Consider the following 57,671-nt stretch of genomic DNA (forward strand, 5'->3'; position numbering starts at 1 on the left):
GAAGCGGGTGCTCCAGTAGGCGTAGCACAAGGTCTACACAAAATCGAAGCGGGTGCTCCAGTAGGCGTAGCACAAGGTCTACACAAAATCGAAGCGGGTGCTCCAGTAGGCGTAGCACAAGGATTACACAAAATTGAAGCGGGTGCTCCAGTAGGCGTAGCACAAGGTCTACATAAAATTGAAGCGGGTGCTCCAGTAGGCGTAGCACAAGGTCTACACAAAATCGAAGCGGGTGCTCCAGTAGGCGTAGCACAAGGTCTACACAAAATTGAAGCGGGTGCTCCAGTAGGCGTAGCACAAGGATTACACAAAATTGAAGCGGGTGCTCCAGTAGGTGTAGCACAAGGTCTACACAAAATTGAAGCGGGTGCTCCAGTAGGTGTAGCACAAGGTCTACATACATTTGAAGAAGCTAGTTCAGTAGTAGCCCAAGAAGTAAAAGAAAATGAAATGGAACGAAGAAATGAAGGTTTAAATGAATTATGGGAAGTAAACCCTAATATGAGAAAATTCATTCTTAATTCCGAATTAATAAAATATGTTCAAGGATGCATGGGTGTGAAAGATATTAGCTTATTGTCTGATACCCTATTAAACAAACCAGCAAATCATGGTGCGGCTTCACCACTTCATAGGGATGCTCCTTTCTGGAAAGGATTATATCCTCAAAACCAAATAAATTGTTGGATTCCACTACAAGATACAACTGTCAATAATGGTACTTTAGGCTACATTCCGGGTTCACATTTAGATACAGAAAAATTAAGTGAAAAACCTGATGTATTAATGGAACATGATTTAACTTTAACATCTAATCAAAAAGAACAAATTCAATTTATTGAGGTGGAAGCTGGAGATGTTTTAATTCACCACTCATTGACTTTACACGGAACAGGTCCTAACTTAACTGATTCTACTCGTTTAGCATATGTTTTACATTACATGCCTACAGATTCATATGTTGAGGGAAATGAAATGTTTAAAGATATTTCTGGCTGCCCACAACTAGTTAAGAATGGTCAGCCTGTGAGTGAGTTTTAAAAATGGCTCGAAATATTATTTCTGCTTTACCAGATAAAAGTACTATAGAAAATATATTAAGAGATATTTTAGGCAATCGTGTTTCTATGGAATTTGATGTAGATACTACAAACATAATTTCGCCTTCAACATATACTACTAAACTCAAGCTAGGAGATCAAAATGCATGGATAAAGTTTTCTTTAGCTACAAGTCCAAATGAAGGTGCAATTTATCAAAGGCATTTCTCAAATTATTCCACAGTATCATTAGCTAAAGTGCTAATTAATATTAAAGCAAATGATTATGTGAATATGCTTGTACTCGAAGATTTAAATGGCTATTCTCTAAGAGAGCATCCGGAAGGTATTTCCTACCTTTCGGATGCTTCTCAAGTTTTAGCAATGATACAACATCAACTTAATAGAGAATATAACCAACTTGCAATTCAAGAGAACATTAATAATATAAGTGATTATTTATATTTCGGCTTAAATCCTAAGGCGATACATAAATTAAAAGAAGCTTTGGATATGGTTCAGGATGTACCATTTATATTTTTACATGGTGATTCTATTCCAAATAACTGGATTAAGAGCAATGATGAAAAAAGAGGCGTAATTCCTATTGATTTTCAGGAAGTAAAGTTTGGATTTTGTTTACAGGATTTGTATCAGCTAGTACATCCCAGTTATTGGGGAACCGCTGAAAAAGCTGGGATATTAATAAAGGAAGCTATATGTAATTATTCGCAGGTAATGCAAAGGTTGGGATATAAAACTCCATGGTTAAACAACGAATATAAATATTTTAATGCAATTAGTGTTATACATGCTGCATCTATGATGAATTGGTATTACGAACAAGCCAAAAAAGATTATCTAGTTTCTAAAACGGAACCTAACAATATACACCCTATATTCAAGAGTAATCCAACTGATATTCTTGCTCAAAAGAATGAATATGTAATCAAGTCAGAATTTCCGCGAATTTTATAGAATACATTTATATAAGGTGGTATCATGGTTGAAATCATAAGTAATAAGAATTATTTACTATACATACTTATAGTATGTACCAGTCGTATGGCTGATGTGTTAAATAAAATTGTTTTAATTTTATTTATCTTGAGTATAGGAGGAAATGCAACTTCTGTGGGATTTATTCTAATTACTAATTTATTACCTACAATTTTATTTGGATCTATAGCAGGTGCTTTAGCTGATAAATATCATAGTAAAAAAATAATTTACTTTTGTTTTTTATTAAAAGTAATATTATTTTCTATAGTATGGAAAATGGATAGTGGCATATACGTATATGTATTTTCTTTCATCCTTTCTTTAACATCTGTTTTTAGCTTTCCTGTTATAAAAAACATATTAAGAAATTTAGTTCAAAATAAAGACGATATACTCAAAATAAACAGTACGGCGTTAGGAATAAGAAGTATAATAGAAATTGTTGTTCCAATTATTGGGTCCTCTATAGCTATATTTTTGGGCTTTAAAGTTTCCTTTTTAATTTGTAGTTTAATATATTTAATAGCAACACTGTGTGTTTTTTTCCTTAAGTGTGAATGGGATTTAATTAATAATACAAAAGAATCTTTTTTGAGTAAAATTAAAGAAGGATACAGTTATATATTTGAAAATAAAGAAATTAAACAAATGGTTGTTTTTTCTATTTTTATTATGTTCTTTAGTTCTGCAATAAATGTTTTATTACCAATTCATTTTTTAAATCATTTACAAATTGATAAATCTGTGTACGGTATACTTTTAGCTTCACTAGGGTTAGGGTCAACAATTGGAAGTATTATTGTGCCAAAATTAGTAAACAAAAAGCATAAAATGCTAAATATTTTAAAGTATGCCCTTGTGTTTGATGGTTTATTTATGGTAGTACTTGGATACTCACCAAAATATATACCTTTTGTTCTGTTGGTTATGTTTTGTTTAGGCATAACATCATCATTTTATTTTATAATTATTGAAACGTATCTTCAACATATTGTAGAGACAGTGTTTATAGGAAGAGTATTCTCAACGTATTACATGATGATTAATACATTTAATATTCTTTCTATGATTACATTTAGTTTTGCAATAGATTATTTAGGTACGGTAAATATATTTACAATATGTGGAGTTGGGATATTGTTTTCATCGCTCGCTTTGTTAAAGTCCGGAAATTTATCTAGAAGTAAGAAAAGGAGAACAGCATGAAATTAATATTTTTAAGGCATGGTGAGGCAGAACACAATATAAATGAGCCAGATTCTTTTCAAATACAGCATCCTAGGTTAACTTTGAAAGGAATAACACAGGTACAAAATTTTAAAAAAAAATTTAATAATCTAGTTAAAGAAGATATTATAGTAGCGAGTCCAACGTATAGAACTCTTGAAACAGCAGAATTATTTACTAAAGAATATGCTTGTAGAAAATATATTTGCTATGCCATAGGTCCGCGAATATATCCCTACAGGGAGAGTGCAAAAACTTTACCTTGTGATGTTGTTATGAAAGAAAAGGAGCTAAGTAGATTTAGCATTGCAAACTCTTTTGGTTTACTATATAAAAAATGTTTTGATGAAAATTTAATTTCGGTAAATCATGTATCAGAACGCCACTATCAAGATATAGCATTATCGTTTTTGGATTGGTGCCGTGCTCAAGAGCGAAAACGTATTTTTCTAGTAACACATGATGGAACAATTAATACCTTTAAAGAGTTAATATTAAATAAAAAATTCACTCGTGATGATATGCTTAACGAAGGTGAGTTTGTCACACTTGATATTTAAATAAAGAAGCTGGGAAAATCTCACCAGCTTCTTTATTTTTTTATGAGAGTTAGTAATGAAGAAGATTTTATATCCTTGTGTACAATTTGATTATAAATTCATCTTTGTTTTTCCAATTCTTTATTATATATGTTAATTTTTCAGGAAAGGATTTAATGAGGTGATTCTTCTTTTCCATATCTCCAGTAGCATAATATGCATCCAATACAGTTTTAATCCTTTGAACGAACTCATGTATATGTCTCTCTTTTTTAATATGTGGCTAATTTCTTGCTTGGTGATTAGGGAAGAATGGTATATTACTTACTTCAATCTTTTTTAGATGGAGATGAATATATAACCGATTCTGAAAAATTAGAGGTAAGTGAAGCAAGGAAACGAGTAAAAAGTAGTTAATTTGATTCTTTTGAAACCATAATTAAAGAGTGTAAAGAGAGGGAATAAAGTAAAGTACCACCTAACAACAATTATTACTTCATAATGCACTTGATAATTATATAATTTTTATATAGCTATATGGTTGGCTATTTTGCAGTAAAGTGGAGATTATTATGAAAAAGAATGTTTTAGGTCTTAAAGACAGTAATATTTTTCAAATTTAAATGGTATGGTACGATCCAAACCAAGAGGTTAAAAAATAATAAAGGTGTAAATAAGGGGTTGTATTTTTAAAATCGTATTGCTATAATATAAACGTAATAAGATTTTACAATAAAATATAAAATTAATCAGTTCGCATATAAGAGAAGACCTCAATATGCGCCATGTCCTTAGGGGACGTGTGCGTGTATTGGGGTCTTTTTGCGTTTTGCGAGCAAAAACATCCGGAGGTGCAGGAATTATGTTGAATTGGTTGTCTGCAAAACTTATGACAACATCAGTAGGAGATTTCTTACTGGCAAAAAGTAGTTTTTCGAAAGGGCTTGGTGGTAATGGTGGAGGCGGTAATGCTGAAACCGTTCAAAAAAGCATGAACACTTTGGTGAAAACCTTAATTGGTTTTGGGGGAATTTGGGTGGCAGCTTGCGTTGTATTTGCAGCTATTAAATTATCTGGTTCACAAGGGAAGAACCCTGAAAACCGTACACAAGCTATGATTGGTTTAGCTTGCGCGGCAATTGGAGGCTTTGTCATGATCAAAGCTTACGATATCGCTGCTTGGGTTACGACAATCTAACATAAGAGTTTGTACAAGCTCTCCTCTATTTGGGGAGAGCTTCTCTTATAAAAGGGAGGAAAAAGAATGAGAAAAGTAACCGTTCCTGTTGATATGACTTCGGAACAAAAAACACTATTAGGTGTGCTGAGCAAACGCCAATTGATTTATCTATTAGGTGGCGGAGCATCCCTTTATTTATATGTACCATTTTTATGGCGACTATTTGCACCTATTGATGCGGTAGTAGCATTTTTTATTTGCTTAATTTTAGCACTACCGACGGTAATAGGTGTTATAACGTTTGCGTTTATATATAAAGAAAAACAACACATGTATCTAGATAAGTATCTACTTATCAAAATGCGTAGCCGTTCCGAAAAAGGTAAGTGGAGAAAAGGGTACGAGCCAACTACATGGGCAAAGGAGAACTTATAAATGTTAGAAATGATATATTTTGCAGCGATAGCCATTGTGGGATTTTTCTTTTATCGGAAAATGAATGGAAAACCGCTGTTTGGTTCTAAGAAAAAAGGGAAAAAGCAAGGTGGAGTAGAGAAACACACTACTGAAAAAGCTGGAAAGAAAAATAAAAAAAATATGCCTGCTGAATCGGAAATTGATGAGGATAATGTTGACTTCTTTCGTGCTTTTGTAGAAGACATTAAGGAAATCGATAATCATATGATTCGATATCATGATGATACATTTGTTCTGATTGCGGAAGCACATCCAGTTAACTATTATTTACTCTCCAATATGGAACAAGAAGCAATTGATATCAAAATTGAATCATGGTTAACCACATTAGAATTTAATACGAAAGTATATATTCAAAGTAAGTTTGTGGATTTAACAGATCCTGTACGCAAAATGACAGAAACGATGAAAGGTGCGAAGGACCTTACACCAGAGACGGTTCTATATGGACAAGAAGTTATCGATAACTTAGAGTACTGGCAGCGTTCGCAACCTCGATATGAACAAAAGCGTTATTTAATTTATCCATACAAGGTTGATATTAGTACGATTACTGCTGATACAGAGGAAGAGTTGGAAGAAAAGATTGTGGATAAGGCGTTTAACGAATTATATCGCCGTTATAATGCTTCTCGAAATCTACTATCGAAAGCAAAAATTAATGTAGAAATGTTAACGAAAGATAAATTAATAGAACTTTTATATGTAGCATTTAACCGTCGGAAAGCCGTAAAAGCTCGTTTCCAGGACTTAATTGAAAACGAGAATTTCTCGCTATATTCAACAGGGGAAACAAATGAAAGAAAACTAGAGTTAATGAAGAAAGTGCTAGCAGAAGAAAAAGCAGAAAAATCAAATAACGGGGTGGCGTAAACATGAAGTTGTTCGGAAAAAAGAAAAAGGAAAAGAAAAAAATAGAAGCAGAAGAGAGGGACGAATTGGAGCTAGAGGAGGAAGCGTTGGTAGAAGAAGTACCGACGCAATTAGACAATCAAACAACAGTGTTTGATGTTATTGCTCCAGAAGGAATGAAAATTGACGCAGAAGATTATGGAGTTATTAAACAATCTTTAGGAAGTAATACGTTCTTCCGTCCGTTTTATATTCCACGTGATGGGTACCCACGTATGATGCAAACCAATTGGCTCAACATGTTAACTTCGGCTGGAGAAGTGGATGTCATGATTGATATTCATAAAGAACCAAAAGCTAAAGCAATGCGATCATTAGATATGCAGCTTACGATGTTACGTTCCAATCTTTCTTTCCAACGTACACGAGGAAACATTGACCAAGAAAAAGACTTAGATGCAAAAATTCAAGATACAAACAATTTAATGGATGAAATCCAGTTCAATGAAAATGACTCGTATATGGTGAGTACCATGGGTGTTGCGTATGCCGAATCAAAGAAAGAATTGGACGTTTTATGTGAGTATATTGAAGATGAAATGCAAGCATCTCACTTTAAGATAGCGAGTACCTGGAACCGTGTGAAAAGCGGTTTGAAAGCTACTATGCCACTAGGGGCACCAAATACGCTGCAAGATACTTATCGAAATATCGATAGACGTGCTCTATGTACATTTGCACCCTTTGTATCAGGATCGGGGAGATTTAACGGTGGTATACCAATAGGAAAGAACAAAATTACTGGCCAAGTAGAATTTTTAAATTCATTCGGGAATGCAGATTATCGTCCACCAAACTATAACATTGGTGTGACAGGAATTTCAGGTTCCGGGAAAAGTTTACTTTTAAAAATGAAGCTCGCTCGTGAAACATCACTTGCGGATACACATGCAATGATTATCGATCCAGAGGGAGAGTTTGTAAAAATTACAAAACGTTTAGGTGGTATTAACCTAAACATTTCGCCTGAAAGTAATATAATTATCAATCCTTGTGCAATTGCAGTAACAGAACTGCAAATTACAGATAAAGATGAAGAACTAGAAGCACTTGAACAATATGATAAGAAAGAACTCGTAGAACGTGATGGCGTAAAGTATGTGAGATTTGTACCAATTTTAGAGAAAATCAATGAAATACTAGGATTCTTTGACATTATTATTCGGGGGCAAGACTTTGATCAACCAGGATTAAATGTATTCCAACGTACGATGCTAGAAGATGCAATCCGTGAAGTGTTTGATAAACATGGTATTACTTCACATCCTTCTTCTTTATATACAGATGAAGTGAAGAAGGTGGATGGACAATTAATTCAGTCTCAAGTAAGAAAGCCAGAGCCAGAGTTAAAAGAAATCTACGATGTCATAGTAGAACATCATGGAGACGATGTGAAGGCAGAAGAGTTAATCGCTGCGATTCGTCCGTTCTTACGTGATGGGTCAAAACCATTATTTGATGGGCAAAGTCATTTTGGTCGTGGTGTAGAAACACAATTAAATGAATCACGTGTTGTTAACTTTAATATTAGTCATTTAGAAGAAGGATTCTTAAAACCAATCGCTTTCCACGTTATCTTGAACTATATTTGGGAGCATTGGATTAAGAGTCCAGAACATGCTATCAAACGAAAAGTACTGTATGTGGATGAGATGTGGCAGTTTATCGATTATGAACAAACGGTTAACTTCTTAGAAAAAGTAGCACGTCGTTCACGTAAAAGAAATGCCGGTATGTGTTGGGCAAGTCAGGACTTTGTTCGTATTTTAGAAAATGTAAAAGCTCGTGGTATCTTGCAATCTACTTTCTCTTATTTCTTCTTAGAACAAAATAAGATTGATAAGAAAAAGATCCAGGAGAACTTTAACTTAACTGCTGGGGAGCTTGATATTATTCTCAACAATCCAGGAAAAGGAGAAGGGATTTTCCGCGTAGGAGATAGTTCGGTTTGGATTCAAACAGATCCATCAGATAAAGAAATGATGTTTATTGAATCGAATGAAGCGGTACTTCAAGAGCTTCTAAACAATATGAAGAAAGTACAAGGGTACGCAGGATAGTAGCGTACCTTTGTAAAGGAAGGTGAAATTATGCTTGAGAAAATAATAGATTGGGTTGGTGGCCTTCTTATCCATATGGTAAAGGCCCTACTAGCGCCTATTTATGGATTTATGGATACTATTCCAGTTCTAGTCTTTGGTGGAGATAAATCTAATCTGGATTTTTTATATGAAAAGAATGCAGTTACGAATGTATTAGATACTGGTATGCCTGTCATGTTTAAATTTGTTGCTTTTTGTGTCCTCGTCAGTGTAGTGATTACAGCAGCAAAATATTCAGCAACGACTCTGAATCCAAATAATCGCACGGCATTAATTGAATATGCAAAAGACTTAATGATTATCTCGATTTGCCTCTGGCATTTAGATTTCTTTTATAATTTTATTTTTGATCTAAATTCTTGGATTATATTAGAGTTTAAAGAGGCGTTAGGGAATTTTAACCCAGATCAGCAAATACCTCTATTAAAGAATGGACTGGCAGACAATAAGACGATTACAGAACTTTCAATGAAAGACCATAAAAATGATTATATGTTTATCATATTCGGACTATTTATTGAAGCTGGATTAATGATATGGGCAAACTTTTATTATTTAATGCGTGCTGTGACACTATACGTATTAATGTTACTAGGCCCTGTAATGGTAGGAATGTGGATGTTCCCACAAAAGAAACAACAGACGTTATATTGGATTCGTGAATTTATGGGTGCAGTATTAATTCAAGCGATTCACGCAATTACTCTATGGTTAGTTATTACACTTATTGGGGGTGCGCAAAATCCTATTATAAAATTAATATTACTTGCGATGTTTATCCCAGTTGGTGAAATCGTGAAAAGCTTTATTGGACTTAGCACCAATGCATCTGCGGGTATTCATAGAGCGGGTACGATGATGGGTATGGGTGCTTTAGCAAGTGTGGCTGGACTCGTTAAAGGTGTTCGTGATGACTATCGTAATTCAAAAGCAAAACCTGATGATAAAGGGGATAAAGAAAAGACCAAAGAAGATGCTGATAACCCGAAAGATGCATTAGGAGCGAATTTAGGGACAGATGTTGGTACAACATCTCGTGCAGCTCGTATGTTAAAAGCAGGTCAAATTGGAAGTTCAATTGGTAAAGCAGCGACAGGACTTGCAGGTATGGCAGCGGGAGCTGGTCTTGGACCAGGAGCGATGGTAGCAGGATCGCAAGTTGGAAGTGCATTAGGTAGTGCTCCTGGTGCGGTGGCAGGTAGAAGTGTTGCTGCAGTCGGCGAAGGAGCTGTAGCTTTAGGAAAACATATTGGCTCCAGTGTAAAGAAGGGTGCGGACACGTATTCAAATCTAAATGGCGAATCTTATCCGGAACTAACCGATGAAGATATCGCACAGGATTTAGCTACAAAAGACTTTGAAAATTGGAAAGCAGATAATCCGGATTCTGCAGTTGCAAGTCGTTTAAAACAAGCATTCCCTGGTGCGTCCGATGCGGAGATTGCTAAAAAAGTGGCGAAAACAAATAGTGATCAAATGTCTCGTTTCTCAAATCAGCGGAAACAAGATTTACAAAATATGAAGAAAGCCGCTACACCATATGGAAATGCTAGAGATTTAGTAAACGCTGCAACGAATGCATTCCAAAAGGGGTATGAGGCAGACCATAAAGATACGTTTATGAGTCAGTTACCAGAAAATATGTCAGCAGAAGAGAAAGAGAAACATTGGAACGACCATCTGAACACAAAAGTACAAGGATTTAGAAACCACGCAGAACAGGCGGCAACAAAAGCAGGAGCCATGCCAGTTGATGCGAAGGACAAACAAGGAAACAATCTGTTTGATAAGTCCTATGTGAATAAAGATGCGTTTGCTTCTCGACTTGCATTAGGAAAAGTCGGAAAAGCAGTCGAGGATGTAAAAGGAGAAACGTTAGAAAGTGGCCATCAAAATATGGGACAAGTCGGTGCTCTTGTCGGTGCTTCTACTGCTGCATTTAAGAAAGCGTATAGTGCAGACCATAAGGCTGGATTCATGAAACAATTCCCTGCAGATATGCCGCAACAAGAAAAAGAAGCAGCATGGAATAAGCATTTAGATCAAAAAGTACAAGGCTTCAAAAATTATGCACAACAAGCGGCGGAATCAGCTGGTATTGTACAGCAAAAAGACGGTACAAACTATGCGAATAAAAAAGCTTTCGCTGCTCATTTATCACAACAGTTACAAAAAAATCCTGGCTTAAATGCGATGGGTGTATCTAGCGCAGCAGGCATTCAGAAGGCAGTCAACGGTGTGAAAACACACGGTTTGACAAGTGGAACTGGAAGTCAGACAGCAAAACAAATAAGTAATGTTGGGAACCTGGTACAAGCCTCTACAGAATCCTTTAAACAAGGCTATGCAGCAGAACAACAGGCAAGCTTTATGAAAAACTTGTCCCCAACTATGTCTCAACCACAAAAAGAGCAAGCTTGGCAGTCGCACCTGAATGAAAAAGGAAATGAGTTTAAAGCAGTCGCACAACAAGCGGCGGTACAAGCGGGAGCGATGCCCGTACAGGCAAAAGATATGAGTGGTAAGAGTCTACATAATCAATCGTATATTAATAAAGAAGCCTTTGCTTCGCAATTAACGAAAGGTTTACAAAGCCATGCAAGTCTTGGAACGGTGAGCCAACAAGTAGGTTCTGGAATTACTAGTGCGATTCAAGGTGTTCGTTCACATGGCGTTGCAACAGGTGGTGCAATTAATAAAGCTGTATATGCTGCGACACAAACGCAAGCCAGTATCGCACGTGCAGGAGATCTTTCCGTTGCGGAAATTGAACGCTCTTATGCAGATGCATCAACAAGTGTAGCGAATATTGCACAAAGTGCTGGTAAAATGTCTATCCCAACTTCCGCAGTGGGACGTATGACACAGCAGAGTACAAAACTTGGCATGAGTGTAATGGAAGGTGCGAAACACCTTATGCTTGCGGATCGCATTGATACAGTATCAAATGCATACTTTAGTGCCGCGAGTGCTGTTCAACAATCCGGAGGGAATGCAGTACAAAGAGTAATAAGTGGGACCAATGCTGCAGTTAATACATCATTAGGTGGGAATGCAGCAGAGCGCCACTATAATGTGACAAAAGGCTTAAGTTACGCCGCAGGTGTGATTGGTGGTGCGGGTGCTTATCAAGCAACTGCACGTATGGTAAGTAAACATAATCCGTATAACAGTGCAGTTCGTACAGAAGCAAAAGAGATTCAGGAAATTCAACAGATGGTACCGACAACAACAGATCATACAGGCGCGCAATCGGTTGTAAAAGGTGCAGTACGTCTTGTGACGACAAATAATAAATCATGGATTGAAGCAAAAGACGCTAGTGGTATGACGCAAGTTGTATCTCGTTATGGTAGTGGAGATAGCAGTATACGATCTGGACAAGTCGTATATCAGGACTTAAATATTTCAGATGGACAATTAACGCAGTATCGTAATGGTGCGAAAGCATCTCCGGCTTATATACAAGATTCAAGTGGTGGAAAAATCAATATCAATCGCTCGATCAATGTAAATCCAAATCAATTAGTAGGAAACCAAAATCAAAGACCGTTACAACAGAAACCGGTATTTAATGAACCACCACTTACGGTCAATCACAAGGTAGACAATGGTCACTTCTATATGTCTGATTTAGACCAAGGTGGTTATAAAAATGTACAAATGGTGGTAGAAAGAGATCGTAGTTACATGGTTGCGACAACAACAGACGGTACAGTGTCACGTATTTCGCCGTTTGGAAAAGGAGATACGCGCTTACAAGCAAACCAAAGGATTGAAAGAGCTTGTGAAGTGAAAGACAGTAGTATTAAGCCAAGAGAAGAAACCTTAGTAACACATACACAGGATGAAGTTGTTCGTACAGAGACGCATCTGAATTTATCAGAACATGACCCGCAAAATCTGATTCCATTTGCGCCAAATCCTCGCTTAGCGCAGCGAAGAGGAAGAAATTCTCAAAATGGAAAATATGGTGTGATAAGTCTATGAGTCAAAATCCTAACGATCCAAATGAACAGAAAAAAAGTAATCCTTTAAAAGATGTAGCTTCCCACTTTATTAAGAAAAAAGGGATGCAAGCGCGCGGGAAGATGGCAAAATTGGCAGGAAAAGCAGGAAGGGCGGCAGCGAAAGCTGCTGCCAAAATGCTAAAAGCAGGTATATTAAAAATTGTGGGTGCTGTTGTAGCAGCGGTTGGAGTACCTGCCGCTTTGGTAATGGGAGTAATTATTGCTGTGTGTGTGATTTTAGTCTCTTTTGTACCTTTTACCGATGATGAAGGTAAGACAGAGGAACAAGTAAAAAAATATATGGAAGTCTCAATGGCTTTGAATGTGGATTGGAAAGAGGTCGTCGCCTTTGACATGGCACGATATGATAATGATTTAACTGGTAAAGATCCGCATGATGCTATATCATATTTCTTGGATATCCAATATGAAGAATATACGGAAAAAGAGGTATGCGAGGCGGGACCGAATGGTCCTTGTGAAAAAAAGAAAAAGGAGATGCAAAAAACAAAATCTGAAAGTTACTCCGGACCAGATGTAAAAAAGATAGTAGGAGATACAGATTTTAAGAAAAAAATAGATGAGATTAATGCGAGTGGAAGTAAAAAAGTGACAACATCTTCTCATGGGCTAGAGAAAGCTATGGAACTCGCAAAGTTTAGTAAAAGTCAAAAAGAACGTGCTCGTGAGATATTAGAAGCCGGGATGTTAGAAGGTATGTATGGACATCTAGCACCTTCTAGTAATTTTGTTGGTGGTATGTGTGTAGGTAATGTGAGTCCTGGCGGGGAGCCTGTCAATCTTAATGCAAAAGTTACAGGATATCTTCCAAAGATTAAAGAAATGGCAGAAAAACATGGTGTTGCTCAATATGTTGGTATTTTGGTTGCCCAAATGATGCAGGAATCAGGTGGAGCAGGAAATGACCCGATGCAGGCTTCAGAGGGGCAATATGGAGACATGAGCTCATCTTGTATTGGTGTAAAGGGAAATGCTCGTGTAGGGTGTATTAAAGATCCCAATATTTCTATAGAAGCAGGTGTACGGGAATTTAAAGATGTACTAGGAAAGGCCAATGGTGACATTGCACTCGCTTTGCAGTCTTACAACTGTGTGACACGTTCCTAACTGAAAAGGTTAGGCGCTGATTCAATAATCAGCAGAACTATTATTTCGAGAAGTCAAATGATAGGGTAACGCCTTGAAGGGCTTCCTCTGATACTCCGACATGCAGCATACAGAAGATAAGCCTGTAGCTGTGTGAAGCTCGGTGAAGTCGGCCGAGAGCTACCGTAAAGTATCTAGGTACTACGAAAACTGTCCAGCGGTGGATGGTGTAGCCTATAGGCCGGGAGTCTAAAAAGCACTCATGGGTAGAATGGATTCAACAAAACCAACGGGGAGGAAGAATCTGACGAATCTCCGAATGTACGGGTCTAGAACGATGACACATAGAAATGTGTGTGCCACGAGCGTGGTGCTGATGTGGATGAGTAAAAATAGTTGTTATGAAAGTCCATATGTCGTTATAGGCGACATCAAGTCAGCGGGCCTAAAGGAGAACCCTAAAAGTGTTATGTATAGATAGAAATAATGGAACGTGGAAAGCCACCAACATGGAGAACTTATCTTCGAGGAAGTGTTTGAAGGGAAAGCGTTGGTGAGATTAGCAAACGTATAACCTTCATTTATGGTGGTGAGAGTGATGGCATAGTACCAGGGAAGCAATGGAGACATTGCAGAGGGATAGCCATTAGTCTGATGAAAGATTGACCAACCGTTTCAAAAAGCTACGCAGTCGAATTATAAGGTTCTTGTGAGACTAAAAAAGGTAAACTCTGAAAGGAGAGCCGACTTATAAAGAAAACTGAAAAGCTTAGACACGCTGAATATTATGATATGCAGTCTATACTAGATGACTTGTATCAGCAAAGTCAAAACGGTAACAACTTTTATAAATTAATAGAGCTTATGAAGATGGATGAAAACATACGTTTAGCATATCGAAATATAAAAAGAAATATGGGAAGCCTGACAGCTGGAACAGATGGAATGACAATTAACGATATTAAAATGCTTTCAACGGATGAAGTGATAGAAAAAGTAAAAATGATGTTTGGTTGGTATGAACCACAATCTGTAAGACGCGTATTTATACCAAAACCAAATGGAAATCGTAGACCATTAGGGATACCAACTATATGGGACAGATTATTTCAGCAATGTGTATTGCAAATATTGGAACCAATATGTGAAGCGAAATTTCATAACCATAGTTACGGTTTTCGCCCTAACCGAAGTACACATCATGCACTAGCGAGAATGAAATCTTTAGTGAATAGAAAAGGAAACGGGTTTCACTATTGTGTGGACATAGACATTAAAGGTTTCTTCGACAATGTACATCATGGAAAACTTCTAAAGCAATTGTGGACGATAGGTATACGAGATAAAAAATTACTTTCTATCATTTCAAGACTGCTGAAAGCAGAAATTGTAAATGAGGGGGTTCCTCAAAAAGGTACTCCGCAAGGAGGCATACTAAGTCCGCTTCTATCTAATATCGTACTCAACGAATTAGATTGGTGGGTAAGTAACCAATGGGAAACGATAAAAACCTCACATCCATACAAAGGAAATAGTGACAAGTATCGAGCGCTAAAGAAAAGTAAATTAAAGGAATGTTTCTTAATTCGATATGCAGACGATGCAAAAATATTATGTCGTGATTATGTAACGGCTTTAAAAATGTTTGAAGCAACAAAAGACTTTCTGAGAACACGCCTACACCTGGATATTAGCCTTGAAAAATCAAAGATTATAAATTTGAGGAAAAAAGCTAGTCACTTTTTAGGCTTTACAGTTAAGGCAAATAAGAAAGGAAACAAACATGTGGCTCATAGCAGAATGTGTGTAAAATCCAGAAAACATGCGTATAGCAAGCTGAAAAAGGCTGTTAAAGATATAAGCAGAGTACAGACACCAGAATCAGTATGGAGATTTAACACGACTGTAATGGGGATACAAAATTATTATTCGGCCGCCACACATATTAATCATGACTTAGATCACATGAGTTGCCATCTCATAAGAACACTCTATAATCGACTGAGGCGAGATTGGAAAAAAGCCACTAAGAGCGACATGTCGACTGTCTTAAGGAAAAGATATAAAAGATACAATCCTAAATTGTACAAAATCAAAGACATCGTATTACTACCTATCCATGCGCAGAAGCACAAACCGGCTAGAAATTTTACTCAGTCTATCTCAAATTATACAAAAGAAGGTAGAGAGAAAATACATGATACTTTAAAAGCCATAGATAGGGAGATACTCTGACATGTACAACGCTTTTATATGAAGCATCGAACGGTAGAATACAACGATAACAGAATTACAAAGTTTATTGCACAGTATGGAAAATGTGCCATTACGAAACTAGAAGTTGGATTAGTGGGTTGGCACTGTCACCATAAAATTCCGTTGGAATTTGGGGGACAGGACAATTACGAAAATTTAGTAATTGTACTTGAAGACATACACTTAGCAATTCATAGCGATGATTCAGATAAGGCGAAATCAATCTTAAATAAGTACGACATTATTGAAGAGAAGAAAGTGATGTTTGACAAGCTAAGAATATCAGCACGTCGAAATCCTATCTTTTCTTCAATACAAAAGTTGGTCAATTGAATTAGATGGAACGCCGTATGAGGTGAAAGTCTCACGTACGGTGTGAAGTGGGGGAAAAGGTGGAGATAACGTCAAAACTTTACCTATCACTATTTGGCGAAGGTTTTATTAGTTACGCTTTAGCAAAGGGTGGCTATTCAGAAGAAACAGCTATTGAGTTCTCAAGAAGTAAGAATCATTTAAATCCAGGTGGTTGCTCCGATCCGAATAACTTCCGAACCAAGGTTAATGCGTGTTATGGGGATTATTCGTACGTTTCCAAAGTTTTGAAATATTACAAAGATTTAGGTTGTGTGGCAGCTGGAGATGGAGAATGGATTTCTGATAAAGGTTGGAAATGGCCAACAAAATCAGGGCGTATTACAGGAACATTTGATGAAATTCATAATAACAAACCTCATAATGCTGTAGATATTGGAGCCATGACCGCTGGAAAACCAGGAGACCCTGTATGGTCGATGGAAGCAGGAATAGTTACAGCTCAAACAGGATATGTAAACTACGGTGGTCTAGGTGTCTATATTGACCATGGAAATGGCATTGTATCCCGTTATTTACACTTGAGTAAGATTTCAGTTACTCCAGGAACTATGGTAACAAAAGGACAAATTATAGGGGAAATGGGTGGTTCTAACTATGTTGGTGGTGTTCTGAACATGCTTGGATACGCTGTCCATTTAGATTTCCAAATTCGTATTAATGACCAGCCAACGGATCCAATGAAATTCTTTAAGAAAAATGATGATCCAGGGTTATCATCAGGTGGTGCTCCTACAATGACAAATGCTAAACGACAAAAGGTATTAGAAGAAGCAAAAAAATGGCTAGGGCAAGGAAAGGTCAGATATGTATTAGGAGACCGTAATCCACCAGGTGGCTCTTCAGATTGCTCAGGATTTACGCAGTATGTCTTTAGAACAAGCATAGGTGTACAACTTGGAGATTGGACAGGTGCTCAAGTCGGACAAGGTAAACAAGTACCAGATATCAATCATGCACAACCAGGGGATCTTATTTTCTATGAAAACCCAGGGCACGTTGCAATTTATATGGGGAATCAAAGAATGATTCATATTGGTGATAATAAAGGTGTACAAATTACAGGTCTAAACTATACGGCAAGAGGTCAACATATGACGCAAATTCGTAATGTTATAGACTGATTTGGGATGTGAAGAAATGAAGAAAGTCATGAATGTGTTAGCGAATCTGCCTCGTAAGTACTTAGTTATATTGGGGATTATTGTGTTGGTAGTAGGCGTTGCTACTTATAATACTATTAATCGTTACATGATAAAATCTCAAGTACAAGTGGAAGAGCAAGTCAATCAAGATGAAATCGAGATGCTTGGAGATAAGCCAAAGGGATTTGATACAAAAGAAGAGGAATATATCGCAAAGACAAAAACTGTAGAGGATTTACTACGAAAAATTTCTAATAGTAGTTATGATGTAACGTACTTGTTTACAAAGGCTGGATTTGGTATTGAACCAATGAAAATGACAAGCAATGAGCGTATGCTGGCTACAGAAGCTGTTCAAAGGTATTTCCTAAATGGGGATAAGTTTTACAATGCGCGAATTACCAAAATTGACCGTGGGAAAAAAGTAGATACGTTTCATATTGAAGTTTTAATTCAACAGGTAAACTTCTTAGAACCACGACAATTTAAAGTGCAGGTAAACAAATATGCACAAATTGTAACACCAATTGCACAAATTCCACATGGACAAGAAGAAGTACCTGTGGATTAAGAAGGAAATGAGGGTTGTGGAAGAAAAAACACAACCCTTTTATAAAAAAATAAAGAGTACCTAAAATTATTTATTGAATATTCACAATTTTCTGATATAATAAAACCATGGTTAAATGAAATTTGCATATAACGCTAAAATGAGATAGATATGGGGGAATACAAATGAGGATGTTAATTGGAACAGCTGCGAATTTTGTTTCGGGGTATTATATAGGACGAAATTCTGGATTATTAGGAACGTTGCTTGGCTGGGCTTTTCTGTTGGGTGGTGGCTATCTGTTAGTAGAAAATTGGGATAGTATTACAGTATGGATGCATAGTTTGAATATTGTACAAGGACTAGATGGTTACGAAGACATGAGTAATGGCTTTATTTTTATCTGTTTGGTAGTAAGTGGCTTTATTCTCATCTTGTTGTCACCGATTTTCGTTATATTATTAGTAATTTGTTTCGTATTAATGAATATTGTAGCTTGTACACTTGTTTTATTAACATCACCAAGTACGTACATAAAGAAGAAAGATAAGGAGAGTGAGTGGGAATGAGTACAATTCTAGTTTTAGGTGGATCAAATGGAAGAACGTTAGAGAAGTTGGCCCAAAAAGAGACTGCCAGGTTATTTTCCATGATGGGAAAAATCACGGAGGCGTAAAGAAAACCTTTCGAAGTGTTATAAAAAAATGCGATGTTATTGTCATTCAAAAAGGTGCAAGTGGCCATGTATCTATTGATGTAGCAAAAGAGTACGCAAAGAAATATGATGTCCCACTGATTATTTAATCAGGGATTTGGTGGAACTGTTGCGCTTGAAATAGGATTAAAGCATTTGAAGGCTGCAGGAGTTTTGAAACATATGAATGGAATAAAAATTTCTTAATTAATATATAATATTAAATAGTTATTAAAAAGATTTATATATGTTATTTTCACCCGAAGGGAAAGAAAGCTTCAAGTTTCAATTCACTCCATGATCAATATAATTATTTACACATTTTAATTTATATGTTGCAAATAAAAAGTAGAACAAGCTTCTTATTTTGCAAAAGGAAAAATAGGAGTACTCGGCCAGAGCACTCCATGACCCTAATAACAACACCTATAAGAGTATATGAATGTTTTAACAAAGTATGCTTACTCATTATATGAATAGAAAAAAGCGCTGTTGTACAACGCTCTTTCTTGGAATGTGTAGTGTTGACCGAATAAAGTAGGTTTTATGTGTATAGTATAATCCAGCCCAGTATAGATTATGAAATTCTAAAAAAGGTTACGAAAAATAAAACAACACTTATAAAATACTTTTTGTAATTATTGTTACGGTAATGAGCAGTATCGAAAATATAATGAAAGTGGAGGAGGGAAATAAAAATATGAGTAGGGATACTAGATATAAATCAGGTTTTATCATTTTGATTTATTTTGTTATGACACAATTTGTGGGGATAATAGGTGTACTATTACTAGCGAAGACAGGTTGGTATGATATGCAGGGAAACCAGCAGCAAGTAATTCAAAAACTTCTTGTGCATTGGGAACTAATTGGGTTTTCACTTATGCTAATAATCATTTTTCTTATATATAGTAAAGAAATAATAAATGATCCAAAGTTATCGATTAAATTATCAAGAAATTCATTTATATGGATTTTAGTTGGGATCATATTCGTATTTCTTGCACAGATGGTTGGTAGTGTGTTAGATAAGAGTGTATTCCAGCTAACTACGCAATCAGCGAATACGTCTAGTACAGTCACTGCTGCAGCAATATCTCCTGTAGCACTTGTTTCAATTGTTCTTCTTGCACCTTTAGTAGAAGAGTTTGTTTTTCGTTATGCGGCTATAAATATTTTAACTCAAAAGTTTAAACAAACTGGGAATATATTAATAAGTTCACTGTTCTTTTCTATTATGCATTTTGATTTTCCATTTGTATTTGGATATTTTTTAATTGGGATTATACTAGCTGTAGTATATATGCGTACCAATAGGTTACTAGTATCATTTGTTGTTCATGCTAGTATGAACTTAATTGTTGTCATACTTCAGATTTCTTGATGAAAAAGAAGGGGATATTTTTAGGTTGTTATGATGTTCTAGTACGTGAAGATATTATTTGAACTACTCACCACTTAACGTCCTTACGGACTTTTTGAAGTGGGAGATTCCTGCGAACACCGATGTATCCCAGGCTCTGCCCGTAGTCCCTACGGTGAAAACATAAGTATCTTGTAAGTTGACTCACCACGTTTCCTACTTTAGCTTGGTTTTCGCAACTTCAGCAAACGTGGAGCGAAAGAACGTTGAAGATTTTACGGTTGCAACGTTTTTCTGCAACCAACCTCATATCTTCAGTTTTCAAAGAGCAATCTGTACAAGTATATGGTAGCAAACATGTTGGCTTATGCCAACTGGCATTCATCTCCCACCTAAAATTGGTGTTTCACACCTTCACATTTTTGGAGAAGGAGTCCTCTGTCGGAAAACGATAAAAACTTTTTATGAGCGATTTTTTATCTTGTTTTCTTTTTCTGTTACAAAATAAAAAACAGCGGATTCCCGCTACTTAATAGTAATTTAGGTTTTTTAATGTGAAATTTAGTATATGAATTGCTTACCTAAAGAAAATTTGTTTCTTTATAGTCTAGTATAGCTTGATTAATGGTAATAACAAGGTAACTACCATAGTCTGTAAAGTAAAATTTAATATGCTTTATCCATATTTCATAAATATGTAGTTTTCTTGATAAATGATTCTAAACGTAAAATTTTCTTAGAATCATTTAGTGATCCCCATCACCATCAAGTTAAAGTTTTATAATGCCCCCAAAATGAAAAATACGCTATTCTTTTTGTAGAATCATAGGAATGGATGGCGTATTTTTTTATTTTGTTTTGCTAACTTGATGTTGATGTGACGTAAACTTAAGTATTTAAAAAATTAAAAAGGTCCCTTAGTAATGTTAAAGGGACCTTGCTCACACAAATGATCTGTAAATCAATTCATCTTTGATATACAGATCATTTGTATGATAATTTTTATAAATAATTGCTAAATAGTGAATTTACATAAATGCTTTTAGAAGTTCTTGAATTAATGGAATTGCTCCTCCTACAAATTTTAAAACTGCCATTGCGATTTCCATGTTATTCTCTCCTCTTTGTTCGTATTAAGATGTGGTGAATCTTTATAACCCTATTATAATTATAGCGAGCGCTTACAAATTTAACAATACGATTTTTGCATGTTTATACATTTAGACAAAAATTAGACATCTATTAGTCATTTTTTAATGGTACCATAGCGAGGTGAGCGTTTTTAAGGGTTCTACTTAATAGGAGGAAATATGGAAAGAGTGCAAGCAATTGACAGTAATCTAAAACTTAAGAGTTGGATTAAGCAGGTATTAGCTGTAGGAGGAATATTAGGATTCTACTACTTGGTGTTATATGTTTTCAGTTTCTTAGTTGCTATGTAAATATCATACAACGAAAGAGCCTTATCTAAAGAGGTAAGGCTCTTTCGTTGTATCTAAGATGAGCAAGCTACATACAATACCTCTAAGGTTTGTCAGATTACTTTGTATGGTGCCTTGTTTCTCTATGTTCTAGGGAACTCCTAACTCCTAACATTAAAAATAAATAAACTTCTATTTAAAAGTTTCCATTTATATTGAAAACACAATTGTATTGTTGAACTACCCCGACTTTCACTTCTAAACGAAGTGAAAGTCGGGGTAGTTCAATATATAGTATGCAAATAATTTACGTTAATTTAATAAATATAAAAAATAATTCACATTTAGCGTTAAGAAAGAAACTGAAGTTTGTAAGTGCCATATAGGTAAAATAGATAGATTATAGTGTATTTTTATAGAGTAGAAAAAGATCCTTTTTGACTACTCCGTAGTAAAATACCGAGTAGTCAAAAAACAGTGTGATAAATTTAATCAGAAAACATATTTGGAAGTTGAAGTGATAAACCTGTATTTTGTACAGATAGTTAATAACGTATTATTTATTTTGTAAAACTAATTTACCAGTACGGAATAATTCTTTTCTTTTTCCATCTTCATCATAGGTATTATATGCATAGACAGTCATTTTATTTAAATCCAAAGTTTGGCTAACAGAAAATCCTTCTTTTTCTAGCCAATTAATAAAAAAGATACCTGGGGATAGTTGACGATAAGTAATATTTTCCTTTCCACTAGCACCTTTTGCCACTCCTTCAATGCCTTCCCATTCAATTGTCTTATCATCTACATACTTAACTTTAAAAATATCATTTTCGTCATATGTTATTGTGAATGTTTTACCAATAAATTCATGTTTGTTTACAATAGGATTAATTAATTCTGTTGGCCAAGAGTTAATAGTTTGTTTTGCTGTTACAGTAACTTTTTCTCCTACCTCATATTTTTGTTGTTTAGAAGACTTGAAGTTTATCAATTTATTTTCATTTATTAATTGTGATCGATTATGGCTTTTAAAGTTTAATGCATCTTCTCTATTTTTTATATCTGCAACCTCTACTAATTTGTTGTAAACTCCTACAACATACCCGGTGAATTGGATATCACTTTGGGAAATATTCTCTTGGTGCTTCTCAATATTAGTAGCACTAACTTTCGTTGCTCCAGAATCATATAAATTGAATCCAGTAACTCCAGTTAAGATTAATGCTCCAGTTAAAATAATTTTTTTCATAATAAGCCACCTTTTTGTATAGTAAGTTGAATTTACAGGCAAATATAGAGTTGGAAATTCTATATTTGCCTGTAAATTCAACAGAAAGAATGAAATCGTTATTGTTACAATATAAATTACTATCAATAGTTCTTTAATATATTTATTTAGTAAGTTTGCTAATGAATTTTTGATAAGCAAGGCGAGTAAAAAGATTAGAGAAAGAAACTAATAGTTTAAAATTTCTTATATAAATTTAAAAATGTAGAATTGCATAAGGTGTATAGGATTATAAAGAAATAAAGGTTTGTTTACTGTAATGATACATTCTCTTTATAGTAAACAAAGCAAGATATTATTAGAGTAGGATGAATTATAAAAATGAATACACAAACCTTATTGATACCTAATAAGGTTTGTGTGATAGGTTATACACTTATTTTAATTAAAAGATTAAATTAGCTTTTTGTATGATTATTGACGTTTTATTAAGACCAAATCCATTTATCATCTTGTACTGTTGAAGTTTTTGTTTCATTAATTTTTTCTATATTCTTTTCCTCTGTTAAAGAAATATTAGTTCTAATCCAGTCTACAATGTTCTTTACCTTCACCATGTCACCAACATTGAATTTGGTTTGTGATGATAAATCAACACGTACAGTATCAGATTTTCCAGATTTAGTTGGGTATGTTACAATCGCATAATTTAGTGATTTATCTGTATCATTGACTTGCTTTGTAATTTCTCCAATTACATAATCTGGTGCACCTTGACTATTATAATGTAATCCAGGAGTTAATGAGTTTGTTTCATTAATTTTCTCGACGGAAGTTGCATCCATAAAGGTTCTCATGTTTCTCCATAGAGTTCCAGTAGCCTTTACCTGATCACCTATTTTGAATGTATTAGTAGTGTTGTGCATTGTAATTGGAACAATATTATCCATATGACCATTGTATTCTTTCGATTCTATATGAATTATGTTATCTTCCAATTCAACAACACGACCTTGAATTGTATCTAACTCAAAAGAAGGTGCGCTAGTTTTGGTTAATGAATTTCCTTTATTAACTTTCTCGATGGAAGTTGCATCGAAGGATGTTGAATCACCAAATCCTCTCCAACCTCTGCCAGTAGCTTTTACTTGATCGCCTACTTTAAATGTGTTTGTGATGTCCCCTAGGTTAATTGCAAAATCTTTTTTACTAGGGTCACTATATTCATTTAATTCGATATGAACTATTGTATCGTAAACTGCAACAACATGGCCTTGGATTGTCTCTAATTCAATAGAATCGGCACTAGCTTTGGGAGTTTCTAAACCTGGAAGGTTTGTACCTGCAAGTGCTGTAAATCCTAGTGCACTGGCTAAAACTACTTTTTTAATATTCACTTTATAACATCTCCATTCAAAATCTATTAGTTTGCAACCGTCATCATGTAACTATTATAGTTTCATCTAAAGGGAATAGCGGTTACAAAAAAGTTACAGTTTATTTATGTGAAAATTAGAAATGAAAAACCTGTTTATTGATAGAAAAAGTGCTAAAGATGTCACTTATAAGAATTATGTTGATATCTAAAACTAATGCTTTCTGTAGAGTTAATTATTAAAAGAAAAAGTAATTTGTATACAAATATCATTGACTTGTTTAATAAGTGTAACTAAAATTGTTACGTCTTGTATTTTATCTGAAGGGAGAATTATAACTTGAAGATTTTTAATGTATATATATTAATTAGCTTGTTTATTTTATTATTAACAAGTTGTAGTGTCATAGATAAATCAATAATCTCTGTCACACAAAAAAAAGAAGTTAGTCAAACAATAAAAAATGAAGTGAAAACAAAAGAAAAAATGGTGGGAATTGATGGCCAGAGTATTTATTTTAAACAAATTGGGAAAGAAAAGCCCCCCTTACTTATGTTTCATGGATTTGGAAACTCTTCTGATGGTTTTAATGATATCTATTCAGATTTAGCACAGAATCATACCATTATTTCAGTTGATATATTAGGATTTGGACGTTCTTCAAAACCAATTGATTATTCATATACATTTCCTAATCAGGCAAATATGTATTATAAATTAATGAAAAAGTTAGGATATGATACATTTGCTATAATGGGACATTCCTTAGGTGGGGAATTAGCATTAAATTTAACATATTTGTATCCTAGTGCAATTACAAATCTAATTTTAGTAGATGCACCAGGGGTAGAATCTTTACAAAAAGAGTCAATCTCGTCTAAACCAAGACTAATGGATGAATTAAATACAGTATCTGATATAAAGGATTATAAAGAAAATGATGTAAAGTATAAAAGGAACAATACAGAACATTATAAAGAACTGCGAAAAATGATAGAAAACAAATTATATATGGATCCGAGGGAAATTCAGGTTCCAACTTTGATAATTTGGGGACGAAAGGATAAAAGTGTTTCTTGGAAAGATGGTAGCAAGTATCAACAATTAATAGCAAATAGTACATTACGAATTATAGAAAAGGGATATCATGCACCATTTCGGCAAGAACCAAAAGAGTTTATAAGATATGTTAATGAGTTTTTTAAAAAGCATCCTCTTTAAACACAATAAAAAAGTGTAAGATTCATATTTACGTTAATGTATACTTTTGCTAATATTTTTGTTTTACTGTGATCCTTTTATAGTTTAGGTGCATTACTTACTTCTCTAATTTTGTTGAATTTTATAAATAATATAGGGACTAGTTACAAGAAATATTCATTTTAATTTTGTATTTCTAGATATAATAAACCGCATTCCAACTACATATCTAACAGTTGGAATGCGGTTTTATCATAAAAAAACATGAAAATATATCTGGAAAATTTCGATAGGTTGAAAAGTGTAAAAATAATATTAGATAGGGTTTTATATTATCGTACACATTGGTTGGATTTTAGATTATTTAATTCGAAACTAGTTCTACAGTGAGAGTATACTACATCTTCCAATCCCTCCTTTATTCAAAATACAGTGTTTAAAAGAAATAAATTTCAAATTTAACATATGGTAAATTTAAGTGAATTTTATATCCCCTAGACAGTGCGAAAAAATTGCCTTTTTTTATTTGCTTTTTACCCAAATGCCCACTAAGTATACACTTTATTGGAAATAAAATCTTTACAGAAAAGTAACAAGTTATTGTATATTAAAAAACTCTAGAGTTGCATTTAAATATATATCAAATTTCCAAAATCACTATTAAATATATAAAGCGATAATAATTTTATATTAGTATCTGGATAGATTGCAAAGCAGATTACTATAAGATTGTAATATTTTTGTAACGACTGTTCTTTTTATAAAAAGTATACTAATGATGAAATATCTCATGGATAACTTTATAAGGAGGAAAGAAAATGTTAAAGAAAATTATTTTAGCAGGGGCTCTAGGATTAACTGGAGTTGTTGGGGCTAATATTTCCGGATTAGATTTACCAATAGCAAGTGCCGCAGAAGAAAAGAGTTTTGGAGTATTGTCAGGAGAAGTAACAAAAGTTACTGACCAAAATTTTGTTATGAAATTAAATTTTGTAGGTGAGAATAGTAAATTAAAATCCGGGGATTCAGTCACCATACAGTCGGTTAACTCTAATATTAAGATTGGGGATAGTGTAAGCGTGAAAATGGTAGAAAGTGAGCTTGCTAAGGATTCTTTGGATTACATGGTAGGTTATGTAATTGTGATTAATTCTGATGGAGTAATAACAGGAGAAATAACCAAAGTTACTGACCAAGGTTTTGAAGTCAATCCAAATCCATTAAAAAGTATGGATGTAGATAAGATTATTGTAAATTCCAATGTTAAAGTTAAGGTTGGAGATACAGTCCAATTATTAGGTACTACAACTGGTTTTCGTATAAGTGGACACGCGCGGACAATGGACAACCCAAAAGTTAAAATTATTCAAGAAAATAAAAATTAAATATATTAAAGAGCAATTCCTATTACCTATCTAATGATCAGTAATAGGAATTGCTATGGTTAACTCTTTAAAAATAGGCTTTAATAAAGAGTTAATTATCAATTAATTAAGAGAGTATAGTTGCTCTTTTTTTTTTATAAAAATAAGTGATTTATATCATGAATTTTTAAAACAACGAGAAATAGGTACATCAAATAATCAGTTATATTTAGTCCTTTTTATATTTGATGTTTTCTATAATAGATTTCTTAAAAAATAGGATATCATATGAGTTTATAATTTAATGTTAGTATAAACGTAAATTTATAAAGAATATCGGTGGATTTCTGAATAGTATAATATGATGAGGTGAACATATGAAAGGGAAAAGGTTTTGTAAAATAATATCTATGTTAGGAGCAATATCACTCATAACAATTTCCACATTTAATCCCATTACATTGGCAGAAGAGAAAATTGAATTGAATGACAATTCCGTGAATAAAAAATTCCAAAGAGCGGAGACAGATTCACTAAATCAGGATTCAAATAAGGTTGTGACCCCAATGAAGGAATGGCTTTTACCAGAAGACAATTCTAAAGAGCGTACAAAATCAATTACTCATGTGCTTATTCATTTTATGTCAAATGCAGTTGCTAAACCTCAAAATCCTTACAATGTAAAAGATGCATATAATAGTTTTCTAGATAATGGATTGTCAGCTCATTACTTAATTGATAGAACCGGTTTCGTTTACCAATTTGTAAATGAAAATAGGGTTGCATATCATGCAGGAAAAGGAAGTATTCTTAATCAGCCAAAATATACAAATAAACTTAATGAATATTCTATTGGTATTGAGTTACTTGGTATCGGAACTTGGGAAGAAATGTTAATTATGATGGCCGAAGAAACATATAATTTAATTTCTCCTCATAATATTGGATATACAGATGCGCAGTATAAATCTTTAAAACTATTATTAGATGATATTTGTAAAAGAAATCCTAGTATTCAAAAAGATAGGAATCATATATTAGGACACGATGAATATGCAAAAGATAGAAAGACAGATCCGGGCTCTTTATTTGATTGGAATAAAATTAGTCTTAAATAACGAAAAAAATAAACATTTAGATAATTTTTATTTTGATGGTACAAATACCTGATTTTTGTATCATCAATTTTTTTGCTTTGTTAATCTAAGAATGATTTGTCAAAAGATGCAAATAATAATTTGATGAAGGAGTAAAACATGAATAGCTATGTACCCGTGACAAAATATTTCAAGTTTACATGAAAGAAAAGTATAAATAATATCTATTTTACACCAAAGATAGATATTATTTATACTTTGTTTTTTTGGATCTTACTATTTTGGAAAGGAAGTCTACTATATCAGTATCTCTATGGGGCATTAAAATAATGATAACTAGTAAAAGGTTGTAGTACTAAGTATAATAGTTTTGCTCAATGCAGCTTCTTTTAAGCTTTCCACATCGTATGGAAGGAAACAAAAATACATTGTTGAGCTATCCCCACTTTCACTTCGTTTAGAAGTGAAAGTGGGGAATTCCTAAGTAAAGAGTTCTATCGAACTCTAATTTATTAGCCTATCTCCGCAGTCCTTGCGGTTAGAAGCCTTATCGCTTCCTTACTGTGGAATAATACGTACAAAGAAACAGGGAAAGGACTAACCTATCACCCTTGCTCTGCCGAGCTTACTCAATTAAAAAAGAAGTAGATAGTATTGCGCTTCAATCCATACTAAAATAGCTAGGAGAAGCTTTTTCACGTTTTTTCAAGAAACAGAATAATCATTCACGATTTAAGTTCAAACGAAATAAAATTCAGTCTTATACAACGAAATAAATAAAAATACCTAAGATCGGACTTGTGAAGTTTGCAAAGAGCCGTGAGGTAACGGGACGCATCCTGAGTGCTACCATAAGAGGAAATTCAAGTGATAAATACTTTGTATCATTGTTAGTTGAGACATAAGTGGGGAAATTACCAAAAACAGCATCTTCTGTTGGGATTGATATGGGGATAAAAGACTTTGCTATTCTTTCTAATGGAACTACATACAAAATTCCTAAATTCTTTCGTACATTAGAAAAAAGTTAGTGAAAGTACAACGCATCCTTTCCAGAAGAACGAAAGGTACTTCAAATTGGAATAAATAGCGTGTGAAAGTGGCACGGGTCCATGAATATGTTAAGAATAAAAGAAAAGATTACTTGGATAAAATGTCTACTGAAATCATCAAAAATCACAATGTAATTGGTATTGTGTATCTATAAGTAAACAATATGCTAAAAAACAGTAAACTTGCCAAAGCAATTATAGAAGTATCTTGGTCACAATTTCGAAATATGTTGGAATACAAAGCAAGATGGTACAGGAGGCAAGTAATAATCGCCTCAAAAAAATTTGCTTCTAATCAGCTATGTTCAAAGTTGTGGTTACCAAAATACAGACGTTAAAAATCTAAATTTTCGTGAGTGGGATTGCCTTTCTTGTGGCACACATCATGATAGAGATGTTAACTCAGGAATGAATCTTAGAAACGAAGCAATTCGTCTCTTAACCGTAAGGACTATGGAGATTCCTAATCAATTAGAAATCTCCACTTCAAACAGTCCGTTAGGAGGTTAAGTGGTAAGCAGTTCAAAGACCTTGTAAAATAATTAGATTAATAAAAGTGTTTAGGATTCATGCTTTCCTACTGTAAACAGACAGCTATCTCATTAAGTGGAGGGGAGTTTATTTAGATATTTTTTGCTCTGAAAATTTTTTCATAGCGTAGTATACAAAAAAATCCAAATCTTGACTGCACAATAGAACATCTTCATGTCTTAGGTCCAATTTTTGTGTAAGAAATATTAATTCTCTTTTTTTTTCTTCTATAATTACTTGTAACTCGCTATTTTTTAGTTCCATATAAACCTTTCCTTTATAAAATAAAAATTGTAAAAAATACTTTGGTACTTTAATAACTTTATATTTCTGAGAAATAGGCTATCTATACTATGGTTAATTTTAATAGGATATGTATATTATAAATTAAATATTGCGTAAAAATAGTTACAGATAAAGTAATATAATTTACAGTTAACTATTAATAGAAAAAAACAAAAAATTGGACATTTTTTGTTTAATGTTCTTCCTGAGTCGTCTTCACCATTTCTTTATATCTTCCATTTTTTAACCATTGCAAGATCAACTGAAATTCAGCGATAATGACAACTATGGGTGATGGACAGATTTATAAAGAGCTAAAGTTATTGATTTTTAGCTTTAGAATAATTTGTTTTAAATATAAAAAAACACTCCCCATAGATAGAAGGATTTTGTTCTTTCTATCTAATAGGAAGTATTTTTTAAAGGTATGTGAACTTATGTAAGTCCAATTGTTTTATAAATCAATTTAATAAATGAAATAGTTGAAATAAAAAGCACCTAGAAAACTTTTTCAATATTATCATTAGTTTCTGCGAATGATGATCCTTTTATCCATTCATTCATATTTTTGACTTTAACTATATCTCCTTTAATTATGTTTGAATCTTTTGTTACAACTTTCACATGCCCAGTGGTATTGCTATCATTATTTATAGGATATTCAACCCATATAAATTCAAAACCTGCCGCTTTACCGATTTCTGTAACAGAACCTATTATGTAATCGGATTCGCCATACTTATTTGTATAGACCCCTAAATTTATATTGTTTTTTTCCTTAGAGCTATGAATTGGATTTGTTTTATCTTCTATTTTTTCCACAATCGAGGATTCAATAACAATCATATTAGTAAGTACGGCTGCTCCAGGTGAATAATGAATATTTACTGTATCCCCAATGTTAATATTGTCTAATAATTCAGGTTGAACAACACCTGTATTGTATGTACCATTTTTTATATCTTTAATTGTTATATTTTTTGTATCTTTATGGATAACTGTACCAGTTACTTTTTTATATTGTTTTTCTAGCACACTAATATCGTTTGTTTTTTGGAAAATAGGGTTTTTAACTTTTAATCCTGGATCTATAGAAGTTCCTGAAACATTTGTGCCATAAATATTAATTGTATCTCCTATATTAATATTTTTTAGTAATTCAGGTTGAAAAGTTTCTGTAAAGTATTTTGTTCCGTTTGGAGTTTTTATTAATATAAATACTCTATTGTTGTTTATATGTTTCTCAATAACAGTACCTGTATACTTTTTGAGCTGTTGTAGAAGATTTTGTTCGGTAGATATAGAAATATTTTCTGGTGTAGCAGCGTTTGCTGTTATTGTATTAACCCCTGGAAGGGTAGATGTTACTAAAGTTCCTATACTCAATGCGCTTACTAAAAGTAGTTTTTTCATTATTTTATTTGCTCCATTCCATTTAATTTAGTAAAGATACTTTTAAATTTAAAAAGCTAACTTTGTAAACAGTATAGTTACAATAATGAAGATTATCAATAATAAATGCTTTTATAGTATAATTTGTAACTTTTTTGTAACTTTTTTTCAAGTCATTACAAATTATAATTTCCATGGGTATGTAAAATGATAAAGTAATAAAAAATATATAAAGGATAGGAGATTTATGTGGAATATATTGAAAATATTAGGAATTATAATTGTATTAACCGGATGTTCAATAGATGAACGACCGAAAAATTTAATATCTGCACCTTCTAGTGAAAAATGGTTAGAAGATTTAAAAAATCAAATAGATAAAAATCTTCCGATGAATTACCGTTTACTTACACCGGTATCAAATAAAGACAAGCAAATGATTTGGCTTTTGGATTTAGAAGAAGGTAAAAAAAAAGAAGCAGTGTTTATTTATAAAAAATTAAACGAGGACTGTAAAATTTATCTATCTATTTATCATCAAGTTAACGGAATGTGGAAGCATATGGCGGAACATACATTCATTGGAGACAATCTTGATATTTTGAAGGTAGGAGATTTCACAGGGAATCAAAAAAATGAAATCTTAATAGGTATTTCTGAAAGTCATGAAATTAATAAGAGTACAATGTATGCTTTATCAATAGAGAAGTACGGTGTAAAAGAAATTTATAAACAAGATTACACAAAATTATTTGTAGAAGATCTTAATCAAAATGGGATTGAAGATATCAGTTTAGTGAGTTATAAAAAAAATCAGCATTTAAAAGTGAAATTTATAGAAAAATTTAATATATTATCCGAGACTGAATTTAACTCAAACGTAAATGCAATAGAAAAAGTACAACTAGGAAATGTATCTGAAAAAAGCAAGGGGATTGTTATTGATAGTGGATTTGGTGCGCATTCTGGCATTACTTATGTCGCTCTTTTCACTGAAAATCGATTTAAAAAAATATTTACAGATGAAGATAATCCATTAATAACAGAATCATTAATAGAAAGCAAAGATGTAAATAATGATGGGATTATTGATTTTGCTAATACATTTGAGCCGAAGGGATGGGAAGAGAAATCTTTTCTTGAACGTCCTAGATTTGAACGATATTTGCAGTGGGAAGAAAATACACTTACACCAATTGAAGAAAGATATGTAAACATAGAGAAAGGATATTATGTTAAGATCCCAAAGGAATTAATAGGAAAAATTACACTTGAACCTGATAATAAAAAAGGGTTTCAATGCTTATTTTATGTTGATACCAATGAACCATGGATTGAGGTATATACATTTAATCCGAATGAAAATCTAGATACAAAGAAATTTCAAAAAGTATTGAAAAATACTTCTAGGATTGCTGCTATTCCTAATCAAACAAGGTACAAAAAATGGAAATCTTATATTAAACCATTGTCCGAATATCAACAAGATTAAAGGAGAAAGACATATGCATACAATTTTAGTATTGGAAAATGAGCTAGCAATTCGTAGTTTTATTGTTTTAAATTTACAACGTGCTGGTTTTAATGTAATAGAAGCTAGCACTGGGGAAGAGGCATTAGAATTATTTAGAACACATCAAGCTATCGATATAGCATTATTAGATATTATGTTACCTGGAATAGATGGTTTTGAAGTATGTAAAAAGATACGAAAGTCAAATGGAAAATTAGGGATTATCATGCTGACAGCACGTGTACAAAATCAAGAGAAAGTGCAAGGATTAACCTTGGGGGCAGATGATTATATTGAAAAGCCATTTAGCCCTATGGAGTTAATTGCACGTATACAATCATTATTGAGAAGAATAAATTTTAATTTCGAAGATAGTGATTTAATCCATTCAGGTCCATTTGTATTAAATATTTTGCAAGAAAATTTGTATAATCAAGGCCAATTAATAGAGTTAACACCAACAGAGTATATGATTTTATATCATTTAATGATCAATTCATCTAAGACAATTTCACGTGACCAACTCCTAAACCAGATATGGGGGGAACATTTTGCCGGAGAAACAAAAGTAGTAGATGTAAATATAAGGAGAATTCGTCAAAAGATAGAATCTAATCCTTCTGAACCGCAGTTTTTGTTGACTATATGGGGGAAAGGATATATGTGGAAGGGAAATGAAAGATGAAGAAAAAAATTAGTTTATATTTTATGACTGTTATTATCCTTATGCTAGTGTTGTTTGAGGGGGTATTTTCTGTTGCTATTTATCGCTATTATTATAATGGTCTTTTGCATTATGTTGAATCACACGCTAAAGCAAGTACTAAATTTTTTTCTGATTATAATTCTGTTTATGATCTTCGATTACGAGAATATAGTGGTGATATTATAAGTTCATTTCAATTACAAGGAACTGAACTACAATTATTAGATCGATATGGAAATGTCATACAATCATCAAATGGCTATAAAGTAAATAAAAAGGTAAGAATTCCTTTATTAGTATTAGAAGGGGATACCTATCATAGAATTGCTAACCAGAAAAGTGATGGGAAATCATTAGAAGTATTAAGCCCTTTTATTCACAAGGGACAAACAATTGGGGTTTTAAAGTATACAACTAACCTAAAAGACGTAAATCAAAGAATTATTGATATAATCTTAGGTACTGTTTTAATGGGAATTATTATTTCTATAATTGTTCTAATAGTAAGTAAACATTTAGCAAATTTATTTATAAAACCAATTCACTCTATTATTAATGCCTCATCAGAAATTGCCAAGGGAACACTGACTTGTAAAATTAACGAGGATTATCCTGGAGAGTTAGGAGAGTTAGCTCACAGTTTAAATCATATGGTAAGTAAGATAAATCAGTCAACAAACATGAAAAATGAATTTATTGCTTCTATTTCACATGAATTGCGTACCCCTTTAACAGGAATTAAAGGATGGAGTGAAACATTAGCTACTTTTGAGTGTTTAACAGATAAAGAAATAAAACAAGGAATGAGTATAATTACAGCAGAAACGGATCGACTTATTCATTTGGTAGAAAATTTACTAGATTTTTCAAAGCTAGAATTAGATTATCAAGATTTGTGTAAAGAAAAGTTTTTTTTACAAGATTTACTCAATGAATCAATTTGGCAGTTAGAAACAAAAGCTAAGCAAAGAGAAATAAAGATAGTGACTGAATTTGAAGAGGTGGAGTTAATAGCTGATAGAGCCCGATTAAAGCAGGTTTTTTTAAATATTATTGATAATGCGATTAAGTATTCAAATCATAAAGGCAGAATAGAGGTTACTTTATTAAAGCAAGAACAAATCATAATCAGTATATCTGATCAAGGGATCGGGATTGCAGAAGAGCATTTACCTTATATAAATGAATTTTTTTATCAAGTCAATAGTAAATCATCTGGCTCAGGTATGGGATTAGCTATTGTAAAGAAAATTGTTAAACTTCACAATGGCTTAATACAAATTGACAGTGAGGAAGGTATAGGTACAACGGTTACTATAAAATTACCTTTTTGACACTTTCGTCTAAAAGGACAAGCGGAATAACTTCATTGGGATTCTTGGTACTAAAGACAAAGGAAATTTTTGCTATCGCTGGCGTACAAGATTACGGGGTGCCATCATCACTCTCACGACAACACGTTGTGTGTATATATATTTTAGTGTTTTGTTCTTGAAGACACATATTATTTTACCAATAGTGTGAATTTAGTCTATCGAACTCCATATGATATCTTTTTTTAAGAAGCACATAAGTGTTTTAAGGACTTGTACTTTTCTAAATTTAAAGTATAACCAACACATTACTGTTTCTCTATGAAAAAGCGATACGTTAATCCTATATCTAAAGTCGGACTAAAGCCCAATATGGGACGAACGTATCGCGAAATCTGTAAACTAATTGTAAATTGATTAATGATTAAAAATTACTAGATAATTATATCATAATCTAACCTGAATAGGAAAGGAATCTATTAATATGAAATATGTGTTTAAATTAAAGTATGTGGTACTTGTACTATTTGCAATGGTGTGTCTTGCAACAGGATTTTTTATATTCCAATCAATCACTGCTCCTACTTATGAAATAATAAAAAAAGAACATTTAGTGCAGTTAGCTAGTGAACAAAAGAATGTTGAAATAAAAAAAATACCCCCTAACTTCTATAATGGAACAGAAAGGAAAGTTGCTTATTTGACTTTTGATGATGGACCTGGAAAATATACAGCAGAATTATTAAATATATTAAAAGAGACTGAAATAAAAGCCACTTTTTTTTTAGTTGGAACAAATATAGAATTATATCCTGAATTAGTAAAGCAAGAATATTTAGATGGTCATTACCTTGCTATGCATAGTATTTCACATAATTTCAAAAAATTATATACAAATGGTGAGTATGTAAGTGAAATGGAAAAATGTCAAAGATTAATCAAAAATATTATAGGAATAACTTCAACATTAACGCGCCCACCGTATGGATCAAAACCAGGATTGGATGAAGGATTGCGTAATCAAGTTTTAGCATCTGGTTTTAAAGTATGGGATTGGACAATTGATTCTTTCGATTGGAAATACAATAAAATACCTATTGCTACTGCTGCAGAACAAATTGCGCGAAATGTAATTTCTAATGCAACAAAAAATCGTGAAGTCATTTTAATGCATGATATTCATCCTCAATCAGTTGCAGCTGTACCAGTTATTATTAAAGGGTTAAAAGAAAAGGGCTATGAATTTGAGGTTTATCGAGAAAAACATCATTTCCCATTAAACTTTTGGCATGATGATCGAATTTAGTATATGGAGGAAGAAATCTTGGCGTATAAAAACAGAATATTAATTGGATTATTATCTTTAAATTTGTTAAGTGGTTGTTCTAGTGAAAAAGCAGAAGATACTTTATATAGGCTGTTTGAAGCCGCAGCACAGCAGGAAAAAGATTTGTCGAATCATGTGATAAAGCTAAAAAATTTTGAAACGCAAGATCAAAATATGTATGAACAAATTCTTAAAGAGGGTAAAAAAGATAATATATTAGTAACAGAAAAAATAAATAAAGTCTTTAAAAATCTCAATGAGCGCAAAGAGATATTAAAAAAAGAAGAGGAAATTATTGATGCCAGTTTAGCGAAATTTAAAAATACCTCAATGTATATAAAAAAGCTTGAAAATAAAGTATTACAACAACAAGCTCAACAAGTAAAAGAGTTGTATCAATCTCGATATAAAGCTTTTAAAAATATGAAAGATAAGTATTTGAAATTATTAGGTGCTGAAAAAGAATTATATGAAAAACTGAAAACAAAAGATACAAACCTTAAAAAAATTAAAGAAAAAGTTGGAGAGATTAATAATTTACATACGGATATAAAAATTCAAATAGAAAAATTTAATAATTACACACAAAAGTATAATGAGGAAAAACTCAATTTTTATAAACAGGCAAATTTGAATATAAAGGTTCAAAAGTAAAAAATTAGTATGATTAACTTTTAAATAGTATAGGTAATCTAAATTGAAATAAATTTTGATATGGAGTAGTTCTTATAACATGGAATAAGGGCTACTCCATATTTTTGACACTCTCCGCCTAAAGAGGCAAGCTGAAGTCCGATATGTTTTTTTCGCATCTCGAAATCTGTAATTAGTTTATTAAAATCCCTTGAATATTGCTAGACTAAAATTTCTTTCCAACTTACCGTTGAGTGATCTCTAATCACACATTTGAGGAAGGAACATTTTTTGATAAAACAATAAATATTACATTTGTTATGAGTAAATTCATATAAAGTAAAGAAGGAAAAACTAATTAATTCTTAATGTTAATATTTCGTTTAATTATTATAAAAAGATAATGAGTTTTTTATAGATTTTAGTATTTTTATTATATAAAAATCTTATAATAAAAATATATACATATTCAATTATTTTAATTTTTGTAGGGAAACCCCATCTTGTTTTTTGAATCTAAAAACATACTTTGTTAAGTTAACTAATTTTGGAACTACTCCTTACTTAATTTCCTAACAGACTGTATGAGGTAGGATATTCCTAAGTACAGAGAACGAAGGTTTGCTAATTGTTTTTAGGATATCCCTGTGGTTTCTAAATAGTTAATAAACCAAGCACTTCATTTTTACAATTTTTAGCATTTTTATTATACTGTGTGCTACAAGAAGGGTAATTCCATTTACGAAGGCTAAGATTTTTAACGTCTTTATTTTGGTAACCAGAACATAGTTAGCTAGATGCAAATGTTTTTAATATAACAACAACTTGCTTTTTATCTTATTTTATATTCCAATATATTTCGGAATTGAGACCCAAAGACTTCACTAATTATTTTGGCAAGTTCACTGTTTTTTAGTCAATTGCTTATTTATAGATCCTCATATTAATTACATCATGATTTTTGATGATTTCGGTAGCAATTGAACACAAATCGACTACAATCAATAATTTTGTTTAAGATTTCTTGCTTTTTATACGGTTAGATACAAAATTTGTATGTTTTATTTATTTAAGTTGATTACACCTTATTTTCTAGCATTCCTCTTAATATAAAAAATTAGATTCACACCTACAGACATTCTTTTTCCACTTTAATATGGGTGTTTCACATCTATTAGGAACTGATAAAAAGGATATATCAAAACAAAAAATATTTGTTTTGTATGTTTTATATATTATTGTTTTAAATGTTTTATATGTTTTAAGAGTTAGGAATATGTTGATATATAAGTAATTTTAAGATTTAACTATAACAAAAATGGTTCTAACTATAACAAAAATGGTTCTAACTATAACAAAAATGGTTCATATACTATAACAAAAATGGTTCTAACTATAACAAAAATGGTTCTAACTATAACAAAAATGGTTCATATACTATAACAAAAATGGTTCTAACTATAACAAAAAAGTAACAAATTACTTTTTTACTAAAGTATATTTATTAAAAATGTTATATTTAATCATAAATATTGGAAAGGACGTATAAAAGGGTGGCCACAAGTCAACATCTTCAAATTCTTCAAATTAAAGAGAATAATATTGTTTCTAAATCTAATACGTTAATTGAAGCTAATTCACGATTGAATTTAGTCGAACAAAAAATAATACTATGTTTGGCTAGTAATATAGAGCCTAATGATAGAGACTTTAAAACATATCGATTTCCAATAAAAAAATTTCACCATCTACTTGGACTAAAAGGTTCCACCAAATATACTGAGTTAAGTAAAATTACAAAGGAATTATTATCAAAAGTAATTGAAATACGTATAGGAGAGGAAGTAATACAAGTATCTTGGCTTTCTTCTGCAATTTATAATAAGAATAAAGGGATTATTGATATGCGTTTTGATCCTTTGTTAAAACCATTTTTATTAGAACTAAGTAGTCAATTTACAAGCTATAAATTGGCAAATATAGTTAAATTAAAAAGTACATATGCTATAAGACTTTATGAATTGCTTAAACAGTATGAAGATATAAAAGAACGTACAATTAGTCTGGAAAATTTGAGATATTATTTAGATGCGATAGATTTATATATTAAATATGGGAATTTTAAACAAAGGGTGTTAATTCCAGCACAGGTTGAATTAAATGAAAAAACCGATATTTCATTTGAATTTGAGGAAATAAAATTGGGAAGAAAAGTGCAAAAAATTAAATTTACAATTCGTAGTCGAAAGAAGAAAAAACAAAATATAATGAATTTTGCTCGGGATTTTGATGAACACCAGTCTCCAAATTCATTTGAACAAAAGTTGAAACAATTTGAGGACCGATGTAAAGAGAGAATTTTTCCTAATGTATTAAAAAAATGGAGTCTACATAAAGGAATGGTATTAGAAATAATTGAAGAAATTCAATTTCGTTCAGATATCTCTTCGCCAATAGGGTATGTAGAATACATGCTTAATTCAAGATTGGAAAAATCATTGCATAAAAACTCTAAAGTTAAATTAGAAGCTGAAACGAAGGGGGGGTGTGAAATTGATAGTATTCTAAATTCAGTAATCGGGAAATATTCATCATCAACAGGAGCCATAGCCACATTCTTGGTTGAAGAAAAAGCTATTAAGGAATTAACAAGATTGGTTACTCTTGAAAAAGCTAAAGAAATATGGAAAAATCATGAAAAAAATATTATGGAGAAAATTCATGAATGTATAAAGAAAAATAAACGAAAAAAATATTAGGCCCATGTTTTTAGTTTTAATTTTGGAGATGGGTAATAGTATAAAGGATATCGTTGATAATAAATTTATTAATAGAACAGGAGAGGTTATAAATATGAAACAGTTTATTATATCTGGTGTTTTAGGAACATTAACATTTTTAGGGATAAATTCAACTGAAGATATTATTGTAAAGACAGAAACAAATCGGAGTATTACGGATTCAAAGAATCATATTATTAAATATGAAGAAACCTAAGATTACGTAATAGGTTATGTTAAGGAGATAATCAGAGAGGAGAAATTCGAAGTTGCCAAATCTGAATCGAAATGGTTTGAATTTGTAAGAGTTGAATATACTTTGGAGAACGGAATTAAAAAGGATGTTCTAGTTGAGTTGACAAAAGACCAAAATTTTAATTTGAAAGATAGGGTTAAAGTGGGTAATAAGAATAACTGGGAAAAATAGTAAGTGTTATGATTATATTGAACAGTATTAGTAAATACACTAGAATTGTAACAGCAGCGAACTAACTCGCCACTTAGCAAAGCTTGAAGTGATAGCTTCTCAGTTCCACGAAGAAAGTAACCTTTCATCTCCCTGAGCGTTACTTCGGGGTGTTCCACCTCTAGATGTCCAATGCTTGGATGCTGCTTTAGTACGGGTGATATTTTACATAGGAATCGAATGGCTTGGTTTTCGCAATTTATTTTCTCCCTGCAACCTCATATATCAAGTTTATCAAAAGTTTTTGGCTATGCAAAACGGAAATTCATCTCCCACCTATTGCCCTTCACATGCTTGAGGAAGGAGAATTTTTCCGGTAAATTCGTTAAAAAGTTATAGAAATTGGTCTTGCTAGAATGGATTCAAGTTAGTATATTTCCTTTGAATTAAGAATTTTTAAGCTAAGTATTGTAGTATAAGAGTCAGGATTTGCATTTATGGAGTATACAATGGGTTTATGAAATGTTGGTATATTAATACGTATTTTATTGAATTTAAAATACTGAAGATACGATTAACCTAATAAGAGATTTGTATGTAAAGAGGGAGTGGAAAATTGTTACGCTTTTGTAACGATTTTATGAGAATCATATGTTATGATGTATTTAAATAGTAAACTAGTTTATTTTTATTGCTATTTGTGTCGTGTGTATAGAAATGTATACAGCAATTAAAATGGTATAACGAATTAATACAACAACAAAAAGGCATCCGCTTTCTTAGGAAGAAAGGATGCCTTTTTGTTGTCTTTATAAATAAGAATTTATAGGATGAGATTAAAGTTGGAGTTATCTAATACTATAATTGGTTGCGAAATGTTGGTATTTAGGGCATAGGGGTTAATATAAGGAGTGAGGATGTAATATATATTTGGTAATATGATGTTTGAACTTTTGTTTAATCAAAAGCAGTCAATGATATGAAATCTTAGGTAGAGTGAAGAACAATATCTTTGCAAAATAAATATATAGACTGAAAAAACTTGTAGAATTAAGGGGGGTAGTGGACCTTGTAGGATTTGAACCTACGACCGGACGGTTATGAGCCGTCTGCTCTAACCAGCTGAGCTAAAGGTCCATATTTAAAATAACTATCATTTATATATGGCTATTTATGGGGATTTATAAAAAATTAAGAAATTATATTATCTTTAATAAATATTTTATCACATAAATAATTTGTATATCAAATTTATTTTAATACACAAATTACTGAACAAAGAAATTATATTCCAATCCGGGTATTCAATATGCATACCTGAATTTTAGAGAAGTTTAAGAAACATGGGAATTAGACAATCTATGCCCCTTATTGGCAATTGTTTAACGTAATGCATAAGAAGATGAAATGTTAATTGAGTTGTAGAACAGAGTAGGCTCTTCTTAAATGCATTCAAAATTTATCAATTCTTTTAACAGTAGCATTTTCAATGCTTGGAGAAATTTGATTTTCACGTATATATCCTTTTACTCTTACCTTATCGCCTAATTTAACATCTAAATCTTTAGAGTGTACAACTATTTCATTCCAATCATAGTAAAAATGAATGTTTGATATAAGGAGTTTTTTTGGAATGCTAATTCTTATCAATAAATAATTACTCTCTCGATCAATTAGCTCTCCTTCTAAAATTATTAGTTTAAGTTTAGTAGAAGTATCCATGGAGGGATTAAATTTAAGTAAGTTCAATGTAAAAAGACTTAGTCTCTTTAAGACTACTAAAAAAATGCTTCTTTTTAACATAATGTGTCCTCCTTATTTTTAACAGTGTGGTTCTTAAGTGGAATATTAATTGCGAAAAAGGGTGTTTAAGATTTCCTTGCTTCAAATTGTAGAGGAATCGTGTTTAGCTAATTGTTTAAATTATATAATTATTACATTTGCTATTACTTGGATAGTAAGAATTATTTTAGTTAAATAAATATAGAAATTCAACAACATTTTATTTACAATATTCTTCTGTACTGTAAAGAATAGCCTCGGTCAATTGAAAAACATATTTTGATTATAATGATTATTGAGTGAAGAATTATCTCAAGAAAAAACAAAAATAAATTTTAATATTAACTCGAGATTCAAAATTAAATCGTTACTTTTTTGTAATGATTTTATTTAATAGAAGAATTATAATTGTAAATACCTTAAGTTACATTTAGGTTAATGGATGATTAATGGTTTTTTTACTAATTTTAGAGTAAAGAAGATGCTTGATTATTGAAAGATTATTGAATCAAGCTAGAATTAAGTAGTTTGTTGATTTATTATTTGAAGAAAATATTAACTCAAAATGTGTATAGAGGATATCATCCCCCTATATAAAGTGATAGATTCTACACATTGAAATATAATTACAAACTTCAAGTTCAATTTAAATCTATAAACTTTAAGTAGAAAAATAATTGATTCTCTGTAAATGTGTACTTAATGAAAAATACAAGAAGCTTATCTATTATTTTTCTTTTATAAATAGATAAGCTTTTTGTATTTTATAAAGAATTACATAAATACCGTCATTTAAGGAATTTCACTCACTGTAATTATTAATTATACAACCACAATAAAATATTATTTTAAAACACTGTTATTCCTTTGGATTTTTTAAATAATATTGGTTTTTATGTCTTTTTTTAATTTATAAGAAAGATGATATTCATTCTTATAAATTATTTAACTATAGTCAAATATAGAAACTATATTCTTCTTGTTTTATTACACTGTAGCATTAAACTACTTATACCATGTATTTGATTAAGTTAAAAAAAGTAATAGAGAGGGGGAAAGTTGTTAGGACATTGTTCCTAATTACTACAATAAGTTATGAACATAATAAACGATCGTCAAAACATGCTACTAAGTAAACTTGATAGCGAAAAAAGGTATTTTACCATGAAAGAACTATCCCTATATTTAAACTGCTCAATAAGAACTATTAGAAGAGATATTGCTGTTATACAAGATTTTTTACCAAAAGAATGGGAAATTAAACTTGTAATGCGAAAAGGAGTAATTTTAAAAAAAAACCTGTATGCTTCAACCTTCCAAAGTAACGTGTTATGTTTTAAACACTCTTATCTCTTTCAAACATTTAAAATAATAATGGAAGAAAATGTGGGATACATTCCCCACTTAGCGGATTCTTTATATTTATCAGTATCTGCTGTGTATCCAGTTTTAAAACAGGTTGATGAATATCTAAATAAATATAAATTATCTCTTCAAAGAAATCCCTTAGAAATTAAAGGCGACGAAATACAAATTATTCTAATGTATTATGAACTTTATCAACAAGCATTTTCTATTAATGAATGGCCGTTTGACGAATATTCTAAAGAATTTATCTGGGAATGGATTCAATTTATAGAAGAATCTTTAAATATTCAATTCCACATAACTACTAAACAAAAACTTTCATATTTAGTGTCAATTTTTTTAAGAAGAAAAAAAATTGACACTAAAATATATATGGACAGTAATATGTTAGAACGTATAAAACAATCCAGGTTTTATTGCGAAATATCAAGAGTGTGTGTCAAACTATTAAACAAATACGATTTGGAGTTAACTGCGGAAGACCTTGCATTTCTAACTATTGTAGTGGATTGTTCTAGATACATTTACAAAGATACAGTAAAACACATAAATGAAGGTATTCATATTTTTAGGAAAGAAAATCCAATAATATTTAAACATATACAAGAATTTATCGTTAGATTAGAAGGGATTTTCAAAATACCTCTCATCAATAATGATAAATTAATCTTTCTAATTATTGATTATCTCAAACGCATTTCTTATCAAATGCAATATTTATCCAAAATTGAAAATCCTAATGGATTAACATCTAAATATATACAAAGTAACTACCCCTATACTTTTCAACAAATTAAAAGTACATATGAGGAATGGATTGGTGGGCATACAAACTTAGATATATTCTTAAAGAATATGCCTGATGAAGATATTGCACAAATAACCATGCATATAGAAGCTACAAAACTTTTTTGTAATACACAGCAAAAAAAAGTTTTGCTTGTTACTGAAGAAGGAGATGCCTGGAGGCGATACATAATAGCTCTTCTTAGCAATATATTTCAAAATAAATTAATTTTTGTAGATACGTTCATTACAGATATTGAAAGTGAAAAGTTTAAAGATGTCGATTTTGTTATAGCCACTATCCCACTTGAAGTAAATTGTTATCCGGTTGTTTATATTTCTGCAATTCCTACAAATAGGGACATAGATACTATATCGAATCATATTTAAATTTTTTATGAACTTAAGATTTTATTTATATAGGATATTTGTATTTTTCCATTTTTTATCGTTTTCCGACAGAAGACTCCTTCCTTAAAAATGTGAAGGTGTGAAACACCAATTTTAGGTGGGAGATGAATGTCGGTTGGCATAAGCCAACATGTTTGCTACCATATACTTGTACAGATTGCTCTTTGAAAACTGAAGATATGAGGTTGGTTGCAGAAAAACGTTGCAACCGTAAAATCTTCAACGTTCTTTCGCCCCACGTTTGCTGAAGTTGCGAAAACCAAGCTAAAGTAGGGAGCGTGGTGAGTCAACGTACAAGATACTTATGTTTTCACCGTAGGGACTACGGGCAGAGCCTGCTAAGATAACCGGTGGATACATCAGTGTTCGCAGGAATCTCCCACTTCAAAAAGTCCGTAAGGACGTTAAGTGGTGAGTAGTTCAAGGATTTACAGGGTAAGGTATAAGGATCCTATCATAAAAAAGAATTGACGAATAAAATAAAATAATGTATAGTTTTGTCGAATAAAGTTTTATATAACAAAACTATAAGGGAGAATTTAAAATGAATCAATATATCGGCAATTTAGTTATCCGTATCGTGTTAGGGTTAACTTTCTTTGCACATGGTTTAGCAAAGTTCCAATCAGGAATTGATAACGTAGCTGGATGGTTTACTAGTATTGGGTTACCAGGTAGTCTGGCGTATGGAGTAGCGACATTTGAATTGGTTGGTGGAGTATTTTTAATTATCGGTTTAGGTGTAAGATATGTAGGGCTTTTATTTGCACTTATTTTAGTTGGAGCAATTGTAAAAGTAAATGGAGCCGCTGGGTTATTAGGTGATGGAAAGAACCCTGGATATGAATTGGATCTTGCATTATTAGCAATGGGTGCTTATCTATTTGTTGCGAAAGCAGAAGGATATATAGATCGTTTCATAAAAGAAAAAGTATCAAAAGCAAATTAAAAAGGGTTTTATCCTTTGTTTAATAAGAAAACATATAAATAAAATTATTTTATATGTAAAACGCTGTTCTTTTGGCAGATTCCTTTGCTAAAAGAACAGCGTTTTTTGTAAAATAACAATTACATAAAAATTCAATGGGATTTGTTATGTAATTCGTGGATGTATTTATTTTGCATCAACTTAGCATTAAAATTATTTAGACAGTGAAAAAACTCAATTATACTTGTATCACACATTTTCATCTAGAGCACTAATTCGGAAGGGAGATGGAAGATTCTTGCAAAAACCTGATTGTGAGTGATGGAGCGCTTGCAACAGCATCTATAAGTCAAGAAATTCAAATTGAAATGAAAAATTGATTCTCGGCTGTAAAGTTAGGCGATCAAGTAAAACTGAAAGGTTTTATTTTTGAAAACGCAGTATCTGTTGAAAAATTTCAAGCTACTGATTCATTATATCAGGGAAGTTATTTAGAATATATGGATGCATACGAATATGAAATAGGGCATATTACAGAGGTAGACAGGTAGGAATCTGAATTAGAAGAATTTGATTATAGAAATGTTCAATATACTGTAATGGAAGTGAACGAGATGTTATGGTTTCCTTTACACAAGAGCAAAAATTAAAACGTAGTAATAATAGATACAGTATATATTCACGTAGGTGAATTGTAATTTTTTTGTGAATATTTTTATGAGTGTTTCTGTTAAGATTAACAGCATAGCCATTCATTATGTTTGTTTTCTGAATTTTTCTATACATACCTATAACAAGGGGATAAAATACTAAAGTGATTTAATTTCTGTTGTTTTGCGTATGTTAAATTTGGAATATAACCAATATTTTATTAATTAAAACCTGGTTGCTATAGTAAAGTTTAGAGACATGTAAGATGAAGTGCTTCTAAAAAACATATAGGATAGTTCTATTTTTGTTTAAGTTTTTCATCATTTCTTAGCAGTATATATTTTTTAGTAATACTAATGGTTATATTGAATACCCTCTCAGAAAATAGTGTAATATAGTAAAATTAGCGGAGGCGATTATATGAAATTCAAGCAATCAGTACTTTGTTGTGGCATAGTGTCTACATTAATATTGGGCAGTAATGTTTATGCAGAAGAAGTGGATACATTAAAGGGTACAATTAATATAACTGAGCAACAGATACATCCATATATTGATAAGGATTTATTGTTAAGTCAAATGGTTGAATTTGTTGGGGAAATTAGTACTTCTTTTATATATAATGAAAGTACTAATTTAAGTTTTTTTATAAAAAATAATGGTAATCATAAACTAGGATACAGTGTTAAAGGCCCAAATAACGAACCGATTATAGGTGGTTATTTAAAGCCTGGAGAACAGAAAATTAATGTTACAAATGTACAAACAGCCGTATCGCCATTACCAAAAGGTACATTTAAAATTTATATTTCAAATGATGATAAAGCTAAAGGTCGGTTCCAGGTCATAGTGAAGTCTTCAAAATAATAAAATATATTTTAATTATTTTATTGCCATGTGGAACAATACTTACAAAAAAACAGGGAAAGGATTAACATATAATCTTTGCTCTGCCGGTCTCACTCAATAAAAAAACAAAATTATCCTCCATGTTTCAAGTCAAAAAGAATGAAATTTAATTAAATCTTACACAACAAAACTAATAAATGGAAATATTTCTGTAATAGGAAATCAAATGAAACTACCTAAAATCAGATTTGTGAAGTTTGTAAAGAGCCGCCAAGTAACGGGACGCATCCTAAGCGCTGCCATTAGAAGAAATCCAAGTAGTAAATACTTTGTGTCTTTGTTAGTTGAGACAGAAGTAGAAGGATCACTCAAAACAGGATCTTCTGTTGGGATTGATATGTGCATAAAGTATCTTTTTATCCTATTAACTGGATATAAATCCTGAACTCTTCCGCACATTAGAAAAAAGCTAGCGGAATCACAACGTATCCTTTCCAGAAGAAAGAAAAGTTCTTTGAACTGGGACAAACAACGGATAAAAGTGACACCAATCCATGAACATATCGCAAATGTGCTTAATCTTGATAATACACATCAGTATTCTGTCTGAATTTGTTACGGATTTGTAACGATTTTTATAAAATAGTATGTTATTCTGAAAACAGTTAGCTTATCATCCATAAATAGCTATCAGTGTTGTTTGAACAGTACTCCATTCCCTACTAATTAATACAACAAAAAGCATCTTTTCTCATAAAAGGAAGGGATGCTTTTTGTTAATTTTATATGGGGAAATCAGATAGTTATTACTTTAATTAGGGTATTTATTTGTTATGAGTTTGTAATGATTTTAGTTTTTATTACATTTATAACTTTGCTATGTTAACAAAAAATAAATGTAATGAAGAACAGAGAAGTGACAGTGAAAATTTATAGTTTAAAAAATGTTGCAAAATCATTCATTATACCCTCTATATTGATGGATGGACTACTTTGATATCAGCAACTTTACAGCATAGTATTATTTAATTTGATAATGCAGATTTAAAATATACTATGATATCTCTAAAAGTCACATTTATTAACGTTTATTGTATTTTAATAATCTGCAAGATATCTATTCTATATAACAGTAAAATATTATTGTTATCTGAGTACGAATTGATAAACATATGTTTGTGTTTTGATATGATACCTGTGAAATATTGTTGAATATTTTACAGGTATCATATCAAAGGAGAGTATTTACTATGAAAAAATTTACTATAAAAAAATTTTCGAGTGGTATGATTGCTATTTTGTCTGTTTTATCTTTTTCCTCAATGGCATCTGCTCACGAACATCCTGGGTACTCCCACGATAAAGAAATAGGATATACTAATTCTAATTGGATGTCTCAGATCAATGATAGTGTTAGATTTAGTGATTTATCTATTCCCGGTACGCATGACACAATGTCAACTGGTTATGGTGGAGATATAGCTCAAACACAATCCATGTCCCTTCAAGCTCAGTTAGATGCTGGAATTCGATATATCGACATTCGCTGTCGATATACAGATGGTTTATTTGCTATACATCATGGTTCTATATTTTTACATACTATGTTTGGTGATGTGTTGAATACAACAACACAGTTTTTAGATAATCATCCTGGTGAGACTATATTTATGCGTGTTAAACAGGAACATAGTAGTGTTTCTAATGATATCTTTAATCAAACACTTAAAGAATATATGGATAGATATCCAGGTTACTTTTTTGATAGCCAGAATAGAACAAATACAGATCCTACTTTAGAAGAAATGAGAGGGAAAATTGTTATTCTTCTAAATGTTGGGGGTTCAAATGTTGGTTTAAATTATCCCCATGACTTTAATATTCAAGATGATTACAATTTGCCTACTAACTGGGATTTACATGACAAATGGTTAAAAGTAAAAACTCAATTAAATATGGCAAATACAGCGCATCAAGCTATGTCTAGAAAAAAAATTATAAATTATTTAAGTGGAAGTGGAGGTGCATTTCCGTATTTTGTTGCGAGTGGGCATAGTAATCCTGCAACAGGGGCTCCTAGGCTTGCTACAGGTTTAACTACACCAGGCTGGTCAAATTCATATCTAGATTTCCCTAGAGTTGATTGTTTTATTGGGATATGCACGATTCCATTTGAAGGTACAAATGTTCTTACAACAAATTATATTGCTGAAAAACCTTTTAATTACATTGGAATTGTCGTTTCCGATTTCCCTGGAAGAGGATTAATAAATAATGTTATTAGTGTTAATAAAAATTTATCATTTTAGCCAAGAAGGCTCCTTCCTCAAGGAACGTGAAGGGCTACAGCCCAGTAAGTAGGTGGGAGATTCCTAAGTACGGAAACCTAACAGATTCTAAATAAATATGTAATTTGATTGAAAGATAAAGAAAAAGTATTCAAATTTGAATACTTTTTCTTATGTGAATTAATAACCGTATTTTTAAGTTCTTGATTTACTATAAATAAAAATAAGCTATTAGGTTGATTGTGAACTACCCGCCACTTAACGTCCTAATGGACTGTTTGAAGTGCGGGCTTCTCCTTCTCGGTTAGTCGTTACTTTTGATAGCTAACGATCGTCCTAAGGCAGCCGAGCTCCAAAGGTTATTTTATTGCTATCTATGCTAACATTAATAGGCGTATTGCTTCATTTTTGATATTGATAGCTGCGTTAATAATCTCTATCGAGATTTACACCGCATATACAAGAATATACTCGTTCAGACAATTACATATTTTTCACATTTCCACAACTGTTACATGCTTTTGTGGAAGGAAACCATTTGTCTATTTTCACAAACTGTTTTCCTTGTTCATGTAGTTTATAAGTTAAGAAAGGAGTGAACATACCTCAGCCATATCAGCGACACTTTTTTCCAAAATGAAGTGCTTGTGACATTTCTTTCATGTGTAGGTCTTCAATAGCTACGACATCAAAATGAGTAACTAACTCTTTAGACTTATGATGAAGGAAGTTCTTCTTGATAATACTCGTTGTGCCTTTGCTAATTTGTCTAACATGTTACGATAGAACTCAAGATAATTGGCTTTCTCATCCTCAGAACTAACGTATAGCCCATCCATTGCAAAGTCTAATCCAACAACTGTTTGTACAACCTCTTTTTCGTATTCAGTCAAGATGGACACATAGTATTTACTAGAAGATGTCATAGAAATCGTACATGACTTGATTATATAGCCTTGTGGTATCTTTCTATGTGGTTTAATACGTGCCATTTACAGTTTTGGTAATTTAATATGCCCATTTAGTAACGTAATATTTCCATTTACTCCATTCGTTGTATAAGACTTTCTGTCTTTTTTGTTTTTGAATGTTGAGAAGTCATTTTGACCACTAAAGAAATTCTTATAGGCAGTTTGCAAGTTTAGTTGAACATTTGCCAAAGCTCATGAATCAACTTCTTTCAACCATTCGAATTCTTTTTTGTATTTTGTAGGAGTAGGAAGCTTTTGTTTCTTTAGATGTTCGTATCAAAAAGCTGGGGATTTCTCTTATCAAGAAATTTAGAAGATACCACTTTTAAGTTTTTATATAAAATTTCAAAAATATGGATAAATCAAGTTATACCTATTTATTATGTATTTTACAGAGTCTTTTTGTTTGATTTTAAATCTATTTTTACAAGTTTCCTATGCAAAAGTGATACTTTCATCCCATACTTGAAGGTCGAGATACAAGTCCTACATTGTGACTTGTATCTCGAAATTTAAAATGTTTGCTTTTGTAAAATATAATATTGAGAAACATTTCCATTGTAGACACTTAAATATCGTTGGATTTTCATCCCATATTTATCAGCGACATATCGAATATTTATTCTTACTGGAGTATAGCCGAATATAATAATTTTCCCATCCCAATTTAATAATTGAATAAGATGTTCAAATAGATTATACGCTTGTGTAATTGTCACTACTTCCATATTTAAGAATCGTAAAAATAGGTAGTCTACTTTAATATTACTTGGACTAGGGCTAGATGCCTCTGCCTGAAATACAAAATCTATTTTTTTGTTTGCAAGCTCAGTCATTCTTTTAGATTGATCAGATCCGATATATTTTCCATAAGGGAAATTCGCCTTCAAATGTGCTAGAAAAGTTCCGGTAGAGCAAGCTGGATCATAAAATACCTTATTACAAGTTTCCTGAGTATGTAAATATTGAATAGTTATATCTCTAAAATGAGCTTCATTAGTATCGAGGATTTCCAATTGTGCATCGTCCAATGAATCCCAAATTTCAGAAGTTATTAAGTGTTCTTGAAAATCATCGTTCAAAGGAGAAAATGGAAATAATATTTCTGCTTCTTCATCATGTTGCAATGTTAAAAATACATTTTCTATTTCGTTTAGTGTACAAGGTGTGTAATATAGATACACTTTATTATCAGTTACCTGAAACGTTTGAAAGTGTCCTAAAATCATGTTTGGATAAATTTCAGGACTTATGTTTACCGTATTAGATTCATAATCAATTGCTTTAGCATATTTTCTGCCACAAAATATATGATTTGAAGTTTGTAATATAAAGAGATTTTCTCTTGAAAAGTAAGGTTCTACATATACATTTGTAGAATGGCCGTGTGGTATTTTTTCATTACTTATAAACTCATCTAATATAACTAGTTCATGGTTAAAACGAGTACTATAATCTATTACTGGTTTCTTATTAATGGTATTAATTGTTTTCCCTCTATCTGAAGGGAAAACAATTTGTCCAAACAATACATTAAAGAATCTCTCTGTATTAGGTATAATAACATTTACTAGATGAACTCCATTAGTAAACTTTTGACATATTGAATAATAAATATCAAAATTATGTTTATTTAAAAGTTGAGCAAGATAATCTAAATACATGTCAAGATTGTCTAAGGAGTAATTAGATATTGTTTGAAAGTCAACTTGTTCTATCTCGAATGCGTTTAATAGAGTATTTGTATTAAATTCAGCACATACGTACTGATTTGGAAACCCCTTTAGGAGATTAATATTTTTAGTTATTTCTTTATGTGCACTTGGGTATGTTTGTATCATATGATAGCTTTGAATAAGTTCAGAAATAGCTCTTTTTGCTGCGTAGTCCCGATATAACGAAGCACCACTACCATAAATAGGTATTCCAAATTTATTGTGTTCTAGTATTGCGAGGATAACAGGAATATCTAATTCGGTGGTTAGATTAACAAGAGAAATTTTTTGACCAAGTTCTCTTTCAGCATTTCTTAAAAAATCTTTTACGTCTATTGATAGAGTGTCACGTTTAATTATCTTCAAGGTATCATTATTACGATAATAATAATATTTTAATAAAAATAAAGATAAAGCATCACGTTCAATAACTTCATTACTAGCATGAATGATTGCTTCGTTTAAGCTACAACCAATAGCAGTTCCGCTATTACTGCTATAACGTTTTAATTTACTATAATTTATCTCTTTATCAAAATATTTTGGTTTATCTGCATAAAATGGATTCGTAATAAATGTCGGGTACCATAACTCGTTAGAAGTATTTTGTAGGCTTATATACTTTTGACATGGGATTAATTTTTCTCTATCAGAATCAGAATATAGTAATTGAATAATTTTTTCATTATCACAACATTTTATATTAGGGATTTCTTCAAGTGAAAATAATTTTTGCTTAGAATACTTAATCTTATACTCTGTTAAGTAATGTTCCAAGGCTTCAAATAAAGCACCGACTTTACTGGTGAGTCCGCCTCCTTTTCCAACTCCGGATGTTAGCTTTTTTCCTTGGAAATCGAATAATTCAGCATATTCTGTTTGAAGATAGTTTCCTATATTCTGATAATTTATTTTTATATCTAGTTCTTTGCAAACTTCCGTTCCTTTATAGAGTGCGTCATTAATGTTATATTCTCTCTCCCAATTTTTTTGCATCAAATTCTTCCTCCTAACATGAGTGCATAAAGGACAAGGCGAAACTTCCTCAAAAAGGAGATTTCGCCTTGTTCTTAATTATTTTGTTTAGCTTCCTTTAGTTCAGTTGTTGTTAATTTTTGATCTCCATTTTTTGGAGACAATCCTGAAAGCATGTATCCCATTTTATTCACCTCCAATTATAGTCGTTCCTAGAATATTAAAAAGTTGTCATTTGCCAGGTAAAAAATCTAAAATTCCGATAATTAATTCGATTTAATTACCTATTGACAAGTATATTTTAATTGGTTTCTCATACATAGGATATTCATATTTCGCCCTTTTTCATGAAAAAATATGAATAGACATATATTTTGAAAATTTATATAATTTTTATTTATGGAAGAAATTAAAGTTCAACTATAATAATTAGGAGAGAATTGCTTGGAAACCCTATTTAGAGAAATTAAAAATATAAATCTTTATAGGGGATCAGAGTAAACTATTAAAAAATTTGTATGCAAAATAAACTCTAATGGATTTTCTTTTTTTTAATTAAGCCACTTCAAAACGGCTAGATAACTGAGCTAAAGATGTTGTAGCGACATTTGGTCTTTATACATAAAACGACTAAATCTTTTGCTTAGTATTTACTGATTGGTTGCACGAAACAAACATCTCTAGCAATATCCTGTAAGATACCTTTAGATAAAAAGGCTTGAATCTTTTGAGCAAATAGTTGCAATTCATCAGATATAGAGATAGACGTACAAAACGCCATTCTTTCCTAGGATTCTACAGAAAGAATAGCGTATTTTTTATTTTAGAGGGGTATTTTGTTTTCTTAGCTATATAGAGATGAGGTCCCAATATAAAAACATTAAAATTTTAAACTTTGTGAGTAGCAATACCCTTCCCGTAGGAAACATCACGATAAGGATGTTAATGGAGGATTGAAGTTTAACCACGAAGTAATTTGGCCACTAATCATAGGAAATAGGGGGATAATCTTAATTTCTGTATTTAGTAATCTTTCACTTCGAACATTCTGTTAGGGCGTTAAAGGTTAGAGAGTTCAAAGGGATAAATAGCAAAAGAATATATTGTTACCTTTCTGTAAAGATTTGAGGATAGATAAATAGTAAAATATATCTAACAGGTATAGGAAAATAGTTTATAACTGAAGGGTGAAGTTTTAAGATTATAGCATTTTAATGTGGGGGATGATGTTTGAAAAATCATTTTAGCATAAGCTAGAGTAGTGCAAACCGCTTGGGCTTTGAATTGAAAGTTAGTACTGTTGAACAGAATTTGAAATTGGAGATAATAGAATTTGTGTATACGGTATATATGCTGGGGATTCAGTAGAAGAGATTGCATACATATGCATTAAGCCTATTAAAAGGTAGTAATTTATTAATTTGACTAATTTTAACTGAGAAGTGTATATATGGAAAAAATCATGGGTAGTTCATTTGTTAAACAGATAGAAAACTTATGCTTTTCATAGAGTGGGGATGTATATTGGGGTAGTTAAGAGGCGCCTACTATAATCAAATAAGCTAAATATATAATAATGTACAATTCCTGCAATCCATATAATAAACAGAAAGATTATTCGTATGTTATTAAGTTGAATTAATAGTAGTGATTGTATAAGGAGTACAGGAAATATGAGAAAAACATACTATTTATTATTAAGTTTTATTTTATTTGTATCATTATTTATTAATGATAAAGCATTTGCAGATACACAACAGAATAATCAATATTCTAACATCCTGATTGACACTAGTGGAAATCCTGTTTTAACAGGAAAAAGGTATAATATTAAAGTATTTACGAGTAAAGATAATTATGAAACTGAATATAGGCTTATTGATGCGCCATGGACTGATCGTTGGGACTGGTTAACTTTCTTTAAACCCAATATGTATTCTCCAAAATATGATAATAGATTACATGTAAAAGGGAAAAAAGATGGTTCAGTAGTTTTTACAAATGATAAAATAGCATTTGAATATAAATATCCCTATTTTGGTATAGACAATTATGATGACTATCAATATAAATATTGGAACCTTCAAAAGCCATCTTTTTGGTATCCCAATGGCGGAATTTATTTAGGTAAAAAATTACAATATAACAATATCTCAAATATTCAACCAAATGGTATGTTTGAATATAAGATGGATTCACTTCCTATAAATGCTAATATAGGGAATTTACTTTATCTAACTGCAAAAAAGAGCAGTACAACATATAAAGTGAGATTTCAATTGGAGGCATACTAACAATTTTTCAAAAAGCTAAACAATGTATTTATAATATCCCACTATAGAATTTGTATTTTTTAGTCCTGTTATCCTTCTAAAAACATTTTGTTTTCCTTCCTTGTATATTATAAGAATATTAGGAGTGAAGAGATGAAAAAAGTAAATAAATGTGTCACAGCTATGGCAATTTGTTCAACAATTGCACTGGGTGGCTTACAAGTTCCGTCTGTATCGTACGCAGCTTCATCAGCCAATGCAGAAATAGTGCAGTCGGATGCTAAATTATTAGAATCTTTTAGAAAAGAAATAAAAAAACAGATTGATAATCGAGAGGGAAATATTACAATCACATATAAAACAAAAGATAGTAATGCTAGAAATATTATGGATCAATTGTATGGTGAGTTTAATAAAATTGTAGATGCTGATGAGTATGTAAAATATAATGTAGCGTCTACTAGATATTCTATTAAAGGAATGCCAGGGAACTATACGTTTACACTGCAAGTGAAATACCGTGAATCAAAAGAACAAACTCAATATGTAAAAAAACAGGCGAAAGTAATTGTTGGATCTATTGTAAAACCAGGAATGGATGAGCATGAGAAAGTAAAAGCTATTCACGATTACGTTGTAAAGCATGTGTCTTATGATACGTCTTATCAAGCGTATACAGCATATGAAGCGTTAGCGAATCGTTCTGCCGTTTGCCAAGGATATGCATTATTAACGTATGAATTGTTAAAAGAGGCAGGTATTCAAAATCATATTGTAACAGGTACAGGGAATGGACAAGCTCATGCATGGAACTTAGTAAAGATTGAAAATAAATGGTATCATCTTGATACTACATTTGATGATCCAGTTCCAGATAAGGCTGGACGCGTAACATACTCATACTTTAATATGTCTGACGAGCAGATAAGCAAAGACCATAAATGGGATAATGGTAAATATCCAAAAGCCACTACGAATTACTACAATGAATTAACAAATAAGATAAATGTAGGTAGTTCAAATTCTAAGGTATATCAACAAATGTTAAAAGATACAAATTTAGTATATCTTTCTGCACAATATGGGGCAGAAAATTATAGCGAATTAAAGCAAAAACTCCAGAAGCAATTTGCTTTAAAACCAGAAAAAGTAGAAGTACGATATAAACAGTCTATGGATATGACAATGCAAGACCTAAAAAAAGTATTAAATGAAATTACTTGGCCAAAAGGAGCTAAGGGAGTTTCTTATAAAGTGACACCATATAATGCAATGGCAGGTTATTCGCTAGCGACAATTACGTTTACGTATTAATAAAAAAGTATTTATGAGAAACTCTTAGTTTTTAGAAGAAGGGAGGTGTTTATGTAATATCACATGCATGTTATTTTGCATAAATATATTACGATTTTAAAGTTTAATGAATCCTTACCACTCGATTCAATTTTGTTTTGAATTTTCTTGTTATTAAGGATAATAATGGTTGATTTATAGTGAACTATGTAAGTCTGTTTTTTCTTTTAATTCATTTTTTATATTTATATTGAGCGCCCCGTTTGGGGGCCTTTTTTTATTAAAAAGAAAAGATATTCTTTAGAATCTCATCTCTTGATTGCTTATTGAGATGGCACTTATGTAATTTACTTAGAAAAAACGATAGTTTCATATAGATAATATTTAGATGAGAATTTCAATACCTATATAGATTAGTAATACATATTGCACTCCCACCCTTAAAGGAGCAAGCTGACTAACGTCATTGGGATTCTTGCTACCTAAGGCGAAGTCTATTTCTGAGATCGCTGACGTGCAAGATTGCGGTGTGCCATCACCATTCTCACGACAGACCGTATAGGTTCGTGAGCTACGTTACTATCACCATACCGTACGGGTTCGTGTAGATGTTTTAGCGTCTTGTTCTTGATGACACATATCATTTTACCAATAGTATGAATTCGGCTACCGAACTCCATATGATATCTTGTTTTCAAGGAACACAATGTCGTTTTAAAGACATGTACTTGTTTATAGTTTCAGTATAACCAAAAAAACAACTGTTTTCTATGAAAAAGCGATCCTTTCATCCCGTGCCTAAAGGTGGACTAAAGCCCGATATGGGCTTTCCCGTATCGCAAAATCTGTAATCAAACTAGTATTTTGAAGTATTCTCGAAACATAAATGATATTATCACTTATTGTAATTTTTTATTAAAATAAGATAAATAAAAGGTGGTTTACTATGAAATTAATAGGAGTTACTCGTAAAATAGATCGATTAGGACGTATTGTCATCCCAAAGGAGCTAAGACAGACTTTAGGAATTATGGGAAAGGATTCAATCGAGATATTTGTTGAAGGCGATAAGATTATTCTACAGAAATATACACATTATAATACATGTCTCATCACAGGTGATATTTCACAAAGAAATATTTCATTTGCAAATGGAAATATTGTTCTGAGTCCAGAAAGTATCCAATGTTTAATTGATCAGCTCCAAACATACTTACTGCAAGAGTTAGATATATATAATTCTGTTCAAATAAGAAAGTGAAAATTGTATAGAACTCTGACCGAATAAATATGCAATAATAAGCGTCCCCTTTAATCAATGCCGGTATATCCATTTTGATTAAAGGGGACTATCCTGCATAGAATATCTAAAGAGGGCATACAAACGTTTTGTGGTGGGGACTAATATCCTTTCTATAAAAAGAATTCAACAATTAAATTTATATAATTTCACGTACCGAAATATATATAGTTGAATACATAAAAAACATAAGTAACCTTATAGTATATAGCTTCGCAATAAATATTGGCAGTAAAAATGGGCTTTGAATACAAAGAAAAATATGATTCACGTTATTTAATGTATAGCAAAAATTCTCCATAAAATTTAAAAAATACTATTCTTTCTGTAGAATCATAGGAAAGGATGGCGTTTTTGATATGAACTTATCAACTTTTGATGAACTAGAATTGTTTGCTAAAGAGATAGGATTTGTTCAACGGAAAAGTAAATATCGAGCACAAGATTTAGTAGCATTATGTGTGTGGTTAGGCGAAAG

37 protein-coding genes, 1 tRNA gene and 9 pseudogenes (1 of these 47 running past the window's edge) are annotated in these 57,671 nt (G+C 31.8%); 36 read left to right on the top strand and 11 right to left on the bottom strand.

Going from position 1 to position 57,671, the window contains the following annotated elements; all coding sequences use genetic code 11:
• The 17 genes and pseudogenes from ACTFRH_RS27005 to ACTFRH_RS27085 all read left to right on the top strand — a co-directional run.
• On the top strand, window positions 1–1,041 hold a 1,041-nt coding region (locus ACTFRH_RS27005; protein WP_440049333.1), incomplete at its 5' end, for a phytanoyl-CoA dioxygenase family protein.
• A gap of 2 nt (window positions 1,042–1,043) precedes the next feature.
• Window positions 1,044–2,018 (top strand): hypothetical protein, encoded by a 975-nt coding sequence (locus ACTFRH_RS27010; protein WP_440048859.1) that lies wholly within the window; start codon window positions 1,044–1,046, stop codon window positions 2,016–2,018.
• Between the two features lie 24 nt (window positions 2,019–2,042).
• Window positions 2,043–3,248, top strand: coding sequence for an MFS transporter (locus tag ACTFRH_RS27015; protein ID WP_440048860.1), 1,206 nt, complete (start codon window positions 2,043–2,045; stop codon window positions 3,246–3,248).
• On the top strand, window positions 3,245–3,829 hold the full coding sequence (locus ACTFRH_RS27020; RefSeq protein WP_440048861.1) for a phosphoglycerate mutase family protein: 585 nt from the start codon (window positions 3,245–3,247) through the stop codon (window positions 3,827–3,829). The genes ACTFRH_RS27015 and ACTFRH_RS27020 overlap by 4 nt, the downstream gene beginning before the upstream one ends.
• 757 nt (window positions 3,830–4,586) lie before the next feature.
• The gene (locus tag ACTFRH_RS27025) at window positions 4,587–5,006 is read left to right on the top strand and encodes a hypothetical protein (RefSeq protein WP_440048862.1); all 420 of its coding nucleotides are present in this window, start codon (window positions 4,587–4,589) and stop codon (window positions 5,004–5,006) included.
• A gap of 66 nt (window positions 5,007–5,072) precedes the next feature.
• The gene (locus ACTFRH_RS27030; RefSeq protein ID WP_001233532.1) at window positions 5,073–5,423 is read left to right on the top strand and encodes a PrgI family protein; all 351 of its coding nucleotides are present in this window, start codon (window positions 5,073–5,075) and stop codon (window positions 5,421–5,423) included.
• On the top strand, window positions 5,424–6,338 hold the full coding sequence (locus ACTFRH_RS27035) for a hypothetical protein (protein WP_000892003.1): 915 nt from the start codon (window positions 5,424–5,426) through the stop codon (window positions 6,336–6,338).
• A gap of 2 nt (window positions 6,339–6,340) precedes the next feature.
• The gene (locus tag ACTFRH_RS27040) at window positions 6,341–8,437 is read left to right on the top strand and encodes a VirB4 family type IV secretion system protein (RefSeq protein ID WP_216475492.1); all 2,097 of its coding nucleotides are present in this window, start codon (window positions 6,341–6,343) and stop codon (window positions 8,435–8,437) included.
• Window positions 8,438–8,467: 30 nt separating this feature from the next.
• The gene (locus ACTFRH_RS27045; RefSeq protein WP_440048863.1) at window positions 8,468–12,469 is read left to right on the top strand and encodes a hypothetical protein; all 4,002 of its coding nucleotides are present in this window, start codon (window positions 8,468–8,470) and stop codon (window positions 12,467–12,469) included.
• Window positions 12,466–13,599: pseudogene (locus tag ACTFRH_RS27050) on the top strand (lysozyme family protein); the annotation flags it as partial. The gene ACTFRH_RS27045 and the pseudogene ACTFRH_RS27050, both read left to right, overlap by 4 nt.
• 789 nt (window positions 13,600–14,388) lie before the next feature.
• A pseudogene (gene ltrA, locus ACTFRH_RS27055) lies at window positions 14,389–16,185 on the top strand (group II intron reverse transcriptase/maturase).
• Window positions 16,186–16,277: 92 nt separating this feature from the next.
• Window positions 16,278–17,348: pseudogene (locus tag ACTFRH_RS27060) on the top strand (peptidoglycan DD-metalloendopeptidase family protein); the annotation flags it as partial.
• A gap of 16 nt (window positions 17,349–17,364) precedes the next feature.
• Window positions 17,365–17,940 (top strand): hypothetical protein, encoded by a 576-nt coding sequence (locus ACTFRH_RS27065; protein WP_216475489.1) that lies wholly within the window; start codon window positions 17,365–17,367, stop codon window positions 17,938–17,940.
• Between the two features lie 164 nt (window positions 17,941–18,104).
• Window positions 18,105–18,488, top strand: a complete 384-nt coding sequence (locus tag ACTFRH_RS27070; protein WP_216475488.1) for a hypothetical protein — start codon at window positions 18,105–18,107, stop codon at window positions 18,486–18,488.
• A pseudogene (locus ACTFRH_RS27075) lies at window positions 18,485–18,820 on the top strand (DUF2325 domain-containing protein). Before ACTFRH_RS27070 ends, ACTFRH_RS27075 begins: the two are co-directional and overlap by 4 nt.
• 493 nt (window positions 18,821–19,313) lie before the next feature.
• The gene (locus tag ACTFRH_RS27080; RefSeq protein WP_216475487.1) at window positions 19,314–19,997 is read left to right on the top strand and encodes a CPBP family intramembrane glutamic endopeptidase; all 684 of its coding nucleotides are present in this window, start codon (window positions 19,314–19,316) and stop codon (window positions 19,995–19,997) included.
• Between the two features lie 1,289 nt (window positions 19,998–21,286).
• Window positions 21,287–21,418: a hypothetical protein gene (locus ACTFRH_RS27085; RefSeq protein ID WP_301283120.1), complete on the top strand. Its 132-nt coding sequence runs from the start codon at window positions 21,287–21,289 to the stop codon at window positions 21,416–21,418.
• A 535-nt stretch (window positions 21,419–21,953) separates the two neighbouring features.
• Here ACTFRH_RS27085 and ACTFRH_RS27090 read toward each other — a convergent pair.
• On the bottom strand, window positions 21,954–22,649 hold the full coding sequence (locus tag ACTFRH_RS27090) for a MoaF-related domain-containing protein (protein WP_216475839.1): 696 nt from the start codon (window positions 22,647–22,649) through the stop codon (window positions 21,954–21,956).
• 467 nt (window positions 22,650–23,116) lie between these two features.
• The gene (locus tag ACTFRH_RS27095; protein WP_216475840.1) at window positions 23,117–24,025 is read right to left on the bottom strand and encodes an ATP synthase subunit A; all 909 of its coding nucleotides are present in this window, start codon (window positions 24,023–24,025) and stop codon (window positions 23,117–23,119) included.
• 318 nt (window positions 24,026–24,343) lie between these two features.
• Between ACTFRH_RS27095 and ACTFRH_RS27100 the strand changes: the two genes are divergently transcribed.
• The 4 genes and pseudogenes from ACTFRH_RS27100 to tnpB all read left to right on the top strand — a co-directional run.
• Entirely contained in the window at window positions 24,344–25,225 is an 882-nt protein-coding gene (locus ACTFRH_RS27100) for an alpha/beta fold hydrolase (RefSeq protein WP_216475841.1), read from the top strand.
• Window positions 25,226–26,022: 797 nt separating this feature from the next.
• The gene (locus ACTFRH_RS27105; RefSeq protein ID WP_216475842.1) at window positions 26,023–26,589 is read left to right on the top strand and encodes a hypothetical protein; all 567 of its coding nucleotides are present in this window, start codon (window positions 26,023–26,025) and stop codon (window positions 26,587–26,589) included.
• Window positions 26,590–26,978: 389 nt separating this feature from the next.
• Window positions 26,979–27,686 carry an N-acetylmuramoyl-L-alanine amidase gene (locus ACTFRH_RS27110; RefSeq protein ID WP_440049334.1) on the top strand — a complete coding sequence of 236 codons (708 nt, stop codon included), beginning with the start codon at window positions 26,979–26,981 and terminating at the stop codon, window positions 27,684–27,686.
• Window positions 27,687–28,226: 540 nt separating this feature from the next.
• Window positions 28,227–29,227, top strand: a pseudogene (gene tnpB / locus ACTFRH_RS27115) (IS200/IS605 family element RNA-guided endonuclease TnpB); the annotation flags it as partial.
• A gap of 108 nt (window positions 29,228–29,335) precedes the next feature.
• Here tnpB and ACTFRH_RS27120 read toward each other — a convergent pair.
• Entirely contained in the window at window positions 29,336–29,512 is a 177-nt protein-coding gene (locus ACTFRH_RS27120) for a Spo0E family sporulation regulatory protein-aspartic acid phosphatase (RefSeq protein WP_216475844.1), read from the bottom strand.
• 519 nt (window positions 29,513–30,031) lie between these two features.
• Window positions 30,032–30,946 carry a hypothetical protein gene (locus ACTFRH_RS27125; protein WP_216475845.1) on the bottom strand — a complete coding sequence of 305 codons (915 nt, stop codon included), beginning with the start codon at window positions 30,944–30,946 and terminating at the stop codon, window positions 30,032–30,034.
• Between the two features lie 226 nt (window positions 30,947–31,172).
• Here ACTFRH_RS27125 and ACTFRH_RS27130 point away from each other — a divergent pair, with 226 nt between their 5' ends.
• The 5 genes from ACTFRH_RS27130 (at window position 31,173) to ACTFRH_RS27150 (ending at window position 36,438) form a co-directional block, all read left to right on the top strand.
• Window positions 31,173–32,417 carry a hypothetical protein gene (locus ACTFRH_RS27130; protein ID WP_216475847.1) on the top strand — a complete coding sequence of 415 codons (1,245 nt, stop codon included), beginning with the start codon at window positions 31,173–31,175 and terminating at the stop codon, window positions 32,415–32,417.
• A gap of 13 nt (window positions 32,418–32,430) precedes the next feature.
• Window positions 32,431–33,123: a response regulator transcription factor gene (locus ACTFRH_RS27135; RefSeq protein ID WP_216475849.1), complete on the top strand. Its 693-nt coding sequence runs from the start codon at window positions 32,431–32,433 to the stop codon at window positions 33,121–33,123.
• Window positions 33,120–34,478: a HAMP domain-containing sensor histidine kinase gene (locus ACTFRH_RS27140; protein ID WP_216475851.1), complete on the top strand. Its 1,359-nt coding sequence runs from the start codon at window positions 33,120–33,122 to the stop codon at window positions 34,476–34,478. Before ACTFRH_RS27135 ends, ACTFRH_RS27140 begins: the two co-directional genes overlap by 4 nt.
• A 463-nt stretch (window positions 34,479–34,941) precedes the next feature.
• Window positions 34,942–35,763, top strand: a complete 822-nt coding sequence (locus tag ACTFRH_RS27145; RefSeq protein ID WP_216475852.1) for a peptidoglycan-N-acetylglucosamine deacetylase — start codon at window positions 34,942–34,944, stop codon at window positions 35,761–35,763.
• Window positions 35,764–35,781: 18 nt separating this feature from the next.
• Window positions 35,782–36,438, top strand: a complete 657-nt coding sequence (locus ACTFRH_RS27150) for a YkyA family protein (protein WP_216475853.1) — start codon at window positions 35,782–35,784, stop codon at window positions 36,436–36,438.
• Window positions 36,439–37,071: 633 nt separating this feature from the next.
• Here ACTFRH_RS27150 and ACTFRH_RS27155 read toward each other — a convergent pair.
• Window positions 37,072–37,407 (bottom strand): annotated as a pseudogene (locus tag ACTFRH_RS27155) (zinc ribbon domain-containing protein); the annotation flags it as partial.
• Window positions 37,408–37,970: 563 nt separating this feature from the next.
• On the opposite strand from ACTFRH_RS27155, the gene ACTFRH_RS27160 reads away from it, so the two are divergent.
• Together ACTFRH_RS27160 and ACTFRH_RS27165 are read left to right on the top strand one after the other, a co-directional pair.
• Window positions 37,971–39,176 (top strand): replication initiation protein, encoded by a 1,206-nt coding sequence (locus ACTFRH_RS27160; RefSeq protein WP_216475854.1) that lies wholly within the window; start codon window positions 37,971–37,973, stop codon window positions 39,174–39,176.
• A 22-nt stretch (window positions 39,177–39,198) separates the two neighbouring features.
• Window positions 39,199–39,414: a hypothetical protein gene (locus ACTFRH_RS27165; RefSeq protein WP_440049335.1), complete on the top strand. Its 216-nt coding sequence runs from the start codon at window positions 39,199–39,201 to the stop codon at window positions 39,412–39,414.
• Between the two features lie 1,252 nt (window positions 39,415–40,666).
• Here ACTFRH_RS27165 and ACTFRH_RS27170 read toward each other — a convergent pair.
• Window positions 40,667–40,740 (bottom strand) — tRNA-Ile (locus ACTFRH_RS27170).
• Window positions 40,741–41,055: 315 nt separating this feature from the next.
• Entirely contained in the window at window positions 41,056–41,406 is a 351-nt protein-coding gene (locus tag ACTFRH_RS27175) for a hypothetical protein (RefSeq protein WP_216475855.1), read from the bottom strand.
• A gap of 1,101 nt (window positions 41,407–42,507) precedes the next feature.
• Between ACTFRH_RS27175 and ACTFRH_RS27180 the strand changes: the two genes are divergently transcribed.
• From ACTFRH_RS27180 to ACTFRH_RS27190, 3 genes are all read left to right on the top strand, one after another.
• Complete coding sequence (locus ACTFRH_RS27180) at window positions 42,508–43,929, top strand: BglG family transcription antiterminator (protein ID WP_216475856.1); 1,422 nt, start codon at window positions 42,508–42,510, stop codon at window positions 43,927–43,929.
• Between the two features lie 565 nt (window positions 43,930–44,494).
• Window positions 44,495–44,899 (top strand): DoxX family protein, encoded by a 405-nt coding sequence (locus ACTFRH_RS27185; RefSeq protein WP_216475714.1) that lies wholly within the window; start codon window positions 44,495–44,497, stop codon window positions 44,897–44,899.
• Between the two features lie 1,050 nt (window positions 44,900–45,949).
• The gene (locus ACTFRH_RS27190) at window positions 45,950–46,396 is read left to right on the top strand and encodes a hypothetical protein (RefSeq protein WP_216475716.1); all 447 of its coding nucleotides are present in this window, start codon (window positions 45,950–45,952) and stop codon (window positions 46,394–46,396) included.
• 204 nt (window positions 46,397–46,600) lie between these two features.
• Here ACTFRH_RS27190 and ACTFRH_RS27195 read toward each other — a convergent pair whose 3' ends face one another.
• A complete protein-coding gene (locus ACTFRH_RS27195; protein WP_440048864.1) occupies window positions 46,601–46,783 on the bottom strand; it encodes a hypothetical protein in 183 nt (60 codons plus the stop codon).
• An 845-nt stretch (window positions 46,784–47,628) separates the two neighbouring features.
• On the opposite strand from ACTFRH_RS27195, the gene ACTFRH_RS27200 reads away from it, so the two are divergent.
• Window positions 47,629–48,687, top strand: a complete 1,059-nt coding sequence (locus ACTFRH_RS27200) for a phosphatidylinositol-specific phospholipase C (protein ID WP_216475718.1) — start codon at window positions 47,629–47,631, stop codon at window positions 48,685–48,687.
• A 353-nt stretch (window positions 48,688–49,040) separates the two neighbouring features.
• Here the strand turns inward: ACTFRH_RS27200 and ACTFRH_RS27205 are convergent.
• The 3 genes and pseudogenes from ACTFRH_RS27205 to ACTFRH_RS27215 form a co-directional block, all read right to left on the bottom strand.
• Window positions 49,041–49,910, bottom strand: a pseudogene (locus ACTFRH_RS27205) (RNA-guided endonuclease InsQ/TnpB family protein); the annotation flags it as partial.
• A gap of 239 nt (window positions 49,911–50,149) precedes the next feature.
• Entirely contained in the window at window positions 50,150–52,348 is a 2,199-nt protein-coding gene (locus ACTFRH_RS27210; RefSeq protein ID WP_216475721.1) for a YcaO-like family protein, read from the bottom strand.
• A gap of 537 nt (window positions 52,349–52,885) precedes the next feature.
• Window positions 52,886–53,108: pseudogene (locus ACTFRH_RS27215) on the bottom strand (IS4 family transposase); the annotation flags it as partial.
• Between the two features lie 892 nt (window positions 53,109–54,000).
• Between ACTFRH_RS27215 and ACTFRH_RS27220 the strand changes: the two are divergent.
• The 4 genes and pseudogenes from ACTFRH_RS27220 to ACTFRH_RS27235 form a co-directional block, all read left to right on the top strand.
• Complete coding sequence (locus ACTFRH_RS27220; protein ID WP_216475723.1) at window positions 54,001–54,621, top strand: hypothetical protein; 621 nt, start codon at window positions 54,001–54,003, stop codon at window positions 54,619–54,621.
• Window positions 54,622–54,753: 132 nt separating this feature from the next.
• Entirely contained in the window at window positions 54,754–55,914 is a 1,161-nt protein-coding gene (locus ACTFRH_RS27225) for a transglutaminase domain-containing protein (protein WP_216475724.1), read from the top strand.
• Window positions 55,915–56,839: 925 nt separating this feature from the next.
• Window positions 56,840–57,154 carry an AbrB/MazE/SpoVT family DNA-binding domain-containing protein gene (locus tag ACTFRH_RS27230; protein ID WP_216475726.1) on the top strand — a complete coding sequence of 105 codons (315 nt, stop codon included), beginning with the start codon at window positions 56,840–56,842 and terminating at the stop codon, window positions 57,152–57,154.
• 398 nt (window positions 57,155–57,552) lie between these two features.
• Window positions 57,553–57,671 (top strand): annotated as a pseudogene (locus ACTFRH_RS27235) (IS4 family transposase) (its annotated part continues 588 nt past the right edge of the window); the annotation flags it as partial.

This window comes from Bacillus cereus group sp. MYBK216-1, assembly GCF_051916495.1.
Taxonomy (GTDB): Bacteria; Bacillota; Bacilli; order Bacillales; family Bacillaceae_G; genus Bacillus_A; species Bacillus_A thuringiensis_K.

Coding starts and splice junctions, on each gene's coding strand:
- ACTFRH_RS27090 (WP_216475839.1), bottom strand. CDS start 22,649: ATGAAAAAAATTATTTTAACTGGAGCATTAATCTTAACTGGAGTTACT.
- ACTFRH_RS27120 (WP_216475844.1), bottom strand. CDS start 29,512: ATGGAACTAAAAAATAGCGAGTTACAAGTAATTATAGAAGAAAAAAAA.
- ACTFRH_RS27020 (WP_440048861.1), top strand. CDS start 3,245: ATGAAATTAATATTTTTAAGGCATGGTGAGGCAGAACACAATATAAAT.
- ACTFRH_RS27080 (WP_216475487.1), top strand. CDS start 19,314: ATGAGTAGGGATACTAGATATAAATCAGGTTTTATCATTTTGATTTAT.
- ACTFRH_RS27015 (WP_440048860.1), top strand. CDS start 2,043: ATGGTTGAAATCATAAGTAATAAGAATTATTTACTATACATACTTATA.
- ACTFRH_RS27210 (WP_216475721.1), bottom strand. CDS start 52,348: ATGCAAAAAAATTGGGAGAGAGAATATAACATTAATGACGCACTCTAT.
- ACTFRH_RS27045 (WP_440048863.1), top strand. CDS start 8,468: ATGCTTGAGAAAATAATAGATTGGGTTGGTGGCCTTCTTATCCATATG.
- ACTFRH_RS27025 (WP_440048862.1), top strand. CDS start 4,587: ATGCGCCATGTCCTTAGGGGACGTGTGCGTGTATTGGGGTCTTTTTGC.
- ACTFRH_RS27190 (WP_216475716.1), top strand. CDS start 45,950: ATGAAATTCAAGCAATCAGTACTTTGTTGTGGCATAGTGTCTACATTA.
- ACTFRH_RS27125 (WP_216475845.1), bottom strand. CDS start 30,946: ATGAAAAAACTACTTTTAGTAAGCGCATTGAGTATAGGAACTTTAGTA.
- ACTFRH_RS27065 (WP_216475489.1), top strand. CDS start 17,365: ATGAAGAAAGTCATGAATGTGTTAGCGAATCTGCCTCGTAAGTACTTA.
- ACTFRH_RS27085 (WP_301283120.1), top strand. CDS start 21,287: ATGGAAAGAGTGCAAGCAATTGACAGTAATCTAAAACTTAAGAGTTGG.
- ACTFRH_RS27135 (WP_216475849.1), top strand. CDS start 32,431: ATGCATACAATTTTAGTATTGGAAAATGAGCTAGCAATTCGTAGTTTT.
- ACTFRH_RS27105 (WP_216475842.1), top strand. CDS start 26,023: ATGTTAAAGAAAATTATTTTAGCAGGGGCTCTAGGATTAACTGGAGTT.
- ACTFRH_RS27225 (WP_216475724.1), top strand. CDS start 54,754: ATGAAAAAAGTAAATAAATGTGTCACAGCTATGGCAATTTGTTCAACA.
- ACTFRH_RS27035 (WP_000892003.1), top strand. CDS start 5,424: ATGTTAGAAATGATATATTTTGCAGCGATAGCCATTGTGGGATTTTTC.
- ACTFRH_RS27030 (WP_001233532.1), top strand. CDS start 5,073: ATGAGAAAAGTAACCGTTCCTGTTGATATGACTTCGGAACAAAAAACA.
- ACTFRH_RS27185 (WP_216475714.1), top strand. CDS start 44,495: ATGAATCAATATATCGGCAATTTAGTTATCCGTATCGTGTTAGGGTTA.
- ACTFRH_RS27180 (WP_216475856.1), top strand. CDS start 42,508: ATGCTACTAAGTAAACTTGATAGCGAAAAAAGGTATTTTACCATGAAA.
- ACTFRH_RS27130 (WP_216475847.1), top strand. CDS start 31,173: ATGTGGAATATATTGAAAATATTAGGAATTATAATTGTATTAACCGGA.
- ACTFRH_RS27220 (WP_216475723.1), top strand. CDS start 54,001: ATGAGAAAAACATACTATTTATTATTAAGTTTTATTTTATTTGTATCA.
- ACTFRH_RS27010 (WP_440048859.1), top strand. CDS start 1,044: ATGGCTCGAAATATTATTTCTGCTTTACCAGATAAAAGTACTATAGAA.
- ACTFRH_RS27110 (WP_440049334.1), top strand. CDS start 26,979: ATGTTAGGAGCAATATCACTCATAACAATTTCCACATTTAATCCCATT.
- ACTFRH_RS27070 (WP_216475488.1), top strand. CDS start 18,105: ATGAGGATGTTAATTGGAACAGCTGCGAATTTTGTTTCGGGGTATTAT.
- ACTFRH_RS27040 (WP_216475492.1), top strand. CDS start 6,341: ATGAAGTTGTTCGGAAAAAAGAAAAAGGAAAAGAAAAAAATAGAAGCA.
- ACTFRH_RS27195 (WP_440048864.1), bottom strand. CDS start 46,783: ATGCACATATCAATCCCAACAGAAGATCCTGTTTTGAGTGATCCTTCT.
- ACTFRH_RS27140 (WP_216475851.1), top strand. CDS start 33,120: ATGAAGAAAAAAATTAGTTTATATTTTATGACTGTTATTATCCTTATG.
- ACTFRH_RS27175 (WP_216475855.1), bottom strand. CDS start 41,406: ATGTTAAAAAGAAGCATTTTTTTAGTAGTCTTAAAGAGACTAAGTCTT.
- ACTFRH_RS27230 (WP_216475726.1), top strand. CDS start 56,840: ATGAAATTAATAGGAGTTACTCGTAAAATAGATCGATTAGGACGTATT.
- ACTFRH_RS27145 (WP_216475852.1), top strand. CDS start 34,942: ATGAAATATGTGTTTAAATTAAAGTATGTGGTACTTGTACTATTTGCA.
- ACTFRH_RS27200 (WP_216475718.1), top strand. CDS start 47,629: ATGAAAAAATTTACTATAAAAAAATTTTCGAGTGGTATGATTGCTATT.